Genomic DNA, 55,482 nt, shown 5'->3' with positions numbered 1-55,482 from the left:
GCGGTCTCCGCGAAGATGCCCTCGGTCCGCGCGAGCAGCCGGATCGCGTCCACGACCTGCTGGTCGGTGACGTCCTCCACGGCACCGCCGGTGCGGCGCGCGATGTCCAGGACGTACGGACCGTCGGCCGGGTTGCCGATGGCGAGCGACTTGGCGATCGTGTTCGGCTTCTGCGGCCGTACGACGTCGGGCCCGGCCTTGAAGGCGGTGGACACCGGCGAGCAGCCCTCGGCCTGGGCGCCGAAGATCCGGTACGGCCGGTCCTCGACGAGGCCGAGACTGATCAGCTCCCGCAGACCCTTGTCGATCTTCGTGAGCTGGGAGCCGGAGGCGATCGGGACCACGATCTGGTCGGGCAGCCGCCAGCCGAGCTGCTCGCAGATCTCGTACGCGAGGGTCTTGGAGCCCTCCGCGTAGTACGGCCGCAGGTTGACGTTGACGAAGCCCCAGCCCTCGCCGGCCGAGTCGCCGATCAGCTCGGAGCAGAAGCGGTTCACGTCGTCGTAGTTGCCCTCGATGCCGACCAGCTCACCGCCGTAGACGGCGGCCATGACCACCTTGGCCTGCTCCAGGTCGTGCGGGATGAACACGCAGGAGCGCAGGCCGGCCCGGGCGGCGGCGGCGCCGACGGCACCGGCCAGGTTGCCGGTGGAGGAGCAGGACAGGGTGGTGAAGCCGAAGGCGCGGGCGGCCTCCAGGGCCTGGGCGACGACCCGGTCCTTGAAGGAGTGCGTCGGGTTGCCGGAGTCGTCCTTCACGTACAGCCCGCCGGTCACGCCCAGTTCGCGCGCCAGGTTGTCGGCCTTGACCAGCTCGGTCCAGCCCGGGTTCAGGTTGGGCTTGCCGGCGACGTCCGCGGGGACGGGCAGCAGCGGGGCGTAGCGCCAGATGTTCGCGGGGCCCGCCTCGATGCGGCGGCGCAGCTCTTCGGTGTCGTAGGCGGAGAAGTCGTAGGCGATCTCCAGCGGACCGAAACACTCCTCGCAGGCGAAGACCGGGCCGAGCGGCACCCGGTGACCGCACTCGCGACAGCTCAGGGCCGTGGCGGGACCGAGGTCGACGGTGGGACTGCTGGCGCTTGCAACTGTCTGCACAGCCATGGAGGCGAGGCCCTTTCTCCTCATCTTCCTCACGACGCACTTCGCCGTGAGACGGATTTGGCACCTTCCCTAGCCGGGAGCCTCGCGGAGACGATCAGAACTGATCTACGAGAACCGACTGGAGGGTTGCCGGGGCTTCATCGGGCCGTGTCCCTCTGCCCCTCTGGATGAGCAATATGTGGTTGTTGACGCGGGCGACCCCCGACATGCGATGGTCACCGGCGTTGTTCAAGACTGTAACCGAAGGCCAGGACAGTTGAGATAGTCGTCCGTACCGCGAGATGGATCACACCGTGTGCGTGTGGTCGTGACAGTGAGGAGCCGCAGACCGTGCTGGAAGAAGTCGAGCGCTGGCTGGCCGACCGCTCCTGGTCCGTGACCGACCGCCCGCTCCACCGCGTCCTGGCCGCCAAGCAGCGCACGGGCCAGACGATCAGCGTCGTGCTGCCCGCGCTCAACGAGGAGGAGACGGTCGGCGACATCGTCGCGGTCATCCGCCACGACCTCGTGGAGCAGATACCGCTGGTCGACGAGATCGTCGTCGTCGACTCCGGGTCCACCGACCGCACCGCGCAGGTCGCCGCGCGCGCCGGCGCCCGGGTCGTGCACCGCGACGCCATCCTGCCCCGTATCCCCGCCGTCCCCGGCAAGGGCGAGGTGCTGTGGCGCTCGCTGCTGGTGACCGGCGGGGACATCGTCTGCTTCATCGACGCGGACCTGCGCGAGTTCTCCTCCGACTTCGTCACCGGGATCGTCGGCCCGCTGCTCACCGAACCCGGCGTGGACCTGGTCAAGGCGATGTACGACCGCCCGCTCGGCGGCGCGGCCGGGCAGGGCGGCCGGGTCACCGAGCTGATGGCCCGGCCGCTGCTGAACATGCACTGGCCGCAACTGGCCGGCTTCGTGCAGCCGCTCGGCGGCGAGTACGCGGCCCGCCGCTCCCTGCTGGAGCAGTTGCCGTTCCCCGTCGGCTACGGCGTGGAGCTGGGGATGCTGGTGGACGCGCTGCACCTGGCCGGCCTGGACGCGCTGGCCCAGGTCGACGTGGGTGTGCGCCTGCATCGCCACCAGGACGGGCAGGCCCTGGGCCGGATGGCCGCCGCGATCTACCGCACCGCCCAGCTCCGGCTGGCCCGCGGCCATCTGGTCCGGCCCGCGCTGACCCAGTTCGAGCGGGGCGAGGACGGGTTCGAGCCGCGCACACCTACTCGGTGGACACCGAGGAACGGCCGCCCATGGTGGAGATCGCCGAGTACGCCGAGCGCAAGGTGGCGTGAACGGTCCGTATACGGTCCCGTTTGCGGGCGGACCGTACGTTTGAGCGTTTGTGGGCCGGGCTAGGTTGAGGCGTATGGCTTCCACGCACGGCACTGCTGAACAGGCTCAGGTGCTGGTCGCGTCCAATCGCGGCCCGGTTTCGTATCAGATCGACGAGGAGGGCTCGCTGCACGCCAGGCGGGGCGGCGGCGGGCTCGTCTCCGGGCTGTCGGCCATCGGGTCCGACGCGGACTCCGTGTGGGTGTGCGCCGCGCTCGGCGACGGCGACCGCGAGGCCGTGCGGCGCGCGGACGGCGGACTGCTGCCGGCCGCGGACACCGGCGGGCAGCGGGTGCGGATGCTCGGCATCGACCCGGCCGTGCACGCCGCGGCCTACAACGACATCGCCAACTCGGTGCTCTGGTTCGTCCACCACATGCTGTACCAGACCCCGATGGAGCCGGTCTTCGACGCGGAGTTCCGGCGGCACTGGGCGTCGTACCGGGCCTACAACCAGGCGTTCGCGGAGGCGCTGGCCGAGGAGGCCGCCGAGGGCGCCGCGGTGCTGATCCAGGACTACCACCTGGCCCTCGCCCCGCGCCTGCTCCGGGAGCTGCGCCCCGACCTGCGCATCGGCCACTTCTCGCACACCCCGTGGGCGCCGCCGGACTACTTCCGCCTGCTGCCCGACGACATCGCCGCCGAGCTGCTCGGCGGCATCCTGGGCGCGGACCGCGCGGCGTTCCTCACCCAGCGGTGGGCGGACGCCTTCACCGCCTGCTGTCAGGTGGTCCTCGGGCCCGACGCCGCCGCCGGCACCCGGATCGGGGTGCACGGTCTCGGCGCGGACGCGGACTTCCTGCGCGGGCGGGCCCACCAGGACGACGTGGCCGAGCGGATGACGGCCCTCCGCGCGGAGATCGGCCCGGGCCCCGACGGGACGGCGCGCAGGACGATCGTCCGGGTGGACCGCACCGAGCTGTCCAAGAACATCGTGCGCGGGCTGCTGGCCTACCGGCAGCTACTCGACGACCACCCCGAATGGCGGGAGAAGGTCGTCCACGTCGCCTTCGCGTACCCGTCCCGGCAGGACCTCGCCGTGTACCGCGAGTACACCGCCGAGGTCCGGCGGGTCGCGGACGACATCAACGAGCGCTACGGCACGGCGGGCTGGACCCCGGTCGTCCTGCACGTGAAGGACGACTTCGCCCGCTCCCTCGCCGCCTACCGGCTGGCCGACGTGGCCCTGGTGAACCCCATCCGCGACGGCATGAACCTGGTCGCCAAGGAGGTCCCGGTGGTCTCCGACGAGGGCTGCGCGCTGGTGCTGTCCCGGGAGGCCGGGGCGTACGAGGAGCTGGGCGAGGACGCGATCGTGGTGAACCCGTACGACATCGGGGGGACGGCGGACGCGCTGCACGCGGCCCTGAGCCTGCCCGTGGCCGAGCGGGCGGAGCGGTCGAAGCGACTGGCCGCCGCGGCGACCGCGCTGCCGCCGGCGCGCTGGTTCCTGGACCAGCTTGACGCCCTGCGCAACTGACCGGCCGGCACCTCGCACCTGACCGGCCGACAACCCGGACCGGTGCCCCGCACAGCCGACCGGCCGACAACCCGGACCCGGCAGCGGCTCGGTGCACTCGCCGCCGGCCGGCCGGCAACTTGGACCGATGCCCCGTGGAGCCGACCGGTCGGCAGCCCGGACCCGGTCGGCGGATGCGTGGCGGAGTTGACCGGTCGGCCGGTGCGCTGTGGAGTTGGCCGGCCGGTGCCCGGTGTTCCCGGGCACCGACCGGCCGAGAGCGTCACCCCAGGTGGGCCGCCAGCCCCCGCAGCAGCTCCACGACACCTTCCGGGCCGGCCACCACCAGGTCGGCGCGGTCCGCCAGCTCGGTGACCTCCGTGCTGCCGCTGCACACCAGCAGGCCGGGGGTGCCGGCGGCGCGGAGTTCGTCGACCGCGGCGAAGGCGGGCAGGTCGCCCAGGTCGTCGCCGGCGTAGACGACGCAGCCGGCCCGGGTGGCGCGGGCGTGGTCCAGGAGGGCCACGCCCTTGTCCATGCCCGGCGGGCGCAGCTCCAGGACCAGGCGGCCGGGTTCGACGATCAGGCCGTGCCGGGTGGCGAGGCCGGCGAGCGGGCCGCGCAGGGCCTCGAAGGCGGCCTGCGGGTCGGCGGCGCGGCGGGTGTGGACCGCGAGCGCCCGGCCCTTCTCCTCGATCCACGTGCCCTGCCCGGCGCCGGCGCGCTCCAGCAGGCCGGGCAGTTCGGCGCGGGCGGCGGCCACGCCCGGGTGCGGGGGCGGCGCGGTGACCTTGCCGGTGGCCGCCTCCCAGCGTTCGGCGCCGTAGTGGCCGAGGACGGTGAGGTGCTCCAGGCCGGGGACGTCCGCGAAGCCGCCGTAGCGGACCGCCACCTCGGGCGGGCGGCCGGTGATCACGGCGATGGAGGCCACCTCGGGGGCGAGCGCGGCCAGCGCGGGCACGGCCCCGGGGTGGGCGCGGGCCTGTTCGGGGTCGGCGACGATCGGGGCGAGCGTGCCGTCGAAGTCCAGCCCGATCACGGCGTCACGGGGCCGGGCGAGGAGCGCGGCGAGCCCGTCCCGGCCGGCCTGGGTGGTCGGGAGCGGCAGCGGGTGCAGGGAGTCCGTCGTGTGGGTGCCCATACGGCGACCCTATCCGCGGAAGGCCGGTCCACTCCTCAGCGTTCGGCGCGCCGCGTCTGCCGGATCCGGCGGAGCCGGTTGACGGTGACCGGGTCGTGGGCCAGGGCCCGCGCGTCGTCCAGGAGGGCGTTGAGGAGCTGGTAGTAGCGGACGGGGGACAGATCCAGCTCCTCGCGGATCGCCCGTTCCTTCGCGCCGGGCCCGGGGAACGCCCGGCGCTCCAGCGCGAGGATCGCCTTCTCGCGGCTGCCCAGTTCCATGGGAGCCACCGTAGCGCCGGGCACGGACAGCCGGACCGGTCGTGCCGTCGGACTCCCGCCGCGGGAGTCGGACGACCCGGCCTAGCCGGCGGTTCCGCTGTCGGCCGCCGTGGCCGTCGACTGGAGCCGGGTCAGGACGCCGGAAGGGCTGCCGCCGGGAGCGACGGCCTGCCCGATGTTCTGCTTCACGGCCGCGCTGACCGACGCCCAGGAGGTCTTGCCGACGGGGTACAGCTCGGACGTGGGCAACTGGTCCAGGAAGGGGCGCAGGACCTTGTCGGAGGACTTGCCGGAGGTGCTCATGGCGGTGGAGGCGGAGCCGGTGACCGGCAGCAGCCCGTAAGTGCGGGAGAAGGTGAGGACGTTCTTCTCGCTGTAGACGAAGTCGAGGAAGTCACCGATCTGCTCGGCGTGTCCGTTCTGCCGGAAGCCCATCATCCAGTCGGCGACGCCCATGGAGGCGCGGGCCTTGCCGGTGCGGCCCGGCATCGGCACCGTGCCGAACTTCACGCCCTTGCGGCCGGCCTGCTGGATCAGCGTGGGGTGCCCGGTGAGCATGCCGACCTGGCCGTCGGCGAACGCGGCGAAGGCGTCGGCGCGGTTGAGCTTGCCGGGGGCGACCGGGCCGGTCAGGTCCTTGCCGACCAGCTCGTCCTTGAGCCAGGCGAAGGTCTCCATGTTCTGCGCGGAGTCGAGGGTGTAGGTGCCGACGTCGTCGGTGTAGCCGCTGCCGCCGCTGAGCAGCCACTGCATGGTCTCGGCCTGGGCCTCCTCCGGGCCGAGCGGCAGGGCGTAGGGGTACTTCACGCCCTTGTCCTTCAGGGCGCGGGCGTCGGCGGCCAACTGGTCCCAGGTGGTCGGCGGGGTGATGCCGGCCCCGGCGAACAGGGTCTTGTTGTAGAAGAGCACCCGGGTGGAGGCGGCGAACGGGATGCCGTACTGGGTGTGCTTCCACTCGCCGGCGTCGGAGAGCTGGGAGAGGAGGTCGGCCTGGGTGCGGATGGAGAGCAGGTCGGACACCTGGTAGAGCTTGCCGGCCGCGGCGTAGTCGGCGTAGGCGCCGATCTGGGCCAGGTCGGGGGCGTGGCCGGCGTCGACCATCTCCTTGACCTTGCGGTCGACGTCGTTCCACGAGTAGACGCTGACCTCGACCTTCACGCCGGAGTGGTGCGACTCGTACTCCGCGGCCAGGTCGTCCCAGTACTTCTTGGAGCTGTTGGCGGGGGAGTCGCCGTAGTCGGCGGCGACGAGTCTGAGGGTCACGTCGGAGGAGCCCGTGCTCCCGCAGCCGCCGAGAACCGCCGTCATGCCCAGTGCGGACACCACCGCGATCGTTCCTGTCGTACGCCGACGCACCCTCAAAGCCCCAACCCTGCTGTCTGACCGTTCGATATATGGACAGCTAAGGTCTACACCACGTGAGTGGACTAGACCTTTCCCGGGTGGGAGGGTCACACTAGGGCCCGTGGTGAGACATGTCATCGCCCTCGACGTGGGCGGTACCGGAATGAAGGCCGCCCTCGTCGGCGACGACGGCGCCCTGCTGCACCGCGCCCGCCGTGCCACCGGCCGCGAGCGCGGCTCCGAGGCGGTGATCGAGGGCATCCTCGCCTTCGCCGCCGAGCTGCGCGCGTACGGCGTCGAGCACCACGGCGGACCGGCCGCCGCGGCCGGCATCGCCGTCCCCGGCATCGTCGACGAGGCCCGGGGCACCGCCGTCTACTCCGCCAACCTCGGCTGGAAGGACGTACCCCTGCGGGCCCTGCTCACCGACCGGCTCGGGATGCCCGTCGCCCTCGGCCACGACGTGCGCACCGGCGGACTCGCCGAGGGCCGGATCGGCGCGGGCCGGGGCGCGGACAGGTTCCTGTTCGTACCGCTCGGCACCGGGATCGCCGGCGCCATCGGCATCGACGGCCGGGTGGAGGCCGGCGCGGACGGTTTCGCCGGCGAGATCGGCCACATCCGCGTACGCCCCCAGGGCGCCGCCTGCCCCTGCGGACAGTACGGCTGCCTGGAGCGGTACGCCTCCGCGTCCGCCGTCAGCGCCGCATGGGCCGCCGCCTGCGGGAACCCGGAGGCGGACGCCGCCGACTGCGCCGAGGCCGTCGCGTCCGGTGACCCGAACGCCGTCCGGGTGTGGCAGGAGGCGGTGGACGCGCTCGCCGACGGCCTGGTCACCGCGCTCACCCTGCTGAACCCCCGCACCATGATCATCGGTGGCGGGCTGGCCGAGGCGGGGGAAGTGTTGTTCCAGCCGCTGCGGGACGCCGTCCGGCAGCGGGTCACCTTCCAGAAACTGCCCACCATCGTCCCCGCCGCCCTCGGCGACAGCGCCGGCTGCCTGGGCGCCGGCCTGCTCGCCCGGGACCTGCTGACGACCACCGCTCCCACGACTCCGGAGGTAAGCACCTGATGGCAACCGAGCGGGAAACTCCGGCCCCGGACAGCGCCCCGCCAGGGACGCGGGACGGTGACGATCCGCGGCCCGGCCGCGGGGCGCGGATCGCCACGGCGGACCAGCAGGTGCTCACCGGCGCACACGTGGTGCTCCCGACCAAAACCGTGCGCAACGGCCGGCTGGCCGTGGATGGCACCCGCATCACCGCCACCGCCCCGGCCGGCGCCCGGATCATCGACGTCACCGGCCACTGGCTCGTGCCCGGCTTCGTCGACATCCACAACCACGGCGGCGGCGGCGCCGCCTTCTCCGGCACCGCCGAGGAGATCCTCACCGCCGTCCACACCCACCGGCGGCACGGCACCACCACCCTCGTCGCATCCATGGTCACCGACGAGATGGACCTGCTCGCCCGGCAGGCCGGCCTGCTCAGCGAACTGGCCGAACAGGGCGAGATCGCCGGCATCCACTTCGAGGGCCCGTTCATCTCGCCCTGCCGCAAGGGCGCGCACGCCGAGGAACTGCTGCGCGACCCGGACCCGGCGGACGTCCGCAAACTGATCGACGCGGCGCGCGGCAAGGCCAAGATGGTCACCCTCGCCACCGAGCTGCCCGGCGGCATCGACTCCGTACGACTGCTCGCCGAGCACGGGGTGATCGCGGCGATCGGCCACACGGACGCCAGCTACGAGCAGACGGTCGACGCCATCGACGCGGGGGCCACGGTCGCCACCCACCTCTTCAACGCCATGCCCGGCCTGAACCACCGCACCCCCGGCCCCATCGCCGCCCTGCTGGAGGACGAGCGGGTCACGGTGGAACTGATCAACGACGGCACCCACCTGCACCCCGCCGCACTGGAACTGGCCTTCCGGCATGCCGGCGCCGGCCGGGTCGCGTTCATCACCGACGCCATGGACGCGGCCGGCATCGGCGACGGCCGCTACATGCTCGGCCCCATGGAGGTCGAGGTCAGCGACGGCGTGGCCCGGCTCGTGCACGGCGGCTCGATCGCCGGCTCCACCCTCACCCTGGACCGCGCGTTCCGGCGGGCGGTGACCGTCGACCGGCTGCCGGTGGAGGACGCCGTCACCGCCCTGTCCGCCAACCCGGCCCGGCTGCTCGGCCTCTCCGACCGCATCGGCTCCCTGGAACCCGGCAAGGACGCCGACCTCGTCCTGCTGGACGCCGACTTCCGGGTGAAGGGCGTCATGCGGCGGGGCGAATGGGTGGTAGCTCCCCAACTGCCCTGATCCGTACCGCCGTCGGGGAGACGGCCACCGCCCGCGCACTGGGCCGGCCGCCGTCTCTTTGGCATGATCGTGGCCCCGGAAACCGATGACAGGCGCAGGGACTTCGAGGGAGGCCGGCCCGGGTGATCCTCACGGTCACGCTGAACACCGCTCTCGACCTCACCTATCGCGTGCGGTCGCTGCGTCCGCACGCCTCGCACCGGGTCTCGGAGGTCGTCGAGCGGCCCGGCGGCAAGGGCGTGAACGTGGCCCGGGTCCTGGCCGCGCTCGGGCACGAGGTGACGGTCACCGGATTCGCGGGCGGCGCCACCGGACAGGTGCTGCGGGAGCGGCTCGCGGGCACGTCCGGGCCGGTGGACGCGCTGGTCCCGGTCGCCGGAGCGACCCGGCGCACGATAGCGGTCGTCGACGGACGGTCCGGCGACACCACCCAGCTCAACGAGCCCGGCCCGCAGATCGCCCCGGCCGAGTGGGGCACCTTCCTGGACCGCTACGAGGAGCTGCTGGCCGGCGCCTCGGCGGTGGCACTGTGCGGCAGCCTGCCGCCGGGGGTGCCGGTGGGGGCGTACGCGACGCTCGTACGGACCGCACGCGCCCTCGGCGTCCCCGCCCTGCTGGACACCAGCGGGGAGCCGCTGCGCCGCGGGGTCGCCGCGCGCCCGGACGTCATCAAGCCCAACGCCGACGAACTGGCCGAACTCACCGGCTCCCACGAACCGTCACGCGCCACCCAGGACGCCCGCAGACGGGGCGCCCGCGCGGTCGTGGCCTCCCTCGGCGCGGACGGCCTGCTCGCCGTCACCCCCGAGGGCCGCTGGCGCGCCGCCCCGCCCTCCCGCGTCCACGGCAACCCGACCGGCGCCGGCGACGCGGCGGTGGCCGGCCTGCTCTCGGGCCTCGTGGAGAACCTCGACTGGCCGGCCCGCCTGACCCGAGCGGTGGCCCTCGCGACAGCGACCGTCCACGCCCCGACAGCGGGCGACGTCGGCCGCACTGCCTATGACGAACTCCTGGCACGAGTGTTGGTTACGGCGGCGTGAAAGCGAGGGAACCCTAGGCAGATTCGCCTGCCTAACAGTTCGGCCGAGAAACGCTCTTCCCCTCATGTCAGCCGGGTGATCAAATGACCATCTGCAGGCCACATCGACCAGTGACGAAAGACAGAGGGGAACCTCCTATGAGCGTGTTTAGAAATGGCTTGACGACGGTGGCTCTGGCCAGTGCGTTGTTGGGTGGCGCCTTTGCCGCACCTGCTGCGGCGGCTGATCCCAATACCTGCCCGAAAGGAAAGCTCTGTGGATGGTCGGGGACCAACAGGACGGGAACCAGGACCGTTATCTCTGTAACGTCCGGCTGCTCTCCCTTCACCACTGCCAGGTCAGTCTCGAACCAGACGTCCCATCGCATAGAGTTTTGGCACATCACTCCCGGCACCGGCTGCGACATCGGCACCCGGCTGCTCACTCTGGAGCCGGGCACCCACTCAGACGATACCCATGGCACCGTTACAGGGATCGGGGTCTACGGGTAGTAGTGCCGCGGCCGTTGTACCGACGGCCGAGCATGAGGTGCATCGAGGGCGCTCCGCCCCGCACCGCTCTTGAGCACTCGCAATCCGCCCTCGCTATGAGCCGTCCTGACCTGCACAATGCCAGCTCTTGGGGACCGCAAGGCGTCCCGGACCAGCACGATCGGGCCGCCGAGCCACCGGTGCGCGGTCTGATCAGCCGATCGCGTTCGCAGGGTTTGCAGCAGGCCAGGACGACGACGGACGGCGCCGCACATACACGAAGAGTGCAGCCGCGGCAGGGGCAGGTACGGGCGCTCGGCGGCGTTTATGAAGAACCCGCCCTAGAAGGCCACTCCAGGAGAGGCGGTGCCACCGGCGTGAATTCCGACGGACCGTTCCGCTGTCTGGACTTTACTGCACCCAAAGTTGGTCGATAAGGGCGTTGCACTGGTTCCCCTGACCACAGGCGATCGTCAACGTGTTGGTGCCTTTAGTCAACGTCACTGGAGCCCAGGTGGACTGCCAGCCCTTCTCAAAGTCACCCTTCGGTGAGCCAATGAAATTCTTCATACCCAAGGGCTGTGGGTTGGGTTTGCCGTTGACCGTCAGCGTCGCGTTTGCGTCCTCGCCGGGAATTCCATAACGCACATACAGGCGGTACGAGCCAGCTTTTTGGACGTCACTGACCGTCCAGGTCACCGAAGCACCGACACTATTGAACCCTGCCACTTAAACCCCACCGGCCGCTTTCGCCCCCTTGACGTCCGATGCCTTGGTCGCGCCACCTGCCAACTGAAGGGCGCTCGCGTCGCTCTTGGGCAGCTCGCCCGATGTCGCCGAGCTGCTCCCCGATGGACTCGGCTTGCTGCTCTGCGACTGATTGGTGTTGGTTCCGGCCTGGCCTGCGGACTTGTCGTCGTCCGTGTGGCCGTTGATCATCGCGATGCCGATGCCGATGACGACCGCGGCGACCACCGCGACCGCGCCGATCAGCAGGCCCTTGGTGTTCGGGCCGCGTCGGCCGGACGCGGGCGCCCGGCCGCCCGGCGCGCCGCCGGGCAGCGTCTCGGGGGCCTGGTAGTGGGCGTTCGACTGACCGTGGGGACCCTGCTGCGGTGCGCCCTGACCGTACGCGGCCTGCGGCGGCTGGCCGTACGGCACCTGCTGGCCGTAGGTGCGCTCGCCGACCGCGCGGACCCTGCTGACCGAGTTCGGATAGCCGTAACCGCCGCCGGAGGGCGGCTGGGCTCCCCGGGCCTGGCCGTCTGCGTACAGGTAGCCGAACGGGTCGTCGTCCTCGGGCGGGCTCGCGCCGTTGTCGCCGGGCGTCATCCCTTGGGTACTCCTCAACAGGTGCTGGCGGATGCGGTACGGGTTTTGAATGGCGAGCCTACCCGCTCTCACTCGCCCAAACGGGTGGCCCGAACCGCATCAACCCGCTGACCTGCGGGTCACCCGGCGCGGCGATGTTGTTTGGGACGAGATCGTTTCTCTACGTACATCCGCTCGTCAGCGGACTTCAGCACCTCGTCCGCCGTCATGCCGCAGTGCGCCCAGCCGATGCCGAAGCTCGCACCCACCCGGACCGCCCGGCCCTCGGCGCGGATCGGCTGGATGATCTCGTTGCGCAGCCGTACGGCGAGGTCCTGGGCGTCGGCCCGGCCGAGGCCGTCGGCGAGGATCACGAACTCGTCGCCGCCGAGCCGGGCGACCGTGTCACCGTCGCGGACGCCGTTGCTCAGCCGCCGGGCCACCTCGATGAGGACCGCGTCGCCCGCGTTGTGCCCGAAGCGGTCGTTGATCGACTTGAACCCGTCGAGGTCGCAGAAGAGGACCGCGAGGCCCTTGCTGCCGTCGTCGCGGCCCTCCGCGGGGGCGATGGTGTGCACATGGTGGTCGTAGGCGTCGTACGCCTCCGTACCCGGCGCGAAGTCGAAGCCGTGTCCGGCCGGGGCGTCGAAGGCGGGGTGGCCGTAGGCCGCGTCCAGGGACTCCAGGGCGCCGGCCTGCGCGGGCCGCCGGCAGAGCCGGGCCGCCAGGCGCGACCGCAGCTCGGCGGAGTTCGGCAGGCCGGTCAGCGAGTCGTGGGAGGCGCGGTGGGCGAGCTGGAGCTCGCGGCGCTTGCGTTCCTCTATGTCCTCGACGTGGCTGAGCAGGAAGCGGGGGCCGTCGGCGGCGTCCGCGACGACGCTGTTGCGCAGGGACACCCACACGTAGGTGCCGTCCCGCCGGCCGAGCCGCAGCTCCGCCCGCCCGCCCTCGGCGGAGGTGCGCAGCAGGGTGCCGATGTCCTCGGGGTGGACGAGGTCGGCGAAGGAGTAACGGCGCATGGCGGAGGCGGGCCGGCCCAGCAGCCGGCACAGGGCGTCGTTGGTGCGCAGGATGCGGCCGTGCTGGTCGCCGCCCATCTCGGCGATGGCCATGCCCGAGGGGGCGTACTCGAAGGCCTGCCGGAAGGACTCCTCGCTGGAGCGCAGGGCCTGCTGCTCGCGCTCCAGGCGGACCAGGGCGCGCTGCATGTTGGCCCGCAGGCGCGCGTTGCTGATCGCGATGGCGGCCTGGAAGGCGTACATCTGCAAGGCCTCGCGGCCCCAGGCGCCGGGGCGGCGGCCGTTGCGCGGGCGGTCGACGGATATGACCCCGAGCAGTTCGCCGCAGGAGCCGCCCTGCACGCCCGGGGTGTACATGGGCGCGAAGAGCCGGTCGGAGGGGTGCCACTCGTCCTCGAAGCGCGGCGCGGGCCCGTCGGTGTACCACTGGGGGACGTCGTCGTCGTCGAGGACCCAGCCCTCGGTGTGCGGTATGAAGACGAGGTCGCCCCAGCGTTCGCCCATGCCCAGCCGTCGGTCCCAGGAGTCCCGGGAGCCGGCCCGGCCGGTGATCAGCGCCTCGGCGGCGGAGTTCCCGGAGAAGGCGGCGACGACGAGATCGCCGTCGGGGCGTACCAGATTGACGGCCGCCATCTCGTATCCCAGGGCGCCCACGACACCGTCCGCGACGGTCTGCAACGTGTCCGCCAGGCTGCGTGCCGTGTTCATGTCGGCCATGACCTGGTGGAGCTGCCGCAGGGACGCAAGACGGACATAAGGCTCCGACTCGGTCTCCATGCTCGCCCTCCCCCCGAGACCTCACAGCGAATCAAGGGTTTGTCTTCGGCACTTCCTTACGATGGCTTTCGCGTTGGCTCCGGCGGTTTACTCGTACGGCTCCCCGCCACTGAATCACAGCGCGCTCCCCACCCGGTACACAGGGTCAACAATAACTGCCTCCTGTGACTCAAGTCACAGGAGAACGTGAACAATTGAGTGGAGTTTCTGCGTTTCTCCCGTACGCATTCCGAACACGGAGTGTGCGGTCGTGCACCCATGACGCACGGACCGTGCACCGCCGGTGCACGGTGGGTGTACGCCCGCGTGCGCCGCTGGTCCTAGGACCCGGCTCGGGCGGAGGGCCGATGCGCCCGGCGCGGTGCGGACACTAGCGTTTCCGGTGTGCTGAAAACTCCCTCACCCATCACCCCCCTGCCTCCCGGGCATGCTGAGGGGGTGAGCAACGACGAGTTCCGGGCCGCCATGTCCCGGCTGGCCGCGGGCGTGGTGCTGGTCACCGCGCAGGAACCGCCGCTCGATCCGGACGACCCCGACGCGCCGGGCGTGGAGGACGTCGGCATGACCGCCACGGCCTTCATGTCGGTCTCCCTCGATCCGCCGCTGGTCCTGGTCAGCCTGCGCGAGGGCTCCCGCATGGACGACCTGCTGGCCGAGCAGCCGCTGTGGGCGGTGTCGGTCCTCACCGAGAGCCAGCGGCACATCGCCGGCCGCTTCGCCATGAAGGGCCGCATCAGCGACCGGCTGCTCTTCGAGGACATCCCCTACGTCCGCGGCGAGGCCACCGGCGCCCCGCTGGCCGGGGGCGCGCTGGCCACCCTGGAGTGCCGTACCGAGCAGCGGGTGGCCGCCGGGGACCACACCCTGGTCGTCGGCCGGGTCCTCACGGCGCGGGTGCCCAGCGCGGAGGGCGGCCCGCTGCTGTACTTCCGCGGCCGATACCGGCAACTGGACTGAGCCCGGTATTCCGCCGCCCCCGTAATCCCATCGCCCGGGGAAAAGGGAATGCCTAGGGTGCGGGGATGACACCGCGCCTTGAAGAAGTGACACCGGAGAACCTCGACACCGCCGTGGGCATCCGCGTCCGCCCCGGGCAGGAACACGCCGTCAGTCCCGTCGTCACCTCCCTCGCCGAGGCGTACGTCCATCCCGCCGGTGTCGCCTGGCCCCGTCTGATCGTCGACGGCGACCGCACGGTCGGCTTCCTCATGGCCTTCTTCGGCATCGACTGGCACCGCGACGGCAGCCTGCACCGCTCGGGGCTGTGGCGGCTGAACATCGCGGCGGACGCCCAGGGCCGCGGGTACGGCCGCTTCGCCGTCGGCTCGGTGGCCGCGGAGATCCGCCGCCGCGGCGGCAGGGAACTCCACGTCACCTGGCACCCCGGCCCGACGGGCCCCGAGGACTTCTACCTCCGCCTGGGCTTCCGGAAGACCGGCGAGACGAGCGGGGACCAGACGGTGGGCGTGTTGGACCTGTGACGGTCGTGGCGGGGGCCGGCCGGTGCGGCAGGAGGCCGGCTAACCCCAGTCCCGGCCCGTGCGTCCCCGCTTGGTCTGGGCGCGCTGTTTCTTCTCCCGCAGCCGGCGTTCGTTGATGCCGCGCGGGATGCGCGTCGGCCTGCGGGGCTTCGGCGGCGGCGCGGTGGCCTCCGCGAGGAGGGCGGCCAGCCGTACGGCGGCGGCCTCGCGGTTGCGCCACTGGGAGCGGTGCTCGGAGGCCCGTACGGACAGCACCCCGTCGACGAGGCGGCCGGCGAGCCGCTGGAGCGCCCGCTCCTTCCACACCGGCGGCAGCGCCTCGGTGCCGGCGAGGTCGAAGCGCAGCTCCACCTGTGAGTCGCTGGTGTTGACGTGCTGTCCGCCGGGCCCGGAGGACCTGGAGAAACGCCACGTCAGCTCGGCCTCGGGAAGCGAGACCGAGCCGCGGATGAGGTAGGGCCCGGACATGTATGCCATGTTCCCGGACCCGCGGGGTGTGCGTCACCTGGATATCCGGTTCGGTAAAAAAGGTAAAGGGACCCGGAACCGGCGGGACCCCCCTCGACGTTGTTCCGGGTGACGGTAGCTTCGTCGGCACAGATGTGCACGTATGCACGGGTATCTAGGGAAGGGACTCCCAACATGGCTGTAAGCCTGTCCAAGGGTGGCAACGTCTCGCTCACCAAGGAGGCTCCGGGCCTGACCGCCGTCACCGTGGGCCTCGGCTGGGACGTCCGCACCACCACCGGCACGGACTTCGACCTGGACGCCTCCGCGATCGCGGTCAACACGGAGGGCAAGGTCTACTCGGACGCCCACTTCGTCTTCTTCAACAACAAGCAGACCCCGGACAACTCCATCGTCCACACGGGCGACAACCGTACGGGTGAGGGCTCCGGCGACGACGAGGCGATCAACGTCAACCTGGCCGCGCTCCAGGCCGACATCGACAAGATCGTCTTCCCGGTCTCCATCTACGACGCCGAGAACCGCGGCCAGAACTTCGGCCAGGTCCGCAACGCCTACATCCGCATCGTCAACCAGGCCGGCGGCGCCGAGATCGCGCGTTACGACCTGTCGGAGGACGCGGCCACCGAGACGGCCATGGTCTTCGGCGAGCTGTACCGCAACGGCGCGGAGTGGAAGTTCCGCGCGGTGGGCCAGGGTTACGCCTCGGGCCTGGTGGGCATCGCCCAGGACTTCGGCGTGAACGTCTGACGCAGACACCACGTCCGCCGGGCAGGGACCGGCGGCGGCGTCCTTCCCGGGCGCACGCCGCCGGCCCGCACCGTCAGGGGTGGCGCGGCTTGCCGTCGCCGTACAGCCAGTCCTTCCAGATCTCGCCGAAGTCCTTGTCCGGGGCCTTCTTCTCCACGTACGCGGTGAACTCGGCGGTGCTCGCGGTGCCGTGGCGGTGTGCGGCGGCCCAGCCCTGGATGATGTCGTAGAAGGTGTCGTCGCCGGTCGTGCGGCGGATCTTCTCCAGGACCATCGCGCCGCGTTCGTAGACGGGGCTGTCGGAGATGTGCGCGGCGCTGGACGGCTTCGCCGGCGGGAAGGCCCAGATCTGCTCGTGGTCCCCGTCGTAGTAGCGGGTGAAGGTCTCCCGGGTGCTGGGGCCGCCGTGGTCCTCCTTGTACAGCCACTCCGCGTAGGTGGCGAATCCCTCGTTGAGCCACATGTCCCGCCAGGACTCGGGGGTGACCGAGTCGCCGTACCACTGGTGGGCGAGTTCGTGCACGAGGGTGGAGGTGTCGGGGGCGCCGGGGAAGACGGGCCGCGTCTGGGTCTCCAGGGCGTACCCGGCGTCGTCCGGGCGGTCGACGATCGCGCCGGTCGAGGAGAAGGGGTACGGCCCGAAGTTGGTCTCCTCCCACTCGATGATCGCGGGGATCTTCGCGAGCACCCCGGCGGCGGCCCCGGCCTGGTGGGGATCGACCGCGGTGACGACGGGCAGGCCGTGCGGGCCGGTGGTGCGGGCGATGTCGTAGTGGCCGACGGCGACGGTGGCGAGGTAGCTCGCCATGGGCTGGGCGGTGTGCCAGTGGTAGGCCGTACGGCCGCCCTTCGTGCTCCGGTCCGTCAGCTCGCCGTTGGACACGGCCTGGAGACCCTTCGGCACGGTGACGGTGATGTCGTAGGACGCCTTGTCGGCAGGGTGGTGGTTGCCGGGGAACCAGGCCATGGAGCCGACCGGTTCGCCGAGGCCGAGGGTGCCGTCGGCGGTGGGCAGCCACCCCTCCTTGGAGCCGTCGGGGTCGGTGAGGGTGCGCGGGGTGCCCGAGTAGCGCACGGTCGTGCGGAACGTCTCGCCGTCGCTGAGTCCGTCGTGCGGGCGGACGGTGAGTTCCTGACCGCTGCGGCTCCAGCCGGCGCCCCTGCCCTCGACGGTGACCGAGTCGACGTGCAGTCCGGCCAGGTCCAGGTCGAACGCGGACAGGTCCTGGGTGGCCCGGGCGGTGATGACCGCCGTACCGGTGAGGTGCCGGGTGTGCGGGGTGTAGTCCAGCGTGAGGGCGTAGTGGCCGACGTCGTAGCCGCCGTTGCCGGCGTCGGGGAAGTACGGGTCATGCACGCCGGATCCGCCCGCGGTGCCCCGCGCGCCGCCGTCGCACGCGGTGCCGGTGGCGGCGAGGAGGAGAAGGGCGGCGACGGCCGGGACAAGGCGCACGGATCTGGACATGTCAGTGATCCTAGGCTGGCGGGACGCACCGCAGGCGGGCCGGGCGGACCGGCGTGACACCATCTCTTCCGTGCTCGACATCGGCTACGCCCTCTCCAACCGGTTCCCGGACCCGCCGCAGACCGACTACCGCCGCGCGGACGTCCACGCGCTGCGGCACGACCTGTTCTGCGGGGACGTGTACCTGGCGGACACCGAGACGGACCGGGAGCTGTCCACAGCCTGGGGATGGGTGCCGGTGCTGGACTTCGCGTGGGCGCTGTGCGACATCGTGGAGCGGCTGGACCAGGACCCGATGGGCTCCCGCGCCGCCCGCCCCCAGCGGGCCGAACTGGACTTCACCGAGTCCAGCGACGCGCTGCTCTTCGAGCGCCGCTTCGGCTGGGTCGACATCACCTCGGACTGGCAGCCGGCCGAGGAGTCCCCGCTGAGCTTCGCCCACACCGAACTCCGGCGCGAGGCCCGCGACTTCCTGCACGACCTGATCGCGGACCTCACCGACCTCCACGAGGACCTGGCGGAGAACCCGGCGCTGTGGACCCTCCAGGCCCGCTTCCCGCGGGTGCCGTGACATAGCGGCTCGGCGGCTCAGCCCTCCACCCTGATCCCCAGCCCTGCCGCCAGCGCGGGAGCCAGGTCCAGGAGCTGACCGGTGCTGATGACCGCACCGGAGAGGCGGTCCAGGCCCCGGGCCACCTCCAGGGGGGCGGCACCGCGCAGGTCCACGTCCTTCAGGGTCGCGCCACCGAAGTCGGCGCCCCGCAGCGCGCAGTCGGTGAACTCCACCCGCTCCAGCCGCGCGCCGGCGAAGTCCGGCTCCACCAGGACGCAGGACTCGAAGACGACGTCCTTGAGGCGGGCCTCGCGGAGGTTCAAATAGTCGATCTTGCCGCCGCGGATCACGACCCGTTCCAGCACCGCGCCGTGCATCTGGGTACCGCCCAGGCGCGCGTCGGCCAGCTCCACATCGCGGAACGAGGCCTCGGCGAGCTGCGTGCCGACACCCCGCAGCCCGGTCAGCACCGAGTCCAGCACGCGAGCCCGGCCCAGCGCCGTGCCGTCCACCACGCAGCCCGTCAGCGCGCAGTCCATGAACCGGGCGCCCATGCCGTCCTGCCCGGCCAGGTCCAGCTCCCTGAACTCCAGCCCGTCATAGTCACCGTCCGGCTCCAACTCCAACGCGCCCCACGGCTCCAGGTCCGGCAGCCGCACCTCCGGCCGCCGCGCCCCCCGCACCCCTGCCCGCTCCGCCGGCCCGCCACCCGCCGCTCGTCTCACCATCCCCCCATGCTGCACCCCGCCACTGACAACCACCCCTGACCGGGAGACACCGGGCAGCGAGCGACAGCGACAGCGAGACCTCGCCCCGCGCGTCCGGCGCGGGGCCGCCTTCGCCGTGGGCGGCCTGGACGCCCCCGGCCGGCTGGAGCGGTGCACGGCGCGGGACCCGGCCCTCGCGCCGGCCGGGGAACGGCTGTTCAAGGGGCGGTTCCCGGCCGGACCCGACGGGACCCGGGCCGACGGGCTCGCCCGCGCCGGACACCTGTCGGACCTGGGCCCGACCGACCTGGCGGCCCGGGCGGCAGCGCGGCTCAGCGGGCCGGCCCGGCGAGCCCCGCCAGCGCCCCGTCCGTCAGCCGGTACACCGTCCACTCGTCCCGCGGGCGGGCGCCGAGCGCCTCGTAGAAGCCGATCGCGGGCCGGTTCCAGTTCAGCACCGACCACTCCAGCCGCTCGTAACCGCGCTCCACGCAGATGCGCGCCAGCTCGGCCAGCAGGGCCCGGCCGTGCCCGCCGCCGCGCGCGGAGGGACGGACGTAGTGGTCCTCCAGATAGATGCCGTGCACCCCGCGCCACGTGGAGAAGTTCAGGAACCACAGCGCGAAGCCGACCGGCTCGCCGCTCGCGTCGTCCACGGCCAGGTGCGCGAAGGCGGCCGGCCGCTCCCCGAACAGCGCCTCCCGCAACTGCTCGGCACCGGCCCGCACCTCCTCCAGCGACCTCTCGTGCTCGGCCAGCTCACGGACGAGGGCGTGGATGACGGGGACGTCGGCGGGGATCGCGGCACGAATCATGGGGGGAGGTTGACCGGCCGGTCCCCCGGGTCTCAGTGCCGTCCCGCCACCCGGTCGGCCACCTTGGCCAGGCGCGAGGACTCCATGCCGGGGTGGAGGCGTTCGCGCCGGTCGGCGGCGCGGTAGGTGGCGTACATGCCCTGGACGCCGAGCCAGCGGAAGGGTTCCGGCTCCCACCTGCGGACCTTGTGGTTCACCCAGGGCAGGTCGGTCAGTTCGGTGCGGCCGCCCTGGCCGGAGTCCTGCTGGACCAGGTCGCGCAGGGTGCGGGCGGCCAGGTTGGCGGTGGCGACGCCGGAGCCGACGTAGCCGCCCGCCCAGCCGAGACCGGTGGAGCGGTCCAGGGTGACCGTGGCGCACCAGTCGCGCGGGACGCCCAGCACCCCCGACCAGGCGTGGGCCACCCGCGTGCCCGCCAGGGCCGGGAAGAAGCGGGTGAGGATCTCGCGCAGGGCCTCGACGGTCGCCTCCTGGGTGCGGCCGTCGTTGTCGGTGCGCGAGCCGAAGCGGTACGGCACCCCGCGCCCGCCGAGCGCGATCCGGTCGTCGGCGGTGCGCTGGGCGTACATGTAGGCGTGGGCCATGTCGCCGAGGGTCTCCCGGCCGTCCCAGCCGATCGCCGCCCACTGCTCCCCGGTCAGCGGCTCGGTGGCGATCATGGACGAGTTCATCGGCAGCCAGGTCCGCTTCTGGCCCTTGAGGGAGGCCGTGAAGCCCTCGGTGCAGCGCAGGACGTAGGGAGCGCGGACGGTGCCGTACGGGGTCACGGCGTGCTTGGGCCGGATCTCCGTCACCGGTGTCGACTCGTGGACGGTCACGCCGAGCGCCTCCACCACCGCCGCGAGCCCCTTGACCAGCTTCACCGGGTGCAGCCGGGCCCCGTGCGGGGTCCAGGCCGAGCCGACCGCGTCCGCGACCCTGATCCGCTCGGCCGTCTCCCGGGCGCCGTACAGCTCCCGGTCCGTCTCGCCGTACGCCAGCTCGTGTTCGTGGAAGGCCCTCAGCCGCGCCAACTGGGCCGGTGTGGTCGCCACTTCCAGCACACCGCCCCGGTGCACATCGGCGTCGATGCCCTCCGCGCCGGCCACCGCGACGACCTCGGCCACGGTGTGGTTCATCGCCTTCTGCAGGCGCACGGCGGCCTCACGGCCGTGCAGCTTCGCGTACCGGTCCCGGCCCGCGATGCCGTTGTAGAGCCAGCCGCCGTTGCGGCCGGAGGCGCCGTAGCCGCAGAACTTCTGCTCCAGGACGGTGATCCGCAGGAAGGGGACCGCCTTCTTCAGGTAGTACGCCGTCCACAGGCCCGTGTATCCGCCGCCGACGATGACGACGTCCGCGGAGGCGTCCCCGGACAGCGGCTCCCGTACCGCCGGAAGACCGTCGTCCGCGTACCAGAAGGAGAACCCGCCGTTCACGACACTGCTTGCCGAGCTGCTCATGGCCGGGACGTTAACCCCTGAACCCGGCCAGTGTCTCCTTCGGATTCCATGCTTTTCCGCGGCCCCTGACCAGCGGATAGCAGGCCAGCCCGATCAGCGCGGCCCCGAAGTGACCGAAGTCCGTGAACGTCGGGCCGGGGGCCGCCAGCGGCAGCCCGAACACGGCGAGCACCGTCACCAGGTACCCGTACCGCCAGGGCACCGCGATCCGGTACGCGACCACCGCGATCACCCCCGCCAGCGCGTAGCTCACCCCGATGTCCAGGGTGTCGACCGCCGAGCGCGGAGCCAGTCCCTCCCCGATCGCCCTCAGCAGCACCCCCTCGCTGACCAGCGAGGCCAGGACGTGCGCGAGCACGCAGACCGCCAGCCAGCGGAGCGTCCCCAGCCACCGCTCGGCCGGCGCGTGGAACACCGTGTACAGGAAGGCGTACGGCACCCAGTCGCCGCCCTCGATCCACAACGCGCTCACCACGAGCACCCGCACCGGGCTGCGCGCCAGCTCGTGGAGGTTGGTCGACCGGTGCCGCAGGAAACGCTCCTCGAACTCCGGCGGCATGTGGTGCAGGACGACCGTCGTGACGAACAGGATCCCCAGCCACACGTACGTGCCGGGAGCACCGCGGACATACGCCCGCACCCTGCGCAGACCCCGCCGAAATCGCATGCACCGATTCAGCCACGCCGGCACCGCCCGGCACGTGATCGACATCCCCGGCGCTCCCCGGCACACCACCCGGCCCGACCGTCCGGACATAGGAAAAGCCCAGGTGGGAGGGGTCCCACCTGGGCTCTCGGAGCCCCCTGTCGGATTCGAACCGACGACCTACGCATTACAAGTTGTCCGATGCCCGTCCGTGAGCATCCACGGGCGTCCGCCGAGCGTGAGTCAGTGCTGGTCAGTGGTCTTTCATGGCCGTGAGAGACGACGGCGGACGTCACCGGAATCGGTGCACATCGAGACCGTAAGTGAGACCCCTAGGGGCATCGCAGGCATGGTCCGCTGCCCAGCCGCAGATGGCCACGACCGAGCATCCGTGAGTCGGCTGACGGAGTTAACTTCGGCCTGATCGCCTGGTCGCGCACCATGGGCGAGTAGTACAGCGTCAGTCGTTTGACGCTGCTCTCACTGACCGGCAGGGGCGCTTCACCGTACCGTTCTATGCATGGCGAGGTAATGCATAGACGGGTAGCATGGGTGACTGACCCTGCAAGTCTTGCTAGACAAGAAGGGGCCCGACGCTGCCCACCAGCGCCAGGCCCCACGGTGCAGATCACGAGCCCGGCCGAGGAGTATCCGGTCGGGCTCACTGCTTGAGCCCGCCGGCCGGTTCATGTCTCTCGTCATGACGAGAAGTACCGCACCACTTCCTTGATGGCCACGGCGATCACCGGCAACCAGTCCACAACCGCCTGTCTGATCGACCGGCGGCGTTCGCACCGTGCGCAGCGACTGCCGTCATTTTGTTCTTCGGCCACCTGGTTCCTCTCCTTCCGTCCCTGAGGGGCCCTGAGTACAACTCAGGGGTTCGCCTCCCACCGAGGCGAACGACTCGGTGGGACCTCTGGGAGGAACCGGCGCCAAGCATAGGCGGGTTGGGCAGAGGGAGGACCCGGACGACCACAAGTCGGTTACACCCAATTCGATCTAACGCAAACAAAATTCCGTCTTGCAAATTTGCCGATTAAGTCTTCAGGCGTGCCAGAGTGGGACTAATCGGAGCTAACCTTGCTTCCGTTAGCGCAAGCTATTAGCGTTCATAGCTACGCGATCGAAAGGCGTAATTTCCACATTCCCCGAGGTCATGCACCAGGCACAGCACGTCGTCGGTCGGCAGGCGCCAACGGAGTGACGGTTAGGCGCAGGGAAGCCTTCGGTAAGCGTCACGAGACGACTCGGTTGCAGCGTTTGCCAGTGAGGCTCTCCGGACCCCTCCACAGGAAGATGGGTTGTGTTGTAGATCACACTACTAGTCGGCCGGAGGTGACTCGGATCAACGCGCCACCCGCAGGTTGGGCCTCCACGTAGACGGGACGAGCGTGCGACGCTTGACTCCGCCAGCGGGCAGCAGACGGGAGAGCGAGTGTCGCAGCAGGCCAGCCCTCGGGGGACCTTCCTCAAGGTCGCCGACTCGGTGAGGACTCTGATCGAGGGCAACCCGGAGATGACGGAACTGCCTTCCCTGGCCGAGGTCATGCGCGAGCATGGTGTCTCGCGTGGCGTCGCCATCCGTGCATATGGCGAGCTTCGGCGAGAAGGACTGGCTCAACCAGCACCAGGCGAACGATGGCGCGTCGTGCGATCAGATGCGCAGGTGGATCGACGGCCGCTCCATGAGCGGATCGCAGAGGTCATCACGACTGACGAACTCAAGGTCGGGGAAGCGTTCCTGAGCGCCTCCACCTTGGCCGAGCGGTTCGGGGTCTCGCGCCCAACGGTGACCAGGGCTCTGGAGAAGTTGGAGGCCGCCGGCGTGCTGGCGGGGGGCGGACAGGGCAGGGTGCGGACGGTCCGCGCCGTGCCGACGCGAGAGGAGCGTTCGTAGCTTGCCGACGTTGACAGAGTGGGCGTATCCGCTGGCCGAGTCCCTGCTCGCCGAGCCGTTGCCGCGGCGCTGGAAGCACTGTCTCGGGGTCGCAGAGAGGGCGCGCACGATCGCGCTCATCCTGGACCAGGACGCGGAGCTGCTGGAGGCCGCGGCGGTCCTGCACGACATCGGCTACGCGCCGGACCTGGCCAAGACGGGCTTCCACCCGCTGGACGGCGCACGCTACCTCCGAGACGTGGCCGGCGCCGATGAACGGGTCATCAACCTGGTGGCCCATCACTCCTGCGCCTGGATGGAGGCGGAGGCGCGCGGCATGCGCGAGGAGCTGGAGGGCGAGTTTCCCCGCGAGCAGGAGCACTTGAACGACGCGCTCTGCTACTGCGACATGAACACCACGCCGGACGGCACGTCCACGAATCCGGTGGATCGGATCAACGAGATCACAGGGCGGTACGGGCCGGACAGCCTCATCGGGACGTTCATCCGTCGGGCTGAACCCGAAATCCTGGCGTGTACGTCCCGCGTGCTCGAACGTGTCGGCGCCGCCAAGCGTCAGCCGATGTAGGGAGCCGTTCGCGTCTTGTCCTGGGCGTGCTCGATGCGGAGCCGCATCGTGGGGTGCACGTCCAGCTCCGTCAGGTCCACCGGGTTGACCCAGCGGACTTGAGTCGTCTCGTTGCTCGTACGGAGTTCGCCACCGACCGGTCGCGCGCGAAAGCAGATGCTGAACTGCTGTCGCACCTCGCCGTCGTCGTACTGCATCACGTGTCCGGGATCCGTGTAGAGCCCGGACACGTCGACCACCTCCACCCTGATCCCGGTCTCTTCCCAGACCTCGCGCACGACGGTGTCGCTGATGGACTCGCCCACGTCGTGGCCGCCGCCCGGCAGTGCCCAGCGCCCATTGTCGGATCGCTGGATCATCAGCACTTGGTCGGCGTCGTTCTGGACGAACGCGACGACGGACGGCACGACCGAGTTGGCCGGCGGGGCGTCGGGGTCGTGCAGGTAGTCAATGCGTCCCATGGTTCAGGCTCCCGTGATGCTGTCTATGTCCTGGTCAGTGATCGGACGGGCGTTCTTCCAGGTGTGATCGATGCTGTCCGCGTACGTGTTGAAGAGTCCCCCGCCCGGTAGGTGGCGGAGGTGCAGAACAGGCGCCAAATACGCGCCGATGCCGTAGACGTGCGGGTTCACTAACATCTCGTCATCAGCGCGATAGATGGAGTTGTAGAGCGTCGAGTCATGCAGCCGGAAGTCGATGTTCGGGTGGCTACGCATGAGCGGCCGGTAGAGCAGCAGTGCGTTGCGGATTTTCCCGTCCATGATCTGGTGCCCCTCGTCAATGCCGCGCTGTCGGACGGCTGCACAGGCAGGGTCTCCCAGCAGGATGCGCACCTGGGCCCCGGCCTCCACTTTCGCCTTCACCACGTCGTGGAAGAGGGGATCTTCCGAGAGGAACAAGCCGGAGTACACAAGCACGTCCAGGTTCCGCTCAGCACGGCCGTAAAGCTCCCGCCAGAGCCCGGATGGGACTGTGTGCCGGTGCGGGTAGACGGTCGCTATCTCGGCTTTCGTCAGGTCCGTCGCGCTGTCGACGGTCCGGCCATCCTCCCACAGCGTGGTCACGTCGACCTTGAGCGCCGCCGCTGTCGCGTACTGGTGACGCCGGTACGGCACCTTGCCCTGAGTGATCCAGCGTTCGACGGTCTTGGGGTTGACCATGATCGCTTCAGCCAGGCTCTGCACGGTCATGCCGCGGGCAAGAAGGGCCGACCGTAACCGCTCGTTCGACATCTGCACCCCCGTTGGGACGTCTTGGGATTTCTTGACCGTAGCCAGAAGTCCCGAAGCTGTCCACGCGCGGGGTGACCAACTCCCCTGACCAGCAGCAATTCTGAATGTGCGCCAGGAAGTCCCGGCGCGCAGACAAGAGGTTCGGTCGACGTGCTTGACGAACCCCCATGTAGTACCTGTAAAACAGGTACTACATAGCCGAACGGAACAACTCGGCTGTGAGCGGCTGCACGCCGCATGCGCAGGAGGCGGGGACGCTGCAATCCCGCTGAAGGCCAGAGGACAGGGCTACGGCCCAACTGGCGAGGTGGCCCGGTGACCGCGATCAACGGCCGGAGGGTGGGGACATCGATCCCCCTTGCAGTGCATACCCCCTGTTCAAAGCCTTGAGGAGCGGTAGTGAACCGACGAAAGCGATGGGCGCGGCCGTGATCGACCGGCACGGCAGCGCCGCTCCCTCCCCGGTCCGCGAGCACCTCCGTGTGCTGCGGCCAACCGGTCACCTCTCACCGCATCGCGGCGGATAGCGCCGCGCCGGTTGCCTCCGCTGCTCGTCTCGCACGAGCAGCGCTGAGGGGAGCCGGATCGTCCGACTTCAACGGCGAGCGGCTCCCGGGGTGCCACCCGGGAGCCGCGTTAGGGCCGTCCACCTGCGAAGGAGAACACGACCCATGAGCCACATCGTCACTGTTCAGGACGTTGTTACCGCGTTCGCCGACTTCATGGAGCCGACGGACGCGGAGCTGGACGCGATCGAGGAGGAGATGCCGGCGATCCTCGCGGGCATCGACCTGCTCGACGCGCAGATCACCCACCTGGACCGCACGCCGAACGAGCTGGACACCCGCCGCATCCGCCGGGCGCAGCACCGCGTGCTCAGCGTCCGCCGGGACCTGGCCAACTACGCGGCCGGCACCAGCCTGGCGGGGGATGCCGCGTGAGCACCATCGACGCGAACCTGGCCGCCGCGCACGCCGAGGTCAAGGCGGAGATTGCACGGACGGACACCAAGACCGGCCTGCTGCTGGCGTTCGTGGGTGCGGTGCTCGCCGGCACGTGGTCGGTCGCCCGCGACCTGCCGCTGAACCCGGCCGCCATCCTCACGGGGGTTCCCGGGCTGGCGTTGCTGCTGGGCGCGGCCGGTCTGCTGCTGCGTTCGGTCCGTCCGAACCTGGGCGGCCGGCACGGCTTCCCGCTGTGGGCCACGCTCACCGCGGAGGAGATCACCGACACCGTCTCCCGGGACCTGGCCGCCGACATCGCCGGCCTGTCCCGCCTCGCGGTCGCCAAGTACACGGGCCTGCGCCGCGCGGTCGACCTCACCCAGATCGGTGGCGCCCTGCTCGTCCTGGCGGCCCTGCTCGCCCTCGGGGGTGCGGCATGAGTGACCAGACCCTGACCCTGGATGACCTGGCCGGAGCGTTGCGGGCGCTTCGCTTGCTGGCGATGGACTTCGGGCATCTGCCGGCTCCGGACGTGCAGGTGTCCCCCCTCTACCCGGACCGGCTGTCCCTGACGTTCCACCACGGGCTGGACGACTTCGAAGTCTGGCGCCAAGCCCTGAAGATCCGCCCGGAGGGCGTGATCTACCGCGAGCAGAGCACGGGCCGCACCCGGGTGCTGAACACGTTCACCACCTTCGCGGGCGCGGTGCTGGAGCTGACTGGCTTCAGCGACGTGGACACCCTGACGCCGGCTGCGGCGGGGGGTGCGCCGTGAGCGGTGTTCAGACGCGTTCAGCGGAGCGGGCGTTGTCGGGTGGGACGTGGCTGATCGTGTGTGGGGCGATGCTCTACTCGATCCTCACGGTTACGCCGCTCATGGCGAAGCACACGGCCGCGCAGTGGGGCTGGACCGCGCCGATTCTGCCGCTGGTGGTGGACGCCGCGGTGGTCATCGTGGTCAAGCTCGATGACGTGCTGGCCCGCCTGGGCGGGCACGGCGGGCGCTGGCCCATGGTGCTGCGGTGGATGACCGGCCTGATGACGCTCGCCCTCAACACGGCCGACTCCGCGCTGAAGAAAGACCTGGTCGGCGTGGCCGTCCACTCGGTCGCCCCACTGCTGCTGATCGTCACCGCAGAGACCAGCCTCGCCTACCGCCGCGCCATCGCCGCCGCCGTGACGGCGGTGGAGGAACAACGGCGGGCGGAGCGGGAGCGGCGAGAACAGGCGGCGCGGGAGCGGGAGGAAGCCGCCCGCCGGCAGGCCCGCGAGGAGCGCGAGCACGCCGCGGCGTTGGCGCGTGAACAGCGTGAACACGAAGCCGCGCTGGCCCGTGAGCAGGCTGAGCGCGAGGAGCGACACCGACGCGAGGAGCGGGAGCAGGAAGCCGCCCGGCAGGCTGCCGAGCGGGCCGAGCGTGAACGCCGTGAACGCGAGCGTGAACAGCGTGAGCAGGAACGTGAACAGCGCGAGCGGGACGCCACCGCACGCCGTGCCCGCGAGCAGGCCGAGCGGGAGGCGCGTGAACGTCGTGAACAGCAGGCACGCGAGGAGCGGGCCGAGCGTGAACGTGCCGCGCTGCTGGAGCGCGGGCCGGCCGACGGCAAGCTTCCCGAGGGTGAGGCCCGTCAGATCGTCGCCGCCGCGTTCGGCGCCGGACTGCCCGTGCGGTCCGCCGCGGAGTTGTGCGGCTGGTCGGTGGGGTGGGTGTCCGCCCGCTACGCCGAGCACCGCGACCCGGGTGCGGGCGGGGCTGAGCTGGCCATCGCGAGCCGGTGATGGCCGGCCTCCCCACCTACCGGTGGCGCCTCGCCCCGGACGGTCTGGCCACCCGCCGCCAGCTGCGCGCCCTCGGGCTGCGGCCCGGCGGCCAGGACGTGGCCGCCCAGTTGGAGCGTCCGCGGCGCCGCCGCGGCCCGCTGGTCGCCTACCTCTACTCCATCGAGCAGGCCAAGCCGGTCCGGCCGATGACGCCCGCGAAGTGGGCGGCCCTGGCAAAGGCCAACACCGCCCGGCGCATCTGCCCGGAGTGCGGCCGGGATGCCGGCTACGTCATCCCCGCCGAGCTGGGGATGTGCGCCCCCTGCTTCGACCCCGCCGAGGAACAGCGCGCCGCCTGACCACCCGATCCGAACCGAGGAGTTGGAGTGAACGTCACACGTCAGCGTGTCCCGAACACGGGCGCCGTCGCCGTCAGCGCGGTCCTGGCCCTGGCGATCGGGGTGCGGCTGTCCGGCTACGGCGTGCCCGTCTCGCTGCTGCTGGCCTGCTGCCTGTCCTGCCTGGCCACGTTCTCCGGCCTGTTCTTCCGCCTGATCGGCGCGTGGGCGACGACCACCCACCGCTGCTCGCGGCCCGGCTGCGACTTCCGCGTGCGCCTCACCGGCACGGACAGCGCGGAGAACCGGCGCTGGCAGGAGATCGCCGCACGCCACCCGCACCACACCTGATTCGGCAGGCCCGGCCGGCAACTTCCTACGGCCCCGGCCGGGCCCTACTCCCCGAAGAGGAGTGCACACAGCATGACGGAACTCAGCGCAGAGCCGGTAGCCGTCGAACCGGCCCCGCCCACACTGCCCCCCACCGTCCCCGCACCGACCGAGAAGACGCCGGCCCCGGCCGTGGCGGAGGTGGAGCACACGCCCGGCGGCTGGCCGGTCGTACCGCTTGCCCTGTCGGGTGCGAACGGCACCGTGGGCATGGTGGCCACCGCGGCCCTGGCCGGTGGCCCCATCGCCGCCATGGTCGCCGCGACCGGCGCCGTCGTCCTCGGCACCGTCGCCGCCACCCGCAGCCGCAAGGCCAGCCCCCGCAAGGAAGCGCGCCGGGCCGCCGCCCGCACAGCCGGCCGGACCGCCGCGGCCCGCGCCACCGGCCTGCGCCGCGGTGGCGCATCCACCAGCAACAACCGTGCCGGGGGTGGTTCGTCCGGCTCGCGGGCCGGTCGTGCCGGTGGACGGTCGGGCAGTTTGCCCAGCCAACACCGCCGCGCATCCGGTGGCACCACCGCCCGCAAGGGCAACGCCGGCACCGCGACCGGCGCGGTCGGGAAGGGCCGTGGCAAGACCGCTGGCGGCGGGGCCAAGCGCGCGGCCGGCACCGCGATGTGGAAGGCCGCGGGCCGCATCGGGCAGGTCAAGGCCCTGCGGTCGGCGCAGCACGCGGCGGCCGGCACCCGGGCCGGACAGCGGGCGCAGACCACCGCCGCCCGCCGCGCGGTCGCCGACGCCCGCCGCAACGCCACAGCCCGCGCCACTCGCGGTGGCTCCGGCAGCACCGGGTCCGCCGGCCGCGGCGGACATCGGGGCGGTCCGGCGGGCCGGATGCTGGGTGGCGCCGCCCATAGGGCGCGCACCGCCCGGGGTGCGGCGGTCGCCAAGCTGCGTGCCAAGCGCGACGCCGCGGCGGCCGGCACGGTCGCCGCCAAACGCGCCGCGGTCCGTAAGGCCCCCGCCCGCCGCGCGGCCCGGCAGGCACTGCGCCGGTCCGCGGCCCGCTTCCACGGCCGCCGGCTGCTGGCCGCGCTGCTCGCCGCGCCCCTGGGACTGCTCGGACTCATCACCACGCCGCTCGGGCGCAAGCTCGGCATCCCGTGGCTGATGTACCCGGGCCGTCGCCTGTACGCGCGGATCGTCCGGACGGCCACCGCGGAGCGTGCCGAACGGGACGCGGCCATCCGCAAGGAGCTGGCCGCGAAGGAAGCCGCAGCCGACGCGGAAGCAGCCGAGGACGCAGACGGCATCACGGACGGCGTGGAGAGGCCCGCCGGTCAGACCCCCACCACCGAAGCGAGTGAAGGAGAGCACGTGTCCGGTTTCCGGTTCGAAGAGGCCGCCGCCGAGATGGAGCAGGCCGCCAACTCCTACGAGCCCGAGAACGCCATGGAGATCCTCGCCATGGTCGAAGGCCTCCCCGCCGCCCTCACCTCGGTGGCGAACGTCATGAAGATCCTCGCCGAGCGCTCCGACTCGGAATTCCCGCTGGAGAAGGAGGTCGCGGACGGCTTCAACGACATCTTCGGCGCCCTGATGAGCGCCGTCGCGGTCGCCGAGGACATGGGCCCGCTCTTCCGGCAGGCCCACGAGCAGGACATCGCCCGCCACGAGGACCCCCGCAACGGTCCCGAAGCCGAGAAGGGCTGGAACGTCTGAGATGACCAACACCGCCACCGCCAAGAAGCAGCAGGTGAGCAGTGGCCCGGTGCTGGACTGGAACGCCGGTCACGGACCCGTGACCGGCGCCCTGTCCGCGACCACCGGAGCCTTCGCCCTCGCCACCACCGGCGCCGCCACACACATGCCGCCCGGCTGGGCCCTGGCCGTCGGCACCGCCGGCGCCCTCGGACACACCATCGTCGGTTTGCGGGTGCGCAACGCCGGCCGCACCCTGGCCACCCGCGCCGCCTCCTGGCTCGTCGGAGCCGGCTGGACCACCTGGGCCATGACCACCGGCCCCCTCACCTGGGCCGCCCTCGGCTCGCTGGCCACCCTCGGGGTCGGCATCGGTGCCGCCGCCCGGTCATCGGCCCTGTTCGAGGAAGCCCGGGAGGAGGAAGCCATCGCCGCCGAGCAGCGGCAGATCGCGCGGGAGCTGTCCGCCGACCGGCGGGCGATTGCCGCGGAATGGGTGGAGCGGATCCAGCGGGTCTGCTCGATCACCGTGCGCGTGGTCGGTGTCGAGCAGTGGGAGACCATGGCCGGGTACTCCATCGACGCCGAACTCCCGCCCGGCGGCGCCACCTGGAACAAGATCGCCGCCGAAGCACCCCGCCTGTCCGCCGACGCCCGGCTGCCGCACGGCTGCACCGCCACCGCCTCCCCCGGCATCCACCAGGGCCGCGTCATCATCGACGTGACCACCGTCAACGTGCTGGAACAGGAACGCACCTACCCGGTCGACTACGGGCCCCTCTCGGTGCACACCGGCATCCCCTGGGGCTACCGCACCAACGCCGAACAGATCCTGGCCTACCTGCGCGAGCAGTGCGCGCTCATCGTCGGCCCCACCGGCTCCGGCAAAACGAACATGGTCCATTCGATCCTCGCCGGGTTCGCCCGCGCCGACGACATCCTGACCTGGGTGATCGACCTCAACGCCGGCAGCGCCGGCCTGCCCTGGGTGCTGCCCGCACTGAACGGGGAGGTGAAGTCCGCCGACGGCAAGCCGGTCCGCCCGGGTATCGACTGGCTCGCCGGCACGTTCGATGAGGCGATGACCATGCTGGACACGGCGGTCAGGGTGGCCAAGCACCGCAAGATGGGCTATCAGGACGTGCTCGCCCGCGCGAACACCGATCTGCTGCCGATCAGCGCGCAGATTCCGCAGATCATGCTGGTCATCGATGAGGGCGCGGAGATCCTGGCCAGCCCCGACCGGCAGGTCCGCAAGCTCGGGGAGAAGATCCTTGAGGTCATCCGGATCGCCCGCGCCATGGGTATCCGCACCGTGCTGACCGCCCTCGGGGCCACCGGGAGCGTGCTCAGCAACCTCATGATCCGGCGGGAGGCCAAGGTCCGGGTTGCCCTGACCGGCGGGGAGAACGAGGGCATGGACCTGTCCAAGATGTTCCCGGGCTCGCGCGGCGGACTGCGCGTCGACCAGGCCCCGCACAAGGGCGCCGGGTTCATGGGCACCCCCGAATCCCCGGCCGCACTGTTCAAGGCCTGGCGGATCCTGCCGAACCAGATCCGGGAGATCATCGCCGCCACCTCCGACCGCCACCCCACCCTCGACGCCGTCTCCGCCAAAGCCGCCGGGCCGGCCTACGCCCGACGCTGGGACGCCGAGCGCACGGCATGGATACGCGACCACACCCCCGGCGGTACGGACGCCGGCGGGTCCGCGGGTGGAGGGTTGCGGCTGTCCGCGCTGAACGGCCAGGACGAGACGCAGGACTCGCCCGAGGACGCGATGCTGCGCCGCTTCCGCGAGCAGATCGACGCCACGTTCGGCACCGCCCCGGACCCCCGGCCCACCGAGGCCGATGGGCCGCCGGCCGGGTCGGGTGGGCTGAACCTGTCCGCGCTGCGGGGTGAGCAGGACAACCCCGCGCAGCGGGCTGCGCTGGCCGCGCTGCTCGCCGCCGGCCCCGACGGCACCGGAGCGTCCGCCATCGCCCGCGCCCTGGCCGAGCAGCACGGCACGTCCCGTCAGACGGTCGTCGGCTGGCTCAGGGACTGGGTGAAGGACGGCACCGCCGTCCGCGTCGGAGAAGGCACCAAAGCCCGGTACGTCCACCACTCCCACACCCCCAACAACTGATCACTTGTCGCCTGCCGACCCCTGCCCTCCACACGCCCCACAACCGGGGCTGAGAGCGCCGGAAACGGCTTGTGACCTGCGAGACGACAAGCGACAAGACAAGACAAGCGACAAGCCAGACGACAAGCCGCACGACAAGGAAGACGACAAGCAACGCGACAAGCCCACCCCGACCGAGCGGGCCCGCACCACCAGGTGGTGCGGGCCCGCGGTACACCCCGAGGGAGCCCCGAAATGGACCACCGCACCCCGCCGGGCACCATCGCACCTCACATACCCGCCGCCGACTGGCAGCGCGCACAGGCCACCGGACAACCCGTCGTCATCGTCGTCCACAACACCGAGCCGGCCGGTATCCCGTGGCGCCGCATCGTGATCCCGTTCGCCGTCGCCGGAGCCGCCGTGGCCGGCGGGTGGGGACTGGTCGCCGCCCTGTGCTTCCTGCTCGACGCCGCGGCCCACACCGCCACCGTCATCGCCGGAGCCGCCGGACCCATCGGGCTGGGCGGCATCACGCTCAAGCTCACCCGCAACAAGACCTGACTACGCCAAGAGCGGCCCCCCATTCCGGCAAGAAGTCGGGGCCGCCCTTGTCACCCAGCACCCTCAACAGGACTGGAGACATCCAGCATGACCCATGTTGCCCAATCTCCGCTGCTGTCCGCGGCACTGGACTCCGCCGCACGCGGCTGGCACGTCTTCCCCCTGCGCCCCGGCGGGAAGCCGCCGGCACTTCACGGAGAGAAGTCCTGCACCGGCGCCGGACCCTGCGCGGCCGGGCACGTGAAGTGGGAACAGCGCGCCACCACCGACCCCGCCCGCATCCGCGCCGCCTGGTCGCGGGCGCCGTTCAACATCGGCATCGCCACCGGCCCGTCCGGGCTGGTCGTCATCGACCTGGACACCCCGGACCACAAGGGCAATTCGGACGCGCCTGACGGCGCGGCAACCTTTGCAGCGCTCTGCGAGCGCGCCGGACACGCCGTCCCCGCCACCTACCGGGTGCGGACTGCGAGCGGCGGAACCCACCTCTACTTCACAGCCCCGCCAGGTCTGAGGCTGGGCAACACGGCCGGCACGGTCGCCGACTCGGTCGACACCCGAGCGTGGGGCGGATACGTCGTCGCCGCGGGCAGCACCACCCACACCGGACGGTACGAAGCACTGTGCGCCCCGGTGGCGGCCCCACTGCCGTCATGGCTGCACACCGCCCTTGTCCCCGCGCCCGCGCGTCCTGCCACCCCGCTGGCGCTTCCTGTCGTGGACGGCAGCCGTGCAGCGCTGGCCGCGCTGGAGGCTGAGTGCGCGGTCGTGGCCGCCACCCCGGAGGGCCTGCGCAACGCCACCCTGAACCGGTGCGCGTTCAAGGTGGGGCGGTTCGTCGCGTGGGGCGACCTCCCCCGGCACGTGGCAGAGGAGGCCTTCCAAGGGACAGGCGAGGCGGCCGGCCTCACCGCTGCCGAGTGCCGCACCACCATCCGCAGCGCCCTGGACAGCTCTATCCGCAAAGCCCGGCCCCGGGAGGCGGCATGAGCACCCCCGCCACCCCTCCCTTGGAAGGCCAACCCCCGACACCCACCGGCCCGCGCGCCGCCCGGCCGGCCAAGCCCCGGCCGGGCGTGGGCGAGCCGAAAGGCGCCGCCCGCAAGGGCGTCGTCACTGCTCTTCCCCGCTCGGACCGGTTCCCGGCCGGCCACGCACGCCCCGGTGCCGACCCGACGCCCGACCGGCCCGGCATCCGCATCTTCGCCCCGCCGGTCTACCGCCACCACTACGACGGCGCCCGCTGGTCCACCCGACCCGGCGCCCTACCCACCGCCGCCTACGCCTGCCACTGCGGACTGACCGGCACCGCCACCGGCCCCGACGCCGTCACCGCGCTGGCCGCCGAGTACGACGCCCACCGATCCGCCTGCACGGGAGCCCCCGCCGCAACCCCCGAAGGGAAGGCCGCCGCATGACCGCCATCGACGGCGCCGCGCTGCTCGACGAGGTGGAAGCCTTCCACCGCCGCTTCAACGTCTTCCCCACCGAACACGCCTACGTCGCCGTGACACTGTGGGACGCACACGCCCACCTCATCGACGCACTGGACGGCACCGCCCGCATCGCCTTCCTGAGCCCGGAACCCGGCTCCGGGAAGTCCCGGGCGCTGGAGATCATCGAAACGCTCACGCCGCGTTCCGCGACCACCGTCAACGCCTCCGCCAACGCCCTGTTCCGGCTGGTGGCGGCGGACGCGGGAACACCGACGCTGCTGTTCGATGAGATCGACACCGTCTTCGGACCCAAGGCCGGCGGGAACGAAGAGGTCCGCGGCTTCCTCAACTCCGGCTATCGGCGCGGCGCCAAGTCCCTGCGCTGCGTCGGAGAGGGCTCCGAGCAGAAGGCAGGTTTCTTCCCTTCGTTCTGCGCGGTCGCCATGGCCGGACTCGGCTCGCTGCCCGACACGATCCTGACCAGGTCGGTCATCATCCGCATGCGCAAGAAGGCGCCCAACGAGAAGTGCGAGCCCTACCGGCGCCGCATCCACGAGAAGCAGGGCCACGTGCTGCGGGACCGGCTCGCCGAGTGGACCGCCACCATCCACGACGAGATCGCCCAGGCGTGGCCGGAGATGCCCGAGGGCGTCACGGACCGGCCCGCGGACGTGTGGGAGCCGCTGCTCGCAGTCGCGGACGCGGCCGGCGGGCACTGGCCCGAGCGGGCCCGCGCCGCGTGCATCGCCCTGATCAAAGCCGCATCCGAGGGCGACCAAGCCTCCCTGGGCGTCAAGCTGCTCACGGACCTACGGGACCGCGTGTTCTGCGGCGTGGACCGCATGCCCACCGCCGCCATCCTGGAGGTTCTCCTCCAGCTCGATGACGCTCCCTGGTCCGACCTGAGCGAAGACGGACAGAACTGCAAGCCGCTCACCGCGCGCGCCCTGTCCAAGCTCCTGAGCCAGTACGTGCGCCCCGACAACACCCCGATCAAGCCCCGCGGAATCCGCGTCGGCAGCACGACACCCAAGGGCTACTACGCGGAGGACCTCAGCGACGCCTGGGCCCGCTACTGCCCCCCGGACCCCGGAGAATCCGCAACATCCGCCACAGCCGCAACACCGCAGGTCAACGAGGGGGAATCTGTGGCGGAAGGCACTTCAGAGAGCCGCCACATGCTCGCGGAAACCGACACACCCCAACTTCGCATCGCCGGCTGACCACCCGCACCCGAGGATGCCGCCGCGCACCTCGCGTGGCGGCACCTATCCGCAACACAACCGGCATCCGCCACAGATTCAAGCCGCTGACCAGCAATGTTGCGGCGTGGCGGATGTTGCGGATTCCCCAGAAGGGGCCCGGAGCCCCGATGCACTGCTGAGGAGAGATCCAGGTGAACAGCACCGCCGTCGCGCACCTCGACCGTCTGCTCTACACCCCGGAGGAAGCCGCCGAAGTCCTCAGCTTCGGTCGCTCCACCGTCTACGAGCTGATGGCCGCCGGTGAGCTGAAGTTCATCAAGCGGGGACGGTCGCGCCGCATCAAGCGGAGCCACCTCGAAGAGTTCGTCAACGCCCTCGAACCGCAGTCCGCCTGATCTGACCGCGCGAGGTGGCCCCGGACCGCCCGTCCGGGGCCACCTCGCGTTCGGAGGAGTAGAGGAGTACATGAGCCCCCGCAAGGCCAACATGGAATCGTCCGTCTACCGGGGCGCCGACGGCTGGTGGCACGGCCGCGTCACGATGGGCGTCAAGAATGACGGAAGCCCCGACCGGCGCCACCGCCGGGCCAAGACGGAAGCCGAGGTACGGCGCAAGGTCCGCGAGCTGGAAGCGCTGCGCGAGAAGGGTCGCGCCCCGAAGGCCGGCCGTAAGCCGACCGTGGCGCAGTGGATGGACACCTACCTGACCGAGATCGCGAGTCTCAAGCTCAAGCCGCGGTCGCTGGACGACTACTGGTCCAAGACGCGCAACGACATCGTCCCGGGCGTCGGTCAGCACCGGCTCGACAAGCTCGCGCCGGAGCACCTGGAGCGGATGTACCGCGCCATGCTGGACGAAGGTCACGCGCCATCGCACGTGCTCAAGGTGCACCGCATCCTGTCGCGCGCGCTGAAGATCGCCCACCGGCGCCGGATCATCGCCGAGAACGTGGCGACGCTGGTCGACCCGCCTACCGTGGACGAGACCGAAGCCAATCCCTTCACCACCGAGGAAGCCAAAGCGTTCCTGAAAGCCGCGGCTAAACGGCCCACCTTCATGCGCTGGTGCGTCGGAGTCGGCATGGGGTTCCGGCAGGGCGAGACCCTAGGTCTCCGGTGGCCGTACGTCGACCTGGAGAACGAGCTGTTCCACCCCCAGTGGCAGCTCCAACGGCTCACTTGGCGCCACGGCTGTCAGGACCCTCACTCCTGCGGCGCACGCCTTCACCGCTTCCAGCCGTGCCCGCCGGACTGCCCGGCCCACAAGGGCTACAAGCGCGGTTGCCCGAAGCCGTGCCCGAAGGGCTGCACCGGGCACGCGAGCGTGTGCCCGCAGCGCAAGGGCGGCGGTCTCGTCTTCACCCGGCCCAAGACCAAGAAGAGCCGGAACCCCGTACCGATCCCGCCCCCGTTCGTTCCCTACCTGGTCGAGCACAAGGAACGGCAGGACGCCATGCGCGCGGCGGCCGGCGACGAGTGGCAGGAGTGCGGCGCCGTCTTCACGCGGCCGGACGGCCGGCCCATCGACCCCCGCGCCGACTGGGAGGAATTCAAGGAGCTGCTTTCGGAAGCGGGCATCGATGACCGGCGCCTGTACGACGGAAGCCGGCACACCGCCGGGACGATCCTGAACGAACTCGGGGTCGACATGCCCACGATCATGGAGATCTTGCGGCACACCCAGATCAGCCAGACCCGGCGGTACGTGAAAGGCAGATCACACCTGTCGAAGGACGCCATGAAGCGCATGGGCGATGCCTTCATGCCGCGCCAGAAACCCCCGACTGAGACCACAACTGAGACCGAGGACCGGAAGGCCGAACGGGCGCGGCGCCGCCGCCGCGTCCGCTGAACGACGAAAGGCCAGCTAGGAGCGTTCCTAGCTGGCCTTTCCCCGCTGGAGCCCCCTGTCGGATTCGAACCGACGACCTACGCATTACAAGTGCGTTGCTCTGGCCGGACTGAGCTAAGGAGGCCTGCACGCGTGCGTGGCACCGCCGTGCCAGTGCAGTGTACCCAGGTCCGGGAGCGGCTCCGCGGGGAATTTCCCCGAAGTTCACAGGGGTCCGGGTACTGACAGAGCGAGTGAACGCCAGGTACCGTCTCGATCCAGTTCACTCACGTGGACTACACCAACCGCCTTCCTACAACGGATCGTCCGGCACGTTCCTGCCGGTAGAAGGGGTCCATTCACCATGGCCACTGTCACGTTCGACAAGGCGACCCGGATCTACCCGGGTTCCACCAAGCCCGCCGTCGACTCGCTGGAGATCGCGATCGAGGACGGCGAGTTCCTCGTCCTGGTCGGCCCGTCCGGTTGCGGCAAGTCCACCTCCCTGCGGATGCTCGCGGGCCTGGAGGACGTCAACGGCGGCGCCATCCGCATCGGTGACCGCGACGTCACGCACCTGCCGCCCAAGGACCGGGACATCGCCATGGTGTTCCAGAACTACGCCCTGTACCCGCACATGACGGTCGCCGACAACATGGGCTTCGCGCTCAAGATCGCCGGCGTCAACAAGGCGGAGATCCGGCAGAAGGTCGAGGAGGCCGCGAAGATCCTCGACCTCACCGAGTACCTGGACCGCAAGCCGAAGGCGCTCTCCGGCGGTCAGCGCCAGCGTGTCGCCATGGGCCGCGCGATCGTGCGTGAGCCGCAGGTCTTCCTCATGGACGAGCCGCTGTCCAACCTGGACGCCAAGCTCCGCGTCTCCACCCGTACGCAGATCGCGTCCCTCCAGCGCCGCCTCGGCATCACCACCGTGTACGTCACCCACGACCAGGTCGAGGCCATGACGATGGGCGACCGCGTGGCGGTCCTCAAGGACGGTCTGCTCCAGCAGGTCGACTCGCCGCGGAACATGTACGACAAGCCCGTCAACCTCTTCGTCGCCGGCTTCATCGGCTCCCCCGCGATGAACCTGGTCGAGGTGCCGATCACCGACGGCGGCGTGAAGTTCGGCAACAGCGTCGTCCCCGTCAACCGGGACGCGCTCCAGGCCGCCGCCGACAAGGGTGACCGCACGGTGACCGTCGGCGTCCGTCCCGAGCACTTCGACGTGGTCGAGCTGGGCGGCGGCGCCGCCACGGCCCTGACCAAGGACAGCGCGGACGCGCCGGCCGGCCTGGCCGTCTCCGTGAACGTCGTCGAGGAGCTGGGCGCCGACGGCTACGTCTACGGCACCGCGGAGGTCGGCGGCGAGGTCAAGGACCTGGTCGTCCGCGTCAACGGGCGCCAGGTGCCGGAGAAGGGCGCCACGCTGCACGTCGTGCCGCGACCGGGTGAGCTGCACGTGTTCTCCACGTCCACCGGTGAGCGGCTGACCGACTGACGGCCCACCTCGTACGGCAGGGGCCCCGCGCGCACGGCGTGCGGGGCCCCTGCCGCGTGGGGGCACGAGACCCTCGGCGCAGTAATCATTCCGGGCGGTCGGCGTCAACCCGTTACCCCGAAAGCGGCGCCATCTCATCCCCCATACGGGTGACTCAATGTCGCCATGTCACTACCGGGCGCTACTCTCACACGCGTGAAGCACTCCACCATCCCTCAGACGCGACGCGGCCACCGGGGCGGCCCTGCCCGCCGGATCGGCCGCACACTCGCCCTCGTCCTGCCCGTCTTCCTGGTGCTCTCCGGCACCCTCGCGGTCACCCGGGTCAACTGGACGGGGAGCCCCTCCAGCTCGGTGCTGACCGCCTCCGACGTCTCGACGGCCGCGCTTCCCGTCAGGAAGGCCGCCGCCCAGGCGCCGCAGGACGTGCTCCGCGACCACCTGATGACCGAACTCCAGGAGAGAGACCCCGGGGTCGTCCTCACCCACCTCCAGCAGGCCGTCAACGGTCGTCCGAAGCTGGCCCGGCACTGCTCCTCCATCGCCCGCGCCCTCGGCAGGGCCGCGGTGCGGATCTACGGCGCCCCGCGCGCCCAGTCGTACGCGCGCCCGGTGTGTGACACGGCCTTCGCCTCGGGCGTCCTGGCCGCGCGGAGCTGAGTACCGGCGGGCACCGGGCAGCCGCTCCCTTGGGAGCGCGTTGCCGCCCGCGCCCAGCGGTGGGGCGCCACGTACAGTGCCGTCATGACCCATCCGAGCGCCGCGTCGCGCCCCACTCAAGCCGTGGTCCTGGCCGGTGGCCAGGGCTCCCGGCTGCGCCCGTACACCGACGACCGGCCCAAGCCGATGGTCGAGATCCCCGGCACGGGGACGCCGATCATCGGCCATCAGCTCACCTGGCTCGCCGAGGAAGGCGTCACGGACGTGGTGGTCTCGTGCGGCCACCTCGCCGACGTCCTGGAGAAGTGGCTGGACTCGGCCGACCTCCCCGTCTCCGTCACCACCGTCGTGGAGAGCGAGCCCCTCGGCCGCGGCGGCGGTCTGAGGTACGCGGCGGCGCGCCTTCCCCACCCCGAACGGCCCTGGTACGCCACGAACGGGGACATCTGGACGCGGTTCTCCCTGCGTGACATGGCCGACTTCCACACGGAGCGGGACGCGGTGGCGACGCTGGCGCTGGCCCGTCCGCGGATTCCCTGGGGCGCGGTGAAGACCGACGGGTTCGGGCACATCACCGACTTCATCGAGGCTCCGCCGTCGACGTTCGAGATCAACGCGGGCGTGTACGTGTTCTCCCCTGAGTTCTCCGCGATGCTTCCCGAGCGCGGCGACCACGAGCGCACGACGTTCCCCCGGCTGGCCCGGGAGAAGCGGCTCGCGGGTTTCACGATTCCGCACGGGGCCTACTGGCGGGCCATCGACACGGCGAAGGATCTGACGGAGGCCGCGAAGGAGCTGGCGGCGCTGGGGCGGTAGCCGGGGCGCCGGGGGCCGCGTGCGCCGCCCTACGCGTGCGCCGTTCCGACCGCACGACCTCATGTCCTGAGCGCACGACCGCAGGACCGCCCCGCACGACCGCCCCGCACGACCGCCTGGCCGTGATCGACCGCATGACGGCCCGGCCGCGCATGACCGTCTGACCGACCCCACCCGCCCGACCACCCGACCACCCGACCACATGGAGAAGGGCCCCGTACCGTCCTCGGTACGGGGCCCTTCTCTTGCCGCCGGTCCTTCTCGTGGTGCGGGGTGTCAGCCCAGCAGGCCGCCCACCAGGCCCGGCCGGCCCGAGGTCGAGCCGCCGCCCGAACCGGTCGTGCCGCCGGTCGACGTGGTGCCGCCGGTCGAGGTGGTGCCGCCCGTGCCGCCCGTGCTGGTCGGGCCGGCCGTCGTGCTCGGGGCACCGCCGCCCGTGGGCGCGACCCGGCGGGGCGGGACCTGGCCGGTGGTGCCCTGCGTCTGGCTGGGCGTCGTGGTGGTGGCGCCGGTGCCGCGGCTGCTCGTACCGGGAGTCGTCGCCGCGCCGGAGGGGACCGCGCCGGCCGTGGCGCCACCGGTGGGGGTGCTGGTGATCGACGGGGGCTTGCTGTGCCGCTTGCCGGGCTCCTGCGGGAGCGGCGAGCCCGGGAGCTGGTTGCGGGGGGCCTCGCCGGGGCCGGGGACGACCACGCGGCTGGAGTCGCGGACCGCTCCGCCCAGCAGGGAGCCGACGAGGAGGGTGAGGCCGACGCTGACGGCCGTGAGCACCGCACCGCGGCGCAGGACGTAGCGGCGCAGCTCCCAGATGTCGGCGCGGGGGCCGAGCCGGCGCCAGGCGCTGCCCGCGAGACGGCCGTCGACGGAGTAGACGGGGGCGCCGGCGATGATCAGCGGGGACCAGGCGGCGAGGTAGATGATGTCGGGCGCGTCGTAGGCGGGGACCGTCTTCCAACTGACCGTGACGAGCAGGGCGGCGGAGAGCAGGGCGCCGACGACGGCGGCCACGCGCTGCCAGCAGCCGAGGACGGTCAGGACGCCGACGACGACCTGGAGGAAGGCGATGACCAGGCCGCAGCCGACGGGGTGGTGCAGGGCCGTCTGACGCAGTGGTTCGGCGACGGCCCAGGGGTGCAGGGTGTTCAGCCAGGTGACCATGGAGCCGCGCTTGCCGCCGTCGAAGTAGACGGGGTCGCAGAGCTTGCCCATGCCGGCGTAGAGCGAGATGAAGCCGAGGAAGATGCGCAGCGGGAGCAGGACGACGCCGAGGTTGAACCGGCGGCCGGGGTAGTAGGCGTGCCGGGCCGGGTCGTCGCCGTGGCGCTTGGCCGGGCGCGGGGTGCCGTCGTCGTCCGGGTAGGCGTCGTACGGCTCGTGGTCGGCCCAGGTCTGCTCGTCGTAGGCACCGGTCGCCGTGCGCATGTGCGGCAGGAGGCGGGTGCCGTCGGCCTCGGCCGCGGTCCGCTGGTGGCCGACGACGGGCGTCTCGACGGTCCGGTCCAGGGCGTCGTACGTGTCGGCGTACCCGGTCCGGACCCGCGGGACGAGCCGGGTGGCGCCGGCTTGGGACTCGTCGGCGTGGCGGACGCTGCTGCCCCGCACGGCCTGGAGGAGCCGGTGGGCTCCGGTGTCGTCGGGGGCGGACCTGCCGCTCCACACGACGGGACGGCGGCGGCCGGTGGCGCCCGCCGTGCCCACGACGGGCATCCGGGGCGTGTCCTGGCCGGCGCTCAGGTGCCGGGCGATCCGCGGGGACTGGATGTGTTTCGCCGACGCGCCCAGCAGCACGCGGAAGCTGGCGTGAGCGACGATGACCTGCGCCGGATCGCTCGGCACCTTCACCATGCTCAGCGCGGGAGCGTCGTCGATACCCGACGAGCGGTCCCCCGTGGGTGTGCGGGGTGTTCTGGTGTCCACACTCATCTAACCGAGTGACGTGGCGTTAGGACACTGCCTTGACCGCCCGGATGTGTCCGGACCCCGTCAAAGCGGCCCGTCAGGCCACATGGGCGCCGGGATTACCCCACGGGGGCGAGCTTCCGGACGGGCGTTCGCACTCCGCTCCCGTCCGGACGGGACGGTGCTCAGCTCCGCCTGCGGGCCGCCTCGTAGAGCACGATGCCCGCGGCCACGCCGGCGTTCAGCGACTCGGCGCCGCCCGGCATCGGGATGCGCACCCGGTGGTCGCACGTCTCGCCGACCAGGCGGGACAGGCCCTTGCCCTCGCTGCCGACGACGATGACGACCGGGCCGCCCAGGGCCTCCAGGTCGCCGACCTCCACCTCGCCGTCCGCCGCCAGACCGACCACCGTCACGCCGGCCTTCTTGTAGGCCTCGAGCATGCGGGTCAGGTTGGTGGCGCGGGCGACCGGCGTACGGGCGGCCGTACCGGCGGAGGTCTTCCAGGCACCGGCGGTCATGCCGGCCGAGCGGCGCTCGGGGACGATCACGCCGTGCCCGCCGAAGGCGGAGGTGGAGCGGACGACCGCGCCGAGGTTGCGCGGGTCGGTGACGCCGTCGAGGGCGACGACGAGCGGGTCCTCGCCGTTGTCGGCCGCGGCGTCGAGCAGGTCGTCCGGGTGCGCGTACTCGTACGGCGGGACCTGGAGGACCAGACCCTGGTGGTTGAGGCCGTTGGTCATGCGGTCCAGCTCGGGGCGCGGGGCCTCCATCAGGTTGATGTTGCCGCGCTCGGCGGCGAGCTGGAGGGCCTCGCGGACGCGCTCGTCGTTGTCGATGAACTGCTGGACGTAGAGCGTGTTGGCGGGCACGCCCTCGCGGAGCGCCTCGAAGACCGGGTTGCGGCCGACGACCAGCTCGGAGGCGGACTTCCCGCCGCGGCCCCGGGCCATGGGGCGGCGCACGGCCTGCTTCGCCTTGGCGTTGGCGACGCGGTTCTTCTTGTGGCCCTTGCGCATCTCGGCGGGCGGGGTCGGCCCCCGGCCCTCCAGGCCCTTGCGCCGCTGGCCGCCACTGCCGACCTGCGCGCCCTTCTTGCCGGACATGCGACGGTTGTTCGCGGCCATGATCTACCTGTTCTCTACGGAAGTGTGTGTATGTCTGTGCAGTGTGCCGCCCGGACGGCCGGGCGGCACAATCGATCAAAGGGCCGGCCGGGCGGTCAGCGCGGCGGGAGGCTCCAGCGGGGCCCCTGGGGGCTGTCCTCGATGACGAGGCCCGACTGGTTGAGCTGGTCGCGGATCGCGTCGGCGGTGGCCCAGTCCTTGCGGGTACGGGCGGACTCGCGCTGGTCGAGGACGAGCCGTACGAGACTGTCGACCACGCCGTGCAGGTCCTCGCCCCGGTCGGCGCCGTCGCCGGCCCAGTGCGCGTCGAGCGGGTCCAGGCCGAGGACGCCGAGCATGGCCCGCACCTCGGCGAGCCGGGCGACGGCGGCCTCCTTGTCGTCGGCGGCCAGCGCGCTGTTGCCCTGCCGGACTGTGGTGTGCACGATGGCGAGGGCCTGCGGCACGCCCAGGTCGTCGTCCATCGCCTCGGCGAAGGCGGGCGGCACCTCGGGGGCGGGCTCGACGGCTCCCCCGGCCTTCTCCACCACACGCTGCACGAAGCCCTCGATCCGCGCGAACGCCGACTCCGCCTCGCGCAGCGACTCCTCGCTGTACTCGATCATCGAGCGGTAGTGGGGGGTGCCCAGGTAGTACCGCAGCACGATGGGGCGCCACCGGCGGACCATCTCGCTGACCAGGACGCTGTTGCCGAGCGACTTGGACATCTTGTCGCCGGCCATGGTGACCCAGGCGTTGTGCACCCAGTACCGCGCGAACTCGTCGCCGTAGGCCTTGGCCTGGGCGATCTCGTTCTCGTGGTGCGGGAAGATCAGGTCCAGGCCGCCGCCGTGGATGTCGAACGCGCTGCCCAGGTACTTGTGGGCCATCGCCGAGCACTCCAGGTGCCAGCCGGGGCGGCCGGGGCCCCACGGGGTCGGCCAGCTCGGCTCGCCCGGCTTGGCGGACTTCCACATCGCGAAGTCGCGCTGGTCCCGCTTGCCGGTCTCGCCCTCGCCGGACGGCTGGAGCAGGTTGTCCAGCTCCTGCCGGGACAGCTCCAGGTACGACGGGAAGGACCGTACGTCGAAGTAGACGTTGCCGTCGGCCTCGTAGGCGTGCCCGCGCTCGATGAGGCCCCGCATCATCTCGATCATCTCCGGCACGTGGCCGGTGGCGCGCGGTTCGTACGCCGGCGGCAGGCAGCCGAGGGCCGCGTACCCGTCGTTGAAGGCTCGCTCGTTCTCGTACCCGATCGACCACCACGGGCGGTTCTGCTCGTGACTCTTGGCGATGATCTTGTCGTCGATGTCGGTGACGTTGCGGACGAACGTCACCTCGTAGCCGCGGTACGCGAACCAGCGGCGCATGATGTCGAAGTTCAGGTTCGAGCGGACGTGGCCGATGTGGGGGGCCGCCTGCACGGTGGCGCCACACAGGTAGATCGAGACACAACCCGGCTTGAGCGGGGCGAAGTCACGGATCTGCCGGGCGCTGGTGTCGTACAGGCGAATAGTCACCACTCCAGGGTAGTGGGCGCCGGACAGTGCCATGCGCCCACCGCCGGGAACGCCACGGCTCACGACATCCCGACGACCTTCCGCGGCCGGATCCGCACGACGACCCGCTCGGCGTCGTGGACCGAGGCCGGATTGAAGTCGGCGTAGTCCTTGCCGGTGTACTTGCGGCTCAGCTCGTCGATGAGCTGGCGACCGCCCTCGGTCGTCATCTCGGCGACGCCGCGGATCTCGGCGTACTCGTAGGGCTGGTCGGGGTTCATGACGACGACGGTCACCCGGGGGTCGCGCTCCAGGTTGCGGTACTTGCGGCGGTCGGTCGTCGTGGAGAAGAGGACGTCGTCACCGTCGCGCTTCACCCATACCGGGGACATCTGCGGGCTGCCGTCGGGCTGGAGGGTGCCGACGACGATGAACACGGTGCCGTCGAGCAGGGACTTCACACGGTCGGACAGGGCAGCGGACACGGGTACCTCCACACAAAGCCGTCAGCGGTGACTCTCCGGGTACCCTCGCACGCTCTCAGCCCACCCGCACCACGAGTGCCGTGGCCACCGCCATCAGCCCCTCCCCGCGGCCCGGGAAGCCGAGCCCGTCGGTGGTGGCGCCGGAGACCGAGACGGGGGCGCCGGCCGCGTCGGAGAGGATCTTCTCGGCCTCGTCCCGCCGCTTGCCGATCTTCGGGCGGGGGCCGACCACCTGGACGGCGATGTTGCCGACGGCGAAGCCGGCCTCGCGCACGATCCGGGCGGCCTCGGTGAGCAGGGTGACCCCGGACGCCCCGGACCACTCGGGCCGGCCGGTGCCGAAGTGCTGTCCCAGGTCACCGAGGCCGGCGGCGGAGAAGAGGGCGTTGCACGCGGCGTGCGCCACGACGTCGGCGTCGGAGTGCCCGGCCAGGCCGGGCCCCTCGCCCTCCCAGCGCAGGCCCGCGCACCACAGCTCGCGGCCCTCCTCGAAGGCGTGGATGTCGGTGCCGACGCCGACCCGGGGCAGCACCGGCGGCGGCTGGGGGCCGGATGCCTCAGAAGCCATCGTTGAGCCTCCTGCGCGCCAGGACCGCCTCGGCGAGGACGAGGTCGAGGGGGCGGGTGACCTTGAAGGCCTCCTCGTGACCGGGGACGGCCACCACTGTCAGGCCCAGCCGTTCCACCATGCTCGCGTCGTCGGTGACGTCGTCGGTGACTTCCTCGTGGGCGCGGACCAGGGTGGCGCGGTCGAAGCCCTGGGGCGTCTGGACGGCGCGCAGCCGGTCCCGCCGGGGCGTGGCCACGACCGGTTCCGGGTCGCCGGCGACGGCCGCGGGCTCGACCTCCTTGACGGTGTCGGCCAGCGGGAGCGCGGGGACCACGGCGGGCGCGCCGTCGCGTACGGCCTCGATGACGCCGTCGACCGTGTCGACCGGGACGAGCGGGCGGGCCGCGTCGTGGACGAGGACGACGCCGTACTCGGGCGGCAGGGCGTCGAGGCCGAGCCGGACCGACTCCTGCCGGGACTCGCCGCCGGACACGACGAGGAAGTCGGTCCGCTCGGGCAGGGCGTGCGCGTCGAGCAGGGACTTGACCTCGGCGGTGCCCTCCGGCGGGGCCACGACGACGACGAGGGAGACGTGGCGGGACGCGGCGAGGGCGCGGACCGCGTGGATGAGCATCGGCGTGCCGTTCAGCGCGCGGAGTGCCTTGGGGGCGCCCGGACCGAGGCGGACGCCTCGGCCGGCTGCGGGAATCACGGCGGCGACGGGGCTCTGCGCGGGCGTGGGGCGCGATTCGTCAGACATCGGTTCCTGTCAGGTTTGTGTGCTCGACCTACGTGGGTATGGCCTGGGAAGTGCCTGGTGCGACGCCTTGACCGGACCCTTTCCGTGACCCTGGTCGAGCCGCCGGCCCGGGCCCGGCACGACGCGTACGGGGGGTTTCCCCCGAGGTGCCCGGCGAGCGTTGCGGCGTCCCGTCCGGTCGGTGGGGATCCTCGGGGTTCCGCCGCGGTTCTTCCGGGGTTCACCGTGATGCGTTCCGGGGACGAACATGCCGCAGCGCCCGGCGACAGGGTAAGTGTCATCGGGCACCGCGGCATTTACTGGGCTGAGCGTGCCGGAAGCGAGGGTTCGCTGCCGCTGCGCGTCAGGAGGCGAGCACCTCGTCGAGCAGGGCCTCGGCCTTGTCCTCGTTCGTGTTCTCCGCGAGGGCCAGCTCACTGACCAGGATCTGGCGAGCCTTGGCGAGCATGCGCTTCTCACCGGCGGAGAGTCCGCGCTCGCGCTCACGACGCCAGAGGTCACGCACGACCTCGGCGACCTTGATGACATCGCCGGAGGCGAGCTTCTCCAGGTTTGCCTTGTAACGACGCGACCAGTTCGTGGGCTCCTCGGCATACGGCGCACGCAGCACCTCGAAGACCCGGTCCAGCCCGTCCTGACCGACCACATCACGCACGCCGACGAACTCCGCATTGTCCGCTGGCACACGTACCGTCAGGTCACCCTGGGCGACCTTCAGCACCAAGTAGGTCTTGTCCACGCCTTTGATCTGACGAGTTTCGATAGCCTCGATCAGCGCGGCCCCGTGATGGGGATAGACCACGGTGTCGCCAACCTTGAACGTCATGTGACAGGTACCCCTTCCGTGGCTATCCAGGGTAACACGGATACGGCGTCTTCTGAATGGCGTTTTCGCAGGTCAGGGCATATCTCGGGGCTTGACAACAGCATCCGGAACGTGCTGCGGAGCGTCCGCGGAAGCGGGTATTCGCAGGTCGGAGGGGCTCTGTGGGCGGGCCGAAACGAGTACGTCACACACCCGGGCAGGTCCGCCCGAGTGGCTGAACGCCCTGATATGTCCGCTTCCAAGCGTACGACTTCCGCTACTCCGTTCGGTGACCACAGGCGGATGTGAGCCGATTCCTGAATTGATCAACGGCCGCGCGAGCCGCGCTCCGTGATCAATATCGTGGGCGGTGCGGAATCCTTCACGGAAATCTCGCAAGCGGTGCCGTGCGGATGTCGCGCGTGTTGTCGCGAGTCTCTCGCCGTTTGTCGCGAGCCGCTCGCCCGCGCGTTATGTGAATGACAGACGAGCGTCCCCGCAATGTGACGAGGGTGTCGCCCGCGGACCCGTGGGGTACCCCCACCCGGAGGGAAGGCCGCTGCTTGGGGGAGGGTCGGGTGCGGTCGTCCGGGAACGGCTCGGTAACCTGAGCCCGCTGACAGACCCTTAGGGCGGCTTTATCAGGGGAGCCGCCCGCGCGTTCAAGGAGTTGCCGCCGCCGTGAGCAGCAGCCTTCGACGCGGCGCCCTCGCCGCCTCCGCCATCGCCTTCTCGATCGCCTCGCTCGCCGCCTGCGGCGCCGGCAACAACGCTCAGACGCTGGAGATCCAGCCGGACAACGCGGCCGTCCACGTCGGTGACATCAAGGTCCAGAACGCCGTGGTCATCACCCAGCCCGACCTGAAGGCGGCGGGCCCCGCGGTGATCTCCGCGAACGTGTTCAACACCGGCAGGACCGACCAGACCCTCCAGTCGGTCACCGTGGAGGGCAGCGGTACGTCCGTCGAGCTGAAGGCCGCCAAGGGACAGAGCCTGACCGTCCCGGCCGGCGGCTCGCTGATCCTCGGCGGCAAGGGCAACGCCTCCGCGGTGCTGCCCAGCGGCCGTGAGGCCGTCCAGGACGGCAACGCCCAGAAGGTCACCTTCACCTTGAGCAAGACCGGCAAGGTGACCCTGCGCGCCTTCGTCGTCCCGGCCGCCAGTTACTTCGGCGAGTGGGGCCCCTCCGAGGTCCCGTCCGCCCCGGCGTCCGCCGGCGGCGCCCCCGGCGCCACGGCCTCCGGCGGCGCGACCGCCACCCCGAGCGGCAAGCCGGGCAAGGGCGGCGCGGCCGGCTCGTCGTCCAGCGCCTCGGCGGCCGTAGCCCCGACCGACTCGGCGTCGCAGTCGAGCGCCGGTCACTGAGACGGTTGTACGGCGAAGGGCGGCACCCCGCGCGGGGTGCCGCCCTTCGCCGTACGCACGTGGTGCGCCCTACGGGTTGCCGGCTTACGGCTCGAACTTGTAGCCCAGCCCCCGCACCGTCACCAGGTAGCGCGGCGCGCCCGGGTCCGGCTCGATCTTGGCGCGCAGCCGCTTGACGTGCACGTCGAGGGTCTTGGTGTCGCCCACGTAGTCGGCGCCCCAGACGCGGTCGATGAGCTGCATGCGGGTCAGCACCCGGCCGGCGTTGCGCAGGAGCATCTCCAGCAGGTCGAACTCCTTCAGCGGGAGGTCGACCTTGGAGCCGCTGACGGTCACCACGTGCCGGTCCACGTCCATGCGGACCGGGCCCGCCTCCAGCGCGGCCGGGGTGACCTCCTCCGGCTCGCCGCGGCGCCGCAGCACCGCGCGGATCCGGGCCACCAGCTCACGCGAGGAGAAGGGCTTGGTGACGTAGTCGTCGGCCCCTATCTCCAGGCCGACGACCTTGTCGATCTCGCTGTCTTTCGCGGTCACCATGATCACGGGGACGTTGGAACGGCCGCGTAGCTGGCGGCAGACCTCGGTGCCGGGCAACCCCGGCAGCATCAGGTCGAGGAGGACCAGGTCGGCGCCGTTGCGCTCGAACTCGTCCAGTCCGTCGGGACCGGTCGCCGCCACGGCGACCTCGAAGCCCTCCTTGCGCAGCATGTAGGACAGAGCGTCGGAGAAGGACTCCTCGTCCTCGACGACGAGCACTCGGGTCACGGAAGGACCTCCGGGGCGGGAAGCGGAGCGTACGGGGATGAGTCGGGGCCGGCCTCGTCGTCGAGGTCGGGGTGCTGCTGTGCGCGGTCGCGGGCCGCGGCCGCCTCCGGCAGCCGGATGGTGAAGGTGGAGCCCTGGCCTTCGGCGCTCCACACCGTGACCTCCCCGTCGTGCGAGGCGACCACGTGCTTGACGATGGCGAGACCCAGACCGGTGCCGCCGGTGGCCCGCGAGCGGGCCGGGTCGACGCGGTAGAAGCGCTCGAAGATGCGCTCCCTGTCCTTGTCGGAGATGCCGATGCCCTGGTCGGTGACGGCGATCTCGATCATGTCACCACCGGGCGCGGCGATCTGCCGGGCGGCGATGCCGACGCGGGTGCGGGCCGGCGAGTAGTTGACGGCGTTCTCCACCAGGTTGCCCAGGGCGGCGGCCAGTTGGCCGCGGTTGCCCCAGACGCGCAGGTCGTCGGCGCCTCCGGCGGCCATGGTGATCTGTTTCGTACCGGCCTGGTGGCGGCAGCGGTCGATGGCCTCGGCGACCAGCTCGTCCACCCGGACGGGCTCGGCGTCCTCCAGAGGGTCGTCGTTCTGCACCCTCGACAGGTCGATCAGCTCCTGCACCAGGTTGGTCAGCCGGGTCGCCTCGATCTGCATCCGGCCGGCGAAGCGCTGTACGGCCTCGGGGTCGTCGGAGGCGTCCATCACCGCCTCCGAGAGGAGGGACAGCGCGCCGACGGGGGTCTTCAGCTCATGGCTGACGTTCGCCACGAAGTCACGTCGTACCGCCTCGATCCTGCGGGCCTCCGTCAGGTCCTCGACCAGCAGCAGGACCAGGCGCGAGCCGAGCGGCGCCACACGCGCGGAGACCGCGAGGGCCTCGCCGCGTCCGGTGCCGCGCCGGGGCAGGTCCAGCTCGACCTGCCGTATCTCGCCATCCCGCCGGGTGTCCCGCGCCATCTGGAGCATCGGCTCCACGGCGAGCTTGCCGCCGCGCACCAGCCCGAGGGCGTACGCGGCGGAGCTGGCCTTGACCACGGCGTCCGCCTCGTCGAGGACGACCGCGGAGGAGCGCAGCACCGACAGCACGGTGTCCACGCCGGGTGGCAGTACGGCATCGGTGTGCAGAGAAGTCCTGGTCGGCCGCTTCTGGTCGCGTTCACTCCAGCGGAACGCCAGCATGGCGATGACACCGGTGAGTACCCCGGCGATCGCTGCCGCTGCGGCGACCGCCGCGTTCACGTCCATACCTTTAGGTTAGGCATGGCGTACGACATGACCACAGCCACCGAGGTGCGACCTCGAACACTCGTCGCCCAGAGTTCACCTGGAGGCCGGTAGTGGTTCATTTGGGGTGGCGGAAACGGACGCGTACGGGACGGAACGTGGGAGCGTGGGGTTCGCACCGCCGGTTTCGCCACGGGGCGCGTGGTGTCACATCCCCCGTAGACCCCCCGAAGCACACGTACGAGAGGGAACTCTGATGCGGGACGCGTACCACGAGGAACTGGACTCGATCGGCGACGGACTGGTGGAGATGGCCCGGCTGGTCGGATCGGCGATCGGACGCGCCACGACCGCCATCCTCGATGCCGACCTCAAGCTGGCCGAGAGCGTGATCGAGGGCGACCAGAAGATCGACGAACTCCAGCACGACCTGGAGGCTCGGGCGATAGCCCTGCTGGCCCGGCAGCAGCCGGTCGCCACGGATCTGCGCATCGTCGTCACGTCACTGCGCATGTCCGCCGACCTGGAGCGCTCCGGTGACCTCGCCCAGCACGTGGCGAAGCTGGCCCGGCTGCGCTTCCCCCAGCGGGCCGTTCCGCAGGACCTGCACGCCACGATCCTGGAGATGGGCCAGCTCGCGCAGCGGCTGATGGCCAAGGCCGCCGAGGTGATCATCACCAAGGACGTCGACCTCGCGCTCCAGCTAGAGCAGGACGACGACGAGATGGACCTGCTGCACCGCACGCTGTTCCAGCACCTGATCGACGAGCGCTGGAAGCACGGCATCGAGACGGCCGTGGACGTCACCCTGCTGGGCCGCTACTACGAGCGCTACGCCGACCACGCCGTCGCCGTCGCCAAGCGGGTCGTCTACCTCGTCACGGGCGAACACGCGGACAACCTCCAGGCGGACATCCAGCCGGTCACGGGGGCGGAGGGGGCGTAGCCCTTACGGGGGCGGGGGGGACGGCGCCGGGGGGCGCCGCTTGATGGGGGCGCTTGCCGGGGGGCTCGGCGATCGGTCCGAGGCGGGGTTGCCGGGGGGAGGGGGCTTGTCGGTGGTCGGTTGCCGGGGGGAGGGGGCTTGTCGGTGGTGTGGCGGAGGCGCGGGGGCGCCTCCGTGCGCCGTTGATGCGCCCGGCGGAACGGGCATGGAATAGGCGAGGGCATCCCTGCCCCAGCGTCTAGGAGGGACCCATGGCCGAATCCCCCGGCACCACCCCCGATCCCACTCAGGAGCGCGAGACCGACCAGCCCGCCGAGATCAGGAGCCTGCCGCTGTTCGGCGCGTGCGGCTGCGGCTCGGGATGCGGCTGCGGATGCCAGTCGGGCAACCCCTGCCAGTGCGGCTGAACGACCCCCGGGCCGGTGTGAACGCCCTTCGCACCGGCCTTCGTCGTCCCCGACCGCCGGCCGCCCCACCCTCTGTGCGGGTCCGCAAGATCATGCGAGGGTGAGCGCATGACGGCACCGGAAGCCACGGTCAGGGCGGTCGACGAGGTCGAGGAACTCGCGGTGGAAGGGCTGCGGTGGCTGACCGCGGCGGCGCGGGAGACCTCCGGAGGAGGCCTCGCCTGGCCGACCAGACCCTCGGACGACGAACTCGACCCGATGCTCTACAGCGGTACGGCCGGAATCGTCCCCGTACTCCTGGAGGCATGGCGGCACTTCCGCGACGACTCCTACGCCGACGCCGCCCTGCGCGCACTCCTGACCACAGGTTCCGCATCCCGTGAAGGACTTCCCCGTGGTCGCCTCCCTTGTGGGCGCTTGCCGCGGAGTAGTCCGGGTGCGCACCTGTCCGGTGGGCGTTCGCTCACGACGCCGCTCCAGGTATCCGGCCGCTTCCAGCTCCCTGAGTGCTCGCGAGACGAGGATCTCGCCCTCGCTGAAGTGCTCGCACAGGGCGGTGATCGTCACGGACGAACCATCGGGCAGGGAGGCGATGTACGCCGCGACGCCGACCGTGACCGCGCTGCCGCATCGCTGCACGAGGCCGTTGGAGAGCACCGTGAAGTCGGCCGTCAGCCGGGTGCGTACGTGGATCACGCCGGAGGTCGGTGTTCCGGCGTCGGCGCGCAGGGGCGCGTTAGACTGCGGGTCAGCCATCGGGAAGGGGTCTACTTCCTGATCGGTCAGGCCCTCGATCGGGATTGCCGTCCCGGCCGGGGGGCGTATCTGTTTGCGGTTGTCGCGGCGAACGTAACCGTCCGTATCCCGCCCTTGCAAGCCGGTCACTCGGACGGGTGACGCGCACTTCCGGGCCGGGGAGGGTGGGTGGGCGGGTAGTTCTTTCCCCGGTTCTTTCAGGAGGTCAGTGGCTCGCCGGACCCTCGCGGACAAGGACCCGGTGAGCCCGGACCAGGGACGGCGACCGGAGCCCGGCCGCCTCAGGGACGGCGGCGCCCGGCCTTCAAATCGCCTATGAAGGCGTGCCAGGAGGGGGTTCCGAGGCACAGCGCCGGACCGTGCGGAACCTTGCTGTCACGGACCGGGACGACGGCCCGGAACCCGTCGGCCACCTCCACGCAGTTGCCGCCCTCCTGATTGCTGTAGCTGCTCCTGCGCCACACGGCGGCGCTCAGCTCGGGGCGGGAGATTCGCTCCACGGTTGTAGCCCTCCATCGCGGATCGGATCATGTCGAGCGACATGAGCGGGGGCAGGGCATTCGCCCGTAGCCGATCGTAGGTCACCATGAAGTGCCTGACTTCGGCCGGATCCTCGATGAGTTGGCCGTAATGCGCGCCCTCCGTGTAGGCGACTTCGGAGCCGTCCGGCAGCGTGAGCACCGTCAAGGAACCACCCATCGCGTCATGCTCGCCTTGATCGAACGGCAGTACCTGCACGGTGATGTGACGTTCCGACGCAGCGTCGAGCAATCGCGCCAACTGCTTCCCCGTCACGGCGTGGCCGCCGACCGGACGCCTCAGTACCGCCTCGTCCAGGATCACCCACAGCTCCGGCCGATCGGGCGAACCGAGCCGCCCCTGCCGCGTCATGCGGAAGGCGAGCCGTTCCTCCAACTGCTCCTCACCGCTGAGCGTCAGTCCGACGCTCAGAACGGCTCTCGCGTACTCCTTGGTCTGCAACAGGCCGGGCACCACGTGCGCCGCGTACTCACGGATGGACACGGCCCGCTCCGAGTGTGTGATGAACGCCCGCGACCAGTCCGGGAACGCCTCCCGGTACACGTACGGCCACAGCTCGACCAGCAGGTCGTCCGCACCGAGGGCCGTGTCCAGCGCGCGCGCCAGTTCCAGCGTCGGCTTGGCCCCGGACGCCCGCTCGATCTGCGTGATCCGCGTGCTGACGACGTGCGTTCTCTCGCCGAGTTCCGCCTGGGTCAGTCCGGCCGCCGTGCGGAGCCTGCGCACCCGCGCGCCGAACAGAGCCGCCATCGACGCACTGGGGTCAATTGCATTGGCCAAAGCGTCACTTCCCTCTCTTACGGCTCGAAAAGTAAGCCTGCTCCACCTGTCGAGCGTAGGGCGATGAGACGACTCTTGTTCACGGAACGTGACGATTCACGTACCCAGGGAATTCCCCACGCTCGACAGGTAAGGACGGACAAGCCGTGCTCACAGGAACGGCCACCCCGGGAGACGAGCCGGACCGGGCCACCGCGCCCGCCGAGACGGCACGCGGACTCCTGTCCTTCTCGGCGCAGTTCGTCTCCACACCGCGCGGTGCGCAGCTCGCCCGGCGGCTCGCCGTCCGGCGCATGGAGGAGTGGGGCTGTCCGCCGGCCTCGGACGCGTCGTGCACGGTCGCCCTCATCGTCGGCGAACTCGCGGCGAACGCCGTGCGGCACGGCCGGGTCCCCGGACGTGACTTCGGCCTCCGGCTCACCCTCGACAGGGCTACGGGCCTGGTCCGCATCGAGGTCGCGGACGCCGCCTCGGCCAAGCGACCGCCGACGGTGCCGCCCTCGTCGTACCCGGAAGGCGAGTCCGGCCGAGGGCTGCTCCTGGTGGACGTCCTGGCCGCGCGGTGGGGGTCGGCACCACGGCGGCCGGTCGGCAAGACGGTATGGGCGGAGGTGCCCGTCGAGACACCGAGAGGATGAGCCCCCCTCTCGTCCGGGCTGCCAGCTCGCGGACGGTCACAGCACACCAAAAAGCCCCCACCCTGCGAAGAGCTTGCAGGTCGGGGGCTTGGAGGTGAGCGCTTACTTCTTCTTGCCCTGGTTCTTGACCGCCTCGATCGCCGCCGCCGCCGCGTCGGGGTCGAGGTAGGTGCCGCCCGGGGTGGTCGGG

58 protein-coding genes, 1 tRNA gene, 3 pseudogenes and 1 riboswitch (2 of these 63 cut by a window edge) are annotated in these 55,482 nt (G+C 71.2%); of the genes and pseudogenes, 33 read left to right on the top strand and 29 right to left on the bottom strand.

Features of this window, described 5'->3' with window-relative positions; translation table 11 throughout:
* Positions 1-1,100: the 5' portion of a threonine synthase gene (thrC, locus tag D9753_RS19615; RefSeq protein ID WP_163010739.1), read on the bottom strand. 184 nt of this gene lie to the left of the window's left edge; the window shows 1,100 of its 1,284 coding nt (coding positions 1-1,100); it begins with the start codon at positions 1,098-1,100; its stop codon lies off the left edge, out of view.
* A gap of 17 nt (positions 1,101-1,117) precedes the next feature.
* A riboswitch (SAM riboswitch) is annotated at positions 1,118-1,274 on the bottom strand.
* A 156-nt stretch (positions 1,275-1,430) separates the two neighbouring features.
* Here thrC and D9753_RS19610 point away from each other — a divergent pair.
* Both D9753_RS19610 and D9753_RS19605 read left to right on the top strand, forming a co-directional pair.
* Positions 1,431-2,377: pseudogene (locus tag D9753_RS19610) on the top strand (glucosyl-3-phosphoglycerate synthase).
* 74 nt (positions 2,378-2,451) lie between these two features.
* Positions 2,452-3,897, top strand: coding sequence for an alpha,alpha-trehalose-phosphate synthase (UDP-forming) (locus tag D9753_RS19605; RefSeq protein WP_163010738.1), 1,446 nt, complete (start codon positions 2,452-2,454; stop codon positions 3,895-3,897).
* A 262-nt stretch (positions 3,898-4,159) separates the two neighbouring features.
* Here D9753_RS19605 and otsB read toward each other — a convergent pair whose 3' ends face one another.
* The 3 genes from otsB to D9753_RS19590 all read right to left on the bottom strand — a co-directional run bounded on the left by otsB (position 4,160) and on the right by D9753_RS19590 (position 6,633).
* Complete coding sequence (otsB, locus tag D9753_RS19600) at positions 4,160-5,017, bottom strand: trehalose-phosphatase (protein ID WP_121788171.1); 858 nt, start codon at positions 5,015-5,017, stop codon at positions 4,160-4,162.
* A gap of 35 nt (positions 5,018-5,052) precedes the next feature.
* Positions 5,053-5,277 (bottom strand): DUF3263 domain-containing protein, encoded by a 225-nt coding sequence (locus tag D9753_RS19595; protein ID WP_121788170.1) that lies wholly within the window; start codon positions 5,275-5,277, stop codon positions 5,053-5,055.
* Positions 5,278-5,358: 81 nt separating this feature from the next.
* Complete coding sequence (locus D9753_RS19590) at positions 5,359-6,633, bottom strand: ABC transporter substrate-binding protein (protein ID WP_449455870.1); 1,275 nt, start codon at positions 6,631-6,633, stop codon at positions 5,359-5,361.
* A gap of 112 nt (positions 6,634-6,745) precedes the next feature.
* On the opposite strand from D9753_RS19590, the gene D9753_RS19585 reads away from it, so the two are divergent.
* From D9753_RS19585 to D9753_RS39370, 4 genes are all read left to right on the top strand, one after another.
* On the top strand, positions 6,746-7,693 hold the full coding sequence (locus D9753_RS19585; RefSeq protein ID WP_205614405.1) for an ROK family protein: 948 nt from the start codon (positions 6,746-6,748) through the stop codon (positions 7,691-7,693).
* A 110-nt stretch (positions 7,694-7,803) separates the two neighbouring features.
* On the top strand, positions 7,804-8,931 hold the full coding sequence (gene nagA / locus D9753_RS19580; RefSeq protein WP_121791170.1) for an N-acetylglucosamine-6-phosphate deacetylase: 1,128 nt from the start codon (positions 7,804-7,806) through the stop codon (positions 8,929-8,931).
* A gap of 122 nt (positions 8,932-9,053) precedes the next feature.
* A complete protein-coding gene (locus D9753_RS19575) occupies positions 9,054-9,971 on the top strand; it encodes a 1-phosphofructokinase family hexose kinase (RefSeq protein ID WP_121788167.1) in 918 nt (305 codons plus the stop codon).
* Between the two features lie 83 nt (positions 9,972-10,054).
* Positions 10,055-10,462: a peptidase inhibitor family I36 protein gene (locus tag D9753_RS39370; RefSeq protein WP_121788166.1), complete on the top strand. Its 408-nt coding sequence runs from the start codon at positions 10,055-10,057 to the stop codon at positions 10,460-10,462.
* 390 nt (positions 10,463-10,852) lie between these two features.
* Here the strand turns inward: D9753_RS39370 and D9753_RS19565 are convergent.
* Positions 10,853-11,773 (bottom strand): annotated as a pseudogene (locus D9753_RS19565) (carbohydrate-binding protein).
* A 119-nt stretch (positions 11,774-11,892) separates the two neighbouring features.
* Complete coding sequence (cdgB, locus tag D9753_RS19560) at positions 11,893-13,548, bottom strand: diguanylate cyclase CdgB (protein WP_121788165.1); 1,656 nt, start codon at positions 13,546-13,548, stop codon at positions 11,893-11,895.
* A gap of 465 nt (positions 13,549-14,013) precedes the next feature.
* On the opposite strand from cdgB, the gene D9753_RS19555 reads away from it, so the two are divergent.
* Both D9753_RS19555 and D9753_RS19550 read left to right on the top strand, forming a co-directional pair.
* Entirely contained in the window at positions 14,014-14,505 is a 492-nt protein-coding gene (locus D9753_RS19555; RefSeq protein WP_394346811.1) for a flavin reductase family protein, read from the top strand.
* 65 nt (positions 14,506-14,570) lie between these two features.
* On the top strand, positions 14,571-15,029 hold the full coding sequence (locus D9753_RS19550) for a GNAT family N-acetyltransferase (protein ID WP_121788163.1): 459 nt from the start codon (positions 14,571-14,573) through the stop codon (positions 15,027-15,029).
* Positions 15,030-15,068: 39 nt separating this feature from the next.
* Here D9753_RS19550 and arfB read toward each other — a convergent pair whose 3' ends face one another.
* The gene (gene arfB / locus D9753_RS19545; protein WP_121788162.1) at positions 15,069-15,506 is read right to left on the bottom strand and encodes an alternative ribosome rescue aminoacyl-tRNA hydrolase ArfB; all 438 of its coding nucleotides are present in this window, start codon (positions 15,504-15,506) and stop codon (positions 15,069-15,071) included.
* Between the two features lie 165 nt (positions 15,507-15,671).
* Here arfB and D9753_RS19540 point away from each other — a divergent pair, with 165 nt between their 5' ends.
* Positions 15,672-16,247, top strand: coding sequence for a TerD family protein (locus D9753_RS19540; protein WP_121788161.1), 576 nt, complete (start codon positions 15,672-15,674; stop codon positions 16,245-16,247).
* A gap of 73 nt (positions 16,248-16,320) precedes the next feature.
* Here D9753_RS19540 and D9753_RS19535 read toward each other — a convergent pair whose 3' ends face one another.
* Positions 16,321-17,712, bottom strand: coding sequence for a M1 family metallopeptidase (locus tag D9753_RS19535; protein WP_163010736.1), 1,392 nt, complete (start codon positions 17,710-17,712; stop codon positions 16,321-16,323).
* Between the two features lie 70 nt (positions 17,713-17,782).
* On the opposite strand from D9753_RS19535, the gene D9753_RS19530 reads away from it, so the two are divergent.
* Positions 17,783-18,283 (top strand): hypothetical protein, encoded by a 501-nt coding sequence (locus D9753_RS19530; RefSeq protein ID WP_121791169.1) that lies wholly within the window; start codon positions 17,783-17,785, stop codon positions 18,281-18,283.
* A 17-nt stretch (positions 18,284-18,300) separates the two neighbouring features.
* Here D9753_RS19530 and D9753_RS19525 read toward each other — a convergent pair whose 3' ends face one another.
* The 5 genes from D9753_RS19525 to D9753_RS38710 all read right to left on the bottom strand — a co-directional run bounded on the left by D9753_RS19525 (position 18,301) and on the right by D9753_RS38710 (position 22,705).
* On the bottom strand, positions 18,301-18,993 hold the full coding sequence (locus tag D9753_RS19525; protein WP_121788160.1) for a pentapeptide repeat-containing protein: 693 nt from the start codon (positions 18,991-18,993) through the stop codon (positions 18,301-18,303).
* A 311-nt stretch (positions 18,994-19,304) separates the two neighbouring features.
* A complete protein-coding gene (locus D9753_RS19515; RefSeq protein ID WP_121788159.1) occupies positions 19,305-19,787 on the bottom strand; it encodes a GNAT family N-acetyltransferase in 483 nt (160 codons plus the stop codon).
* Positions 19,788-19,819: 32 nt separating this feature from the next.
* On the bottom strand, positions 19,820-21,226 hold the full coding sequence (locus tag D9753_RS19510; RefSeq protein WP_205614204.1) for an NAD(P)/FAD-dependent oxidoreductase: 1,407 nt from the start codon (positions 21,224-21,226) through the stop codon (positions 19,820-19,822).
* A 10-nt stretch (positions 21,227-21,236) separates the two neighbouring features.
* Positions 21,237-21,893, bottom strand: coding sequence for a rhomboid-like protein (locus D9753_RS19505; RefSeq protein ID WP_205614203.1), 657 nt, complete (start codon positions 21,891-21,893; stop codon positions 21,237-21,239).
* 677 nt (positions 21,894-22,570) lie between these two features.
* A complete protein-coding gene (locus D9753_RS38710) occupies positions 22,571-22,705 on the bottom strand; it encodes a hypothetical protein (RefSeq protein ID WP_276209439.1) in 135 nt (44 codons plus the stop codon).
* A gap of 605 nt (positions 22,706-23,310) precedes the next feature.
* On the opposite strand from D9753_RS38710, the gene D9753_RS19500 reads away from it, so the two are divergent.
* A complete protein-coding gene (locus D9753_RS19500) occupies positions 23,311-23,772 on the top strand; it encodes a GntR family transcriptional regulator (protein ID WP_121788158.1) in 462 nt (153 codons plus the stop codon).
* 1 nt (position 23,773) lies between these two features.
* Positions 23,774-24,340 carry an HD domain-containing protein gene (locus tag D9753_RS19495; protein ID WP_121788157.1) on the top strand — a complete coding sequence of 189 codons (567 nt, stop codon included), beginning with the start codon at positions 23,774-23,776 and terminating at the stop codon, positions 24,338-24,340.
* Here the strand turns inward: D9753_RS19495 and D9753_RS19490 are convergent.
* Positions 24,328-24,801, bottom strand: coding sequence for an NUDIX domain-containing protein (locus D9753_RS19490; RefSeq protein ID WP_121788156.1), 474 nt, complete (start codon positions 24,799-24,801; stop codon positions 24,328-24,330). The genes D9753_RS19495 and D9753_RS19490 overlap by 13 nt on opposite strands.
* Before the next feature lie 3 nt (positions 24,802-24,804).
* Complete coding sequence (locus D9753_RS19485; protein WP_121791165.1) at positions 24,805-25,572, bottom strand: helix-turn-helix domain-containing protein; 768 nt, start codon at positions 25,570-25,572, stop codon at positions 24,805-24,807.
* A 671-nt stretch (positions 25,573-26,243) separates the two neighbouring features.
* Between D9753_RS19485 and D9753_RS19480 the strand changes: the two genes are divergently transcribed.
* The 14 genes from D9753_RS19480 to D9753_RS19415 all read left to right on the top strand — a co-directional run bounded on the left by D9753_RS19480 (position 26,244) and on the right by D9753_RS19415 (position 37,812).
* Positions 26,244-26,513, top strand: a complete 270-nt coding sequence (locus D9753_RS19480) for a DUF6284 family protein (RefSeq protein ID WP_121788155.1) — start codon at positions 26,244-26,246, stop codon at positions 26,511-26,513.
* Positions 26,510-26,956, top strand: a complete 447-nt coding sequence (locus D9753_RS19475; RefSeq protein ID WP_121788154.1) for a Pycsar system effector family protein — start codon at positions 26,510-26,512, stop codon at positions 26,954-26,956. The genes D9753_RS19480 and D9753_RS19475 overlap by 4 nt, the downstream gene beginning before the upstream one ends.
* On the top strand, positions 26,953-27,291 hold the full coding sequence (locus tag D9753_RS19470) for a hypothetical protein (protein WP_121788153.1): 339 nt from the start codon (positions 26,953-26,955) through the stop codon (positions 27,289-27,291). The genes D9753_RS19475 and D9753_RS19470 overlap by 4 nt, the downstream gene beginning before the upstream one ends.
* Entirely contained in the window at positions 27,288-28,295 is a 1,008-nt protein-coding gene (locus D9753_RS19465) for a DUF2637 domain-containing protein (protein WP_121788152.1), read from the top strand. Before D9753_RS19470 ends, D9753_RS19465 begins: the two co-directional genes overlap by 4 nt.
* A complete protein-coding gene (locus D9753_RS19460; RefSeq protein WP_121788151.1) occupies positions 28,295-28,636 on the top strand; it encodes an RRQRL motif-containing zinc-binding protein in 342 nt (113 codons plus the stop codon). The genes D9753_RS19465 and D9753_RS19460 overlap by 1 nt, the downstream gene beginning before the upstream one ends.
* A gap of 27 nt (positions 28,637-28,663) precedes the next feature.
* Positions 28,664-28,966: a hypothetical protein gene (locus D9753_RS19455; protein ID WP_121788150.1), complete on the top strand. Its 303-nt coding sequence runs from the start codon at positions 28,664-28,666 to the stop codon at positions 28,964-28,966.
* 72 nt (positions 28,967-29,038) lie between these two features.
* On the top strand, positions 29,039-30,667 hold the full coding sequence (locus tag D9753_RS19450; protein WP_121788149.1) for a hypothetical protein: 1,629 nt from the start codon (positions 29,039-29,041) through the stop codon (positions 30,665-30,667).
* Between the two features lies 1 nt (position 30,668).
* Entirely contained in the window at positions 30,669-32,777 is a 2,109-nt protein-coding gene (locus tag D9753_RS19445) for a hypothetical protein (RefSeq protein WP_121788148.1), read from the top strand.
* 234 nt (positions 32,778-33,011) lie between these two features.
* Positions 33,012-33,320 (top strand): hypothetical protein, encoded by a 309-nt coding sequence (locus D9753_RS19440; protein WP_121788147.1) that lies wholly within the window; start codon positions 33,012-33,014, stop codon positions 33,318-33,320.
* Between the two features lie 87 nt (positions 33,321-33,407).
* A complete protein-coding gene (locus tag D9753_RS19435) occupies positions 33,408-34,310 on the top strand; it encodes a bifunctional DNA primase/polymerase (RefSeq protein ID WP_121788146.1) in 903 nt (300 codons plus the stop codon).
* The gene (locus tag D9753_RS19430) at positions 34,307-34,738 is read left to right on the top strand and encodes a hypothetical protein (protein ID WP_394346733.1); all 432 of its coding nucleotides are present in this window, start codon (positions 34,307-34,309) and stop codon (positions 34,736-34,738) included. Before D9753_RS19435 ends, D9753_RS19430 begins: the two co-directional genes overlap by 4 nt.
* Complete coding sequence (locus D9753_RS19425; protein WP_121788145.1) at positions 34,735-35,979, top strand: DUF3631 domain-containing protein; 1,245 nt, start codon at positions 34,735-34,737, stop codon at positions 35,977-35,979. The genes D9753_RS19430 and D9753_RS19425 overlap by 4 nt, the downstream gene beginning before the upstream one ends.
* Before the next feature lie 173 nt (positions 35,980-36,152).
* Entirely contained in the window at positions 36,153-36,356 is a 204-nt protein-coding gene (locus tag D9753_RS19420) for a helix-turn-helix domain-containing protein (protein ID WP_121788144.1), read from the top strand.
* A 70-nt stretch (positions 36,357-36,426) separates the two neighbouring features.
* The gene (locus tag D9753_RS19415; protein WP_121788143.1) at positions 36,427-37,812 is read left to right on the top strand and encodes a tyrosine-type recombinase/integrase; all 1,386 of its coding nucleotides are present in this window, start codon (positions 36,427-36,429) and stop codon (positions 37,810-37,812) included.
* Between the two features lie 46 nt (positions 37,813-37,858).
* Here D9753_RS19415 and D9753_RS19410 read toward each other — a convergent pair.
* Positions 37,859-37,936: transfer RNA gene (locus D9753_RS19410), tRNA-Thr, on the bottom strand.
* A 219-nt stretch (positions 37,937-38,155) separates the two neighbouring features.
* Here D9753_RS19410 and D9753_RS19405 point away from each other — a divergent pair.
* The 3 genes from D9753_RS19405 to D9753_RS19395 all read left to right on the top strand — a co-directional run bounded on the left by D9753_RS19405 (position 38,156) and on the right by D9753_RS19395 (position 40,768).
* Positions 38,156-39,292, top strand: a complete 1,137-nt coding sequence (locus D9753_RS19405; RefSeq protein ID WP_121788142.1) for an ABC transporter ATP-binding protein — start codon at positions 38,156-38,158, stop codon at positions 39,290-39,292.
* 195 nt (positions 39,293-39,487) lie between these two features.
* Positions 39,488-39,952 carry a hypothetical protein gene (locus tag D9753_RS19400; RefSeq protein WP_121788141.1) on the top strand — a complete coding sequence of 155 codons (465 nt, stop codon included), beginning with the start codon at positions 39,488-39,490 and terminating at the stop codon, positions 39,950-39,952.
* Between the two features lie 84 nt (positions 39,953-40,036).
* Complete coding sequence (locus D9753_RS19395) at positions 40,037-40,768, top strand: nucleotidyltransferase family protein (protein WP_121788140.1); 732 nt, start codon at positions 40,037-40,039, stop codon at positions 40,766-40,768.
* Positions 40,769-41,044: 276 nt separating this feature from the next.
* Here the strand turns inward: D9753_RS19395 and D9753_RS19390 are convergent, their stop codons facing one another.
* From D9753_RS19390 to D9753_RS19355, 7 genes are all read right to left on the bottom strand, one after another.
* Positions 41,045-42,691 (bottom strand): DoxX family membrane protein, encoded by a 1,647-nt coding sequence (locus D9753_RS19390; RefSeq protein ID WP_205614202.1) that lies wholly within the window; start codon positions 42,689-42,691, stop codon positions 41,045-41,047.
* 161 nt (positions 42,692-42,852) lie between these two features.
* Positions 42,853-43,794, bottom strand: coding sequence for a 23S rRNA (guanosine(2251)-2'-O)-methyltransferase RlmB (gene rlmB / locus D9753_RS19385; RefSeq protein ID WP_121788138.1), 942 nt, complete (start codon positions 43,792-43,794; stop codon positions 42,853-42,855).
* A 95-nt stretch (positions 43,795-43,889) separates the two neighbouring features.
* Positions 43,890-45,293: a cysteine--tRNA ligase gene (gene cysS, locus D9753_RS19380; RefSeq protein WP_121788137.1), complete on the bottom strand. Its 1,404-nt coding sequence runs from the start codon at positions 45,291-45,293 to the stop codon at positions 43,890-43,892.
* 59 nt (positions 45,294-45,352) lie between these two features.
* Positions 45,353-45,757, bottom strand: coding sequence for a PPOX class F420-dependent oxidoreductase (locus tag D9753_RS19375; RefSeq protein ID WP_121788136.1), 405 nt, complete (start codon positions 45,755-45,757; stop codon positions 45,353-45,355).
* A 55-nt stretch (positions 45,758-45,812) separates the two neighbouring features.
* Entirely contained in the window at positions 45,813-46,325 is a 513-nt protein-coding gene (ispF, locus tag D9753_RS19370) for a 2-C-methyl-D-erythritol 2,4-cyclodiphosphate synthase (protein ID WP_121788135.1), read from the bottom strand.
* On the bottom strand, positions 46,315-47,067 hold the full coding sequence (gene ispD, locus D9753_RS19365) for a 2-C-methyl-D-erythritol 4-phosphate cytidylyltransferase (protein WP_121788134.1): 753 nt from the start codon (positions 47,065-47,067) through the stop codon (positions 46,315-46,317). The genes ispF and ispD overlap by 11 nt, the downstream gene beginning before the upstream one ends.
* Positions 47,068-47,410: 343 nt before the next feature.
* Complete coding sequence (locus tag D9753_RS19355; RefSeq protein ID WP_003953493.1) at positions 47,411-47,893, bottom strand: CarD family transcriptional regulator; 483 nt, start codon at positions 47,891-47,893, stop codon at positions 47,411-47,413.
* 660 nt (positions 47,894-48,553) lie between these two features.
* Here D9753_RS19355 and D9753_RS19345 point away from each other — a divergent pair.
* Positions 48,554-49,237: a copper chaperone PCu(A)C gene (locus D9753_RS19345; protein WP_121788133.1), complete on the top strand. Its 684-nt coding sequence runs from the start codon at positions 48,554-48,556 to the stop codon at positions 49,235-49,237.
* A gap of 84 nt (positions 49,238-49,321) precedes the next feature.
* Here the strand turns inward: D9753_RS19345 and D9753_RS19340 are convergent, their stop codons facing one another.
* Positions 49,322-50,002 carry a response regulator transcription factor gene (locus tag D9753_RS19340; RefSeq protein WP_010358452.1) on the bottom strand — a complete coding sequence of 227 codons (681 nt, stop codon included), beginning with the start codon at positions 50,000-50,002 and terminating at the stop codon, positions 49,322-49,324.
* Positions 49,999-51,246: a sensor histidine kinase gene (locus D9753_RS19335; protein ID WP_121788132.1), complete on the bottom strand. Its 1,248-nt coding sequence runs from the start codon at positions 51,244-51,246 to the stop codon at positions 49,999-50,001. The genes D9753_RS19340 and D9753_RS19335 overlap by 4 nt, the downstream gene beginning before the upstream one ends.
* A gap of 235 nt (positions 51,247-51,481) precedes the next feature.
* On the opposite strand from D9753_RS19335, the gene phoU reads away from it, so the two are divergent.
* Entirely contained in the window at positions 51,482-52,171 is a 690-nt protein-coding gene (gene phoU / locus D9753_RS19330) for a phosphate signaling complex protein PhoU (RefSeq protein ID WP_121788131.1), read from the top strand.
* Between the two features lie 251 nt (positions 52,172-52,422).
* Positions 52,423-52,578 carry a hypothetical protein gene (locus D9753_RS36605; RefSeq protein WP_163010735.1) on the top strand — a complete coding sequence of 52 codons (156 nt, stop codon included), beginning with the start codon at positions 52,423-52,425 and terminating at the stop codon, positions 52,576-52,578.
* Positions 52,579-53,007: 429 nt separating this feature from the next.
* On the opposite strand, the pseudogene D9753_RS19320 reads toward D9753_RS36605, so the two are convergent.
* From D9753_RS19320 to D9753_RS19310, 3 genes and pseudogenes are all read right to left on the bottom strand, one after another.
* Positions 53,008-53,334: pseudogene (locus tag D9753_RS19320) on the bottom strand (hypothetical protein); the annotation flags it as partial.
* Between the two features lie 281 nt (positions 53,335-53,615).
* Positions 53,616-53,798, bottom strand: coding sequence for a DUF397 domain-containing protein (locus tag D9753_RS38030; RefSeq protein ID WP_121788130.1), 183 nt, complete (start codon positions 53,796-53,798; stop codon positions 53,616-53,618).
* Entirely contained in the window at positions 53,710-54,624 is a 915-nt protein-coding gene (locus tag D9753_RS19310; protein ID WP_121788129.1) for a helix-turn-helix domain-containing protein, read from the bottom strand. The genes D9753_RS38030 and D9753_RS19310 overlap by 89 nt, the downstream gene beginning before the upstream one ends.
* 176 nt (positions 54,625-54,800) lie before the next feature.
* Here D9753_RS19310 and D9753_RS19305 point away from each other — a divergent pair, with 176 nt between their 5' ends.
* Positions 54,801-55,292, top strand: a complete 492-nt coding sequence (locus D9753_RS19305) for an ATP-binding protein (protein ID WP_121788128.1) — start codon at positions 54,801-54,803, stop codon at positions 55,290-55,292.
* A 102-nt stretch (positions 55,293-55,394) separates the two neighbouring features.
* On the opposite strand, the gene D9753_RS19300 is transcribed toward D9753_RS19305, so the two are convergent.
* Positions 55,395-55,482 carry the 3' end of a phosphoglyceromutase gene (locus tag D9753_RS19300; RefSeq protein ID WP_121788127.1) on the bottom strand. The gene runs 674 nt beyond the window's last position, so 88 of the gene's 762 nt are visible here — the last part of the coding sequence; the start codon falls outside the window, past its right edge — the gene reads right to left on this strand; its stop codon occupies positions 55,395-55,397.

It is taken from the genome of Streptomyces dangxiongensis, from assembly GCF_003675325.1.
In the GTDB taxonomy this organism is placed as follows: Bacteria; Actinomycetota; Actinomycetes; order Streptomycetales; family Streptomycetaceae; genus Streptomyces; species Streptomyces dangxiongensis.
Note: the sequence above shows the minus strand (reverse complement) of the source record. Positions and strands in the feature narration are given on the sequence as shown.

Coding starts and splice junctions, on each gene's coding strand:
- D9753_RS19605 (WP_163010738.1), top strand. CDS start 2,452: ATGGCTTCCACGCACGGCACTGCTGAACAGGCTCAGGTGCTGGTCGCG.
- otsB (WP_121788171.1), bottom strand. CDS start 5,017: ATGGGCACCCACACGACGGACTCCCTGCACCCGCTGCCGCTCCCGACC.
- D9753_RS19595 (WP_121788170.1), bottom strand. CDS start 5,277: ATGGAACTGGGCAGCCGCGAGAAGGCGATCCTCGCGCTGGAGCGCCGG.
- D9753_RS39370 (WP_121788166.1), top strand. CDS start 10,055: ATGACCATCTGCAGGCCACATCGACCAGTGACGAAAGACAGAGGGGAA.
- cdgB (WP_121788165.1), bottom strand. CDS start 13,548: ATGGAGACCGAGTCGGAGCCTTATGTCCGTCTTGCGTCCCTGCGGCAG.
- D9753_RS19555 (WP_394346811.1), top strand. CDS start 14,014: ATGTCCCGGCTGGCCGCGGGCGTGGTGCTGGTCACCGCGCAGGAACCG.
- D9753_RS19550 (WP_121788163.1), top strand. CDS start 14,571: ATGACACCGCGCCTTGAAGAAGTGACACCGGAGAACCTCGACACCGCC.
- arfB (WP_121788162.1), bottom strand. CDS start 15,506: ATGGCATACATGTCCGGGCCCTACCTCATCCGCGGCTCGGTCTCGCTT.
- D9753_RS19540 (WP_121788161.1), top strand. CDS start 15,672: ATGGCTGTAAGCCTGTCCAAGGGTGGCAACGTCTCGCTCACCAAGGAG.
- D9753_RS19535 (WP_163010736.1), bottom strand. CDS start 17,712: ATGTCCAGATCCGTGCGCCTTGTCCCGGCCGTCGCCGCCCTTCTCCTC.
- D9753_RS19525 (WP_121788160.1), bottom strand. CDS start 18,993: ATGGTGAGACGAGCGGCGGGTGGCGGGCCGGCGGAGCGGGCAGGGGTG.
- D9753_RS19515 (WP_121788159.1), bottom strand. CDS start 19,787: ATGATTCGTGCCGCGATCCCCGCCGACGTCCCCGTCATCCACGCCCTC.
- D9753_RS19510 (WP_205614204.1), bottom strand. CDS start 21,226: ATGAGCAGCTCGGCAAGCAGTGTCGTGAACGGCGGGTTCTCCTTCTGG.
- D9753_RS19505 (WP_205614203.1), bottom strand. CDS start 21,893: ATGCGATTTCGGCGGGGTCTGCGCAGGGTGCGGGCGTATGTCCGCGGT.
- D9753_RS19490 (WP_121788156.1), bottom strand. CDS start 24,801: ATGGGACGCATTGACTACCTGCACGACCCCGACGCCCCGCCGGCCAAC.
- D9753_RS19485 (WP_121791165.1), bottom strand. CDS start 25,572: ATGTCGAACGAGCGGTTACGGTCGGCCCTTCTTGCCCGCGGCATGACC.
- D9753_RS19480 (WP_121788155.1), top strand. CDS start 26,244: ATGAGCCACATCGTCACTGTTCAGGACGTTGTTACCGCGTTCGCCGAC.
- D9753_RS19470 (WP_121788153.1), top strand. CDS start 26,953: ATGAGTGACCAGACCCTGACCCTGGATGACCTGGCCGGAGCGTTGCGG.
- D9753_RS19460 (WP_121788151.1), top strand. CDS start 28,295: ATGGCCGGCCTCCCCACCTACCGGTGGCGCCTCGCCCCGGACGGTCTG.
- D9753_RS19450 (WP_121788149.1), top strand. CDS start 29,039: ATGACGGAACTCAGCGCAGAGCCGGTAGCCGTCGAACCGGCCCCGCCC.
- D9753_RS19445 (WP_121788148.1), top strand. CDS start 30,669: ATGACCAACACCGCCACCGCCAAGAAGCAGCAGGTGAGCAGTGGCCCG.
- D9753_RS19440 (WP_121788147.1), top strand. CDS start 33,012: ATGGACCACCGCACCCCGCCGGGCACCATCGCACCTCACATACCCGCC.
- D9753_RS19435 (WP_121788146.1), top strand. CDS start 33,408: ATGACCCATGTTGCCCAATCTCCGCTGCTGTCCGCGGCACTGGACTCC.
- D9753_RS19430 (WP_394346733.1), top strand. CDS start 34,307: ATGAGCACCCCCGCCACCCCTCCCTTGGAAGGCCAACCCCCGACACCC.
- D9753_RS19425 (WP_121788145.1), top strand. CDS start 34,735: ATGACCGCCATCGACGGCGCCGCGCTGCTCGACGAGGTGGAAGCCTTC.
- D9753_RS19415 (WP_121788143.1), top strand. CDS start 36,427: ATGAGCCCCCGCAAGGCCAACATGGAATCGTCCGTCTACCGGGGCGCC.
- D9753_RS19405 (WP_121788142.1), top strand. CDS start 38,156: ATGGCCACTGTCACGTTCGACAAGGCGACCCGGATCTACCCGGGTTCC.
- D9753_RS19395 (WP_121788140.1), top strand. CDS start 40,037: ATGACCCATCCGAGCGCCGCGTCGCGCCCCACTCAAGCCGTGGTCCTG.
- D9753_RS19390 (WP_205614202.1), bottom strand. CDS start 42,691: ATGAGTGTGGACACCAGAACACCCCGCACACCCACGGGGGACCGCTCG.
- rlmB (WP_121788138.1), bottom strand. CDS start 43,794: ATGGCCGCGAACAACCGTCGCATGTCCGGCAAGAAGGGCGCGCAGGTC.
- ispF (WP_121788135.1), bottom strand. CDS start 46,325: ATGGCTTCTGAGGCATCCGGCCCCCAGCCGCCGCCGGTGCTGCCCCGG.
- ispD (WP_121788134.1), bottom strand. CDS start 47,067: ATGTCTGACGAATCGCGCCCCACGCCCGCGCAGAGCCCCGTCGCCGCC.
- D9753_RS19355 (WP_003953493.1), bottom strand. CDS start 47,893: ATGACGTTCAAGGTTGGCGACACCGTGGTCTATCCCCATCACGGGGCC.
- D9753_RS19335 (WP_121788132.1), bottom strand. CDS start 51,246: ATGGACGTGAACGCGGCGGTCGCCGCAGCGGCAGCGATCGCCGGGGTA.
- phoU (WP_121788131.1), top strand. CDS start 51,482: ATGCGGGACGCGTACCACGAGGAACTGGACTCGATCGGCGACGGACTG.
- D9753_RS36605 (WP_163010735.1), top strand. CDS start 52,423: ATGGCCGAATCCCCCGGCACCACCCCCGATCCCACTCAGGAGCGCGAG.
- D9753_RS19310 (WP_121788129.1), bottom strand. CDS start 54,624: ATGGCGGCTCTGTTCGGCGCGCGGGTGCGCAGGCTCCGCACGGCGGCC.